Origin of the sequence: Flagellimonas sp. 389 (assembly GCF_018449435.1) — a bacterium.
Taxonomy (GTDB): Bacteria; Bacteroidota; Bacteroidia; order Flavobacteriales; family Flavobacteriaceae; genus Flagellimonas.
On record NZ_JAHCMU010000002.1, the window covers coordinates 288,358 to 346,028 of the forward strand.

Here is a 57,671-nt window from a genome sequence, read left to right on the forward strand (position 1 = left end):
GACGAAACCCTTGTAGAGCTGAATGAAATCGTAAAAATACAATCGGATGCGGGTAAAGATTTACAATGGGTAAAGGTGAACCCGGCATTACAAAACGCTTTGGAAAGCATAAATGCGCTGATTGAAGAAGTAGATCCGGAGATTACTATAGAATTTCCTGAAAACCTAGAGATATATGCAGTCAAACCATATTTGACAAGCATTTTTTTAAATCTCTTGACCAATAGTATAAGATACCGAAGACCAGGGCAAAAACTTAAGATCAAGATAAAAGCAAAAGTACTTTCAACTCAGACCGTTATTTCTTTTGAGGATAACGGGAAAGGAATTGATTTGGACAAGCACAAGGATAAACTATTTGGTATGTACAAAACATTTCATGGCAATAAGGATGCAAAAGGAGTAGGATTGTTCATATCAAAAAACCAAATGGATGCCATGAAAGCAATAATTGAAGTAAAAAGCAAAGTAAACGAAGGAACTACATTTAACCTTTGTTTTAGCAATAATGATTGATACTATGGTAGCAAAAAAAGTCTTTTTGATCGATGATGATTATATATTCAGAACAGCCGCTGATATTCTTATAAAAGTCAGTGAAATAACCGATGAGATTATACAATATGAAAATGGCCTTGAAGCTTATAATGCATTAGTTGAATTAAAGGATAAACCAGAAGAATTGCCAGAACTGATCTTATTGGATATTAATATGCCCGTTATGAACGGTTGGGAATTTTTAGAAGAATTGAAACAAAATCCAACCCTAATTAATGGGAAGCCTCACATTTACATACTAACTTCCTCCATAGCGCCAGAAGACCTTAATTTATCTAAAAAGTACGAGTTTATAAAAGGGTATATCACCAAGCCGCTTACCAAAGCAGATTTAAAAAAAATGCACAACACCCTAATTAAGGAGTGCACCAAAGTTTAAGGGAAGCCCAAAGTGCGCCCCTAGTAGTTTAAGCACGTAAAATTATATCAACTACTTGAACAATATCGCTACAGCTCCAATAGCGGTAACCAATATGATGAATTTTTTATAGTTCCGTTCGTTGATTCTTTTTACAATAAAAACCCCCAATAAGAGCCCAGCAAAAATTGCTGGAAGTAATTTTACATTGATTAATAAGGTATCCATTGAAATGGTCTTCCAGACAAAAATGTGGAAAGGGAGCTTAAATAAGTTGGTAATTAAAAATAGCCAAGCAGCGGTGCCTACAAATTCGTTCTTTGGTAACCGCATGGCCAAAAAGAAGATATTTGTAAATGCCCCGGCCAAATTGCCGATCATAGTACAGATACCAGCCATAACACCTATTAAACCCGAGAATGACCAATGGGTAGGTACCGCCGTAGATTTTCTTTTGTCCCACCAGATCAACATGCCTAAACTCAAAAAAATAACGAGGACCATACCAAGTTTAAACTCCTTTTCTGGCAGTTCTTTCCCCAAAAACACACCAATAAGAATACCTATTAACATCCATGGCAAGAATTTAAAGATATAATTCCATCTCGTGTGGCGGTTATAATAGATTACTGCAAAAATATCTCCCACCAATAATAAAGGGATTATTAGACCTGTTGACTCCCTTGCTCCAAAAGCCAACGCCATAAGAGTTACATTAAAAATGGATAGTCCCTTTAAACCAGCCTTGGACGTGCCCACTAAGAATGTAGCGGTGGCGGCCATAGTCCAAGCCATTAAAGAAATCTCGTATGTAGGGGATAATATCAAATGGATGTTTTCCGAATAGAAGGTAAAGGTATTTTAAAAAATTATACTTTAGTCATCACCTAAACCAACTAAATGGATATTCAGACCTTAGACTATAGTATTATTTTTGGCTTCTTTGCCCTAGTACTTTTTATTGGTATTTACGTTTCCAAAAAATCAGGCAAGAATACTGCGGAGTATTTTTTATCTGGACGAAATATGCCTTGGTGGCTATTGGGTTTTTCTATGGTAGCGACCACGTTTTCTACGGATACGCCCAACTTGGTTACAGATTTTGTGCGAACCGATGGAGTATCTGGAAACTGGGGCTGGTGGGTCTTTTTGTTAACAGGTCTTTTAACGGTGTTTGTGTACGCCAAACTATGGCGGAAATCCAATGTAACCACAGATATGGAATTCTATGATTTGCGCTATGGAGGAAGACCAGCTCATTTCTTAAGGGGGTTCCGCTCTTTGTATTTAGGTGTGATATTCAATGTTATGGCAATGGCGGGAGTAACACTCGCGGCCATTAAAATTGGTCAGGTCATGCTGGGAATTTCACCCTTACAGACTGTATTGATCGCAGGAAGCATCACTGTAGTTTTTAGTGCTATTGGCGGTTTTAGAGGTGTTGTCTATACAGATTTTATTCTCTTTTTTGTAGCTATTGCAGGAGCGATAGGAGCGGCCATTTATTTGGTCAATCTTCCTGAAGTAGGTGGGCTTTCCAACATTTTACAAAACGATTTGGTACAAAGCAAGATGTCCATCTTACCAGATCTCTCAGATACAGAAGCATTGATGACCATTTTAGTCGTTCCTTTGGCCGTGCAATGGTGGAGTGCATGGTATCCGGGGGGAGAACCAGGTGGCGGGGGTTATGTGGCACAGCGTATGTTAGCGGCCAAGGATGAAAACCATGCAGTAGGAGCCACGTTTTTCTTTAATATTTTACATTACGCCTTGCGTCCATGGCCTTGGATTTTAGTTGCTTTAGCATCGTTGGTAGTGTTCCCTGATTTAGAAAGTATACAAGTAGCCTTTCCAAACATCGAAGAAAGTAAGTTAGGCCATGATTTGGCATATTCCGCGATGTTGACCAAGCTCCCCTCTGGATTATTGGGGATTGTACTAGCATCTTTGGGCGCAGCATATATGTCCACTATTTCTACGCACTTAAATTGGGGCTCATCTTATGTGGTCAATGATTTTTATAAGCAACAAATCAATAAGAATGCTTCGGAAAAAGAATTGGTCAATGTGGGGCGTATCACTACAATTATTTTAATGGTTTTAAGTGCCGTTTTCGCCTTGGCCTTGACCAACGCGGTAGAACTGTTCGATATTATCATCATGTTTGGAGCAGGTACCGGACTTATCTTTATCTTGCGCTGGTTCTGGTGGCGTATCAACGCTTGGAGTGAGATAGTTGCCATGTTTGCTTCAGGGTTTATCTCAATTATATTCTGGCAATTTGAAACTGTTTTGTTCATTGACGAAGCAGCTATTTTTCCTAGTTGGGCAAAATTTCCGTTAGTCGTACTGATAACGACGATAGTTTGGATTGCAACCACTTTTTTAACAGGGCCGGAAAATGATGAAGTACTGATAAAATTTTATGAAAAAACGAGACCGGGTGGTCCGGGATGGAAAAAAATAAGGGAATCTGCAAAAATCAATGAAGGTCAAAAGTGGATGGTGCCTTCAGGTATTTTAGCCATGCTGCTGGGTTGTGTCTTGGTCTATGGTTGTCTTTTTGCTACCGGAAATTGGATTTATGGCAACTACGGACTGGCGGGAGGGCTTACCGTTTTGGTTTTGGTAGCTGCTATCGCTTTGAGAAGGGTATGGGGCAAAATGAAGGATGTTTTTTAATCAATTTCGCAGCTCCAACAAACGCGATACATATTTCCCGATTACGTCAAATTCAAGGTTTACGACCGTTCCGATTTTGTAGGTATTAAAACGCGTGTTTTCGTAAGTATATGGAATAATGGCAACACTAAATGTGTCTTTTTTGGAATCAACAACGGTCAGACTCACCCCATCTATCGTAATGGAACCTTTTTCGATTGTGACATTGTTGAGTTGAGCATCATATTGAAAACTAAAAAACCAACTCCCATCTTTTTCTTCGATAGCAATACAGTTTGCGGTTTGATCCACGTGGCCTTGTACTATGTGCCCATCCAACCGTGCGCCAAGAACCATGGCCCTTTCTAGATTTACCATAGCCCCCACTTCCAAGAACCCTAGACTCGTTTTTTGCAAAGTTTCTTCAATAGCGGTGACCGTGTACAAACTTCCTTCTAGGGCAACAACGGTCAAACAAACACCATTATGGGCTACACTTTGGTCAATTTTTAATTCTGAAGTAATTTCTGAAGCTATGGTCATGTGCAGGTTGTCCCCTTCCTTTTCCAGTCTTTCAATCTTTCCTAAAGTCTCGATAATACCCGTAAACATGAATCTTTTTAATTGAGTAGTTTTGTAGTGTAAATGTAGCTATATCGATAGTGATATATGAGAGAAAAAGGAAAAATAAAACTGGGGATTTCAATTGGGGACTTCAATGGGATTGGATGTGAGGTGGCGTTGAAAACATTCCTAGACGCTAGAATGTTGGATTTTTGTACCCCGATTATTTTTGCATCCACTAAAATAATATCCAAACAAAAAAACGATTTGGGCCTTACTATCAGTTTTAATGGGATTAAGGATGCGCAACATGCTATTGATGGGAAAATCAATATCGTCAACATATGGAAAGAGACACCTACAGTTGAATTTGGAAAAGCCACTGAGGAAGGCGGTAAGTATGCCATTAAATCGTTACGGGCTGCAGTAAATGCCTTAAAAAGTGATAAGATAGATGTTTTGGTCACTGCACCGATAAACAAAAACAATATTCAAGCGGACGATTTTAAATTTCCAGGACATACGGACTACCTTGCCCAAGAGCTAAATGGGGAGAGCCTTATGTTTATGGTGGCAGATACATTGCGTGTGGGGTTGCTTACCGACCACATAGCTGTTAAAGAGGTGGCTCAGGCAATCACACCAAAATTGATACAAGAGAAAGTACGTACCATGGAGGAGTCCCTTAAAAAGGATTTTAGAATACGAAGACCCAAAATAGCTTTATTGGGAATAAATCCACATAGTGGTGATAACGGTACCATTGGAGAAGAGGATGATAAAATTTTGAAACCAGCAATACAGAAATTGTTTGATAAAGGAATATTGGTCTATGGGCCCTATTCAGCAGACAGCTTTTTTGGTTCCAGTGGGCATAAAAAGTTTGATGCAATTTTGGCGGCATACCACGATCAAGGACTCATACCGTTCAAAACACTTTCGTTTGGCAAGGGTGTAAATTATACAGCGGGACTAGAAAAAGTAAGGACATCTCCTGATCATGGCACGGCGTACGAAATTGCTGGAACAGGGCAAGCGGACGAAAGTTCTTTTAAGGAAGCGGTTTTTACTGCAATTCAAGTATTTAAGAATAGGGAAGAATATAGAATATTGAACAAAAACCCATTACAAAAGCAAAGAGTTAAACGAACAAGTTAAAACTTGAGTGCATAATTGCTATATTTATTGTAATTGGATTGCGTTTTTGAATATAAGTAGTATCTTTGCACCCGCCTTTACGGGCTGGTACACAAACCTTAAGTGTAAAAATGATGAAGCTAAAGGAGTTTTTTATTCCTTTTTCGGGATTAAAGTTAGGAAAGCACGAGTTTGAGTATACGATTGACAACACGTTCTTTGAATCTTTTGATTATCAGGAATTTAATGGCGCATCTATAGAGACCATCGCTGTCTTGGACAAGATGGGGACTATGATGGAGTTGGACATTGAGGCAAAAGGAACTGTAAATGTGGATTGTGATTTAACGGGAGAACCGTTTGATCTGCCCGTTACAGCAACATTGCATTTGGTCATTAAGTTCGGGGAAGAATATAACGATGAAAATGATGAGATTCTAATCATTCCCCATGGCGAATACCAGATTAATATTGCGCAATACATTTATGAAATGTTAGCGTTGGCAGTTCCACAAAAAAGAATACACCCAGGTGTAGAAGATGGAACGCTTCAATCGGAAATCTTGGATAAACTTGAAGAATTACAACCAAAAGAAATAAAGGAACAATCAGAAGATACAGATCCCAGATGGGACGATTTAAAAAAGTTACTAACGAACAAATAGGTTTATAATGGCACATCCTAAAAGAAAAATATCAAAAACCAGAAGAGATAAAAGAAGAACCCATTACAAGGCAACTATGCCAACAATTGCCAAGGATTCTGTAACAGGAGAAATGCACTTGTTTCATAGAGCCCACTGGCACGAAGGTAAATTGTACTACAAGGGTCAGGTTTTAATTGATAAGACAGAAGAAGAAACTGCTGCATAAGCACAGGCCCTTTAAAAAAAAGTAGACTCCCGTTCTAAAACAACGGGAGTTTTTTTATGGGCAATAGTTAATTTTAAAAACAAACCAATTTTGGTCAAAAAGTCATAGAAAATGACTATTTTTCACCGTTTTTGGGTCAAATTTTAACTTTTTTTGAGAGAAAAGGGCACTAGTATGAAAAAACAAACAGCAGCTATTACAGCTGTGGGAGGCTATGTTCCAGAGTTCATTTTATCTAACAAAGTGTTAGAGACCATGGTGGAAACCAATGATGAATGGATAACCAGTAGAACAGGAATAAAAGAGCGACGAATCTTAAAAGAAGAAAATGCAGGGACGTCATTTCTTGCCATCAAAGCCGCAGAAGATTTAATCAATAAAAGTGGGGTAGATCCAAAAGAAATAGATTTCGTTTTAGTAGCCACGGCAACACCAGATTTACCAGTTGCCGCCACTGCTGCTTACGTAGCTTCAGAAATTGGCGCGGTCAATGCATTTTCTTACGATTTACAAGCCGCTTGTTCCAGTTTTCTATTTGGAATGTCTACTGCAGCCAGTTACATAGAATCTGGTAGATATAAAAAAGTATTACTGATCGGGGCTGATAAAATGTCCTCTATCATTGACTATACGGACCGCACCACTTGTATCATATTCGGAGACGGTGCCGGAGCAGCATTGTTTGAGCCAAATGATGAAGGATTAGGACTTCAGGATGAATATTTGCGGACAGATGGTGTTGGTCGTCAGTTTTTAAAAATCGAAGCAGGTGGTTCTATACTACCTCCATCCGAAGAAACCGTTAAGAACAAACAGCATTACGTTTTCCAAGATGGGAAGTCGGTATTTAAGTTTGCCGTATCCAACATGGCCGATGTCTCTGCCTTGATCATGGACCGAAATAATTTAAAGAAAGAAGATGTGCAATGGTTGGTACCGCACCAAGCAAACAAACGTATTATAGACGCCACGGCGAAAAGAATGGGTGTTGATGCCGATAAAGTGATGATTAACATCCATAAGTATGGCAATACCACTTCGGCCACATTACCACTATTGTTGCATGATTACGAAAAGCAATTAAAAAAAGGAGATAACCTCATTTTTGCAGCTTTTGGTGGCGGATTTACATGGGGATCCATTTATTTAAAATGGGCCTATAATTCATAAAACAAGAAACTAACTAAATCATATTCCATGGACATTAAGGAAATTCAAAGTTTAATCAAGTTTGTAGCTAAATCGGGTGCCAGCGAGGTAAAGTTGGAGATGGAAGACATAAAGATTACGATTCGCACAGGAAGCGATGCTGTAGCCCCTGAAACTACTATTGTTCAGCAAATTCCCATGGCTCAAGCTCCTGCAGCTCCGGTTATGCAAGCTCCTGCAGCGGGTGAGCCAGTAGCTCCTCAAGTTTCAGAGCCAGCAGCGGCAAGCGAAGATTCAAAATATATTACCATCAAATCTCCGATTATTGGAACCTTCTACAGAAAACCATCGCCAGATAAACCAGTTTTTGTAGAGGTAGGAAGCACAATCAATCCTGGAGACGTACTTTGTGTTATCGAAGCAATGAAACTATTCAATGATATTGAATCGGAAGTTGCAGGTAAAATAGTTAAAGTTTTGGTCGATGATTCCTCACCAGTAGAATTTGACCAACCCTTGTTCTTAGTTGATCCCTCATAACTTTCAGTTTAGAAGTTTTCAGTTTTCAGTTTAAAGCGCGTGCCATTAAACCAAAAAACTACTAAACCATAAACTCTTAAACTAAAAAGCATGTTTAAAAAAATATTAATTGCAAACAGAGGCGAAATAGCACTTCGTATTATACGAACCTGTAAGGAAATGGGCATAAAGACAGTTGCGGTGTATTCCAAAGCTGATGAAGAAAGTCTACACGTACGTTTTGCTGATGAAGCCGTTTGTATTGGACCTGCACCTAGCCATGAATCATATCTAAAGATTCCGAACATTATTGCAGCAGCTGAGATTACCAATGCAGATGCCATTCACCCAGGATATGGGTTCCTTTCGGAAAATTCAAAATTCTCCAAGATTTGTGCAGAACATGAAATCAAGTTCATAGGAGCGTCAGGAGAACAAATCGATAAAATGGGAGATAAGGCGACAGCCAAGGAAACCATGAAAAAAGCTGGGGTTCCGACAATCCCAGGTTCAGAAGGACTCCTTAAAGATGTTGCGGAGGCCAAAAAAATAGCAAAAAAAATGGGCTATCCCGTTATGATAAAAGCTACTGCCGGTGGTGGTGGTAAAGGAATGCGGGCCATTTGGGCAGAAGATGAAATGGAAAGCAACTTTGAAAGTGCTGTCCAAGAAGCCACAGCTGCCTTTGGTAATGGTGGTATGTACATGGAAAAATTGATTGAAGAACCTCGTCATATAGAAATTCAAGTGGTGGGAGATCAATATGGAAAAGCATGTCATCTCTCGGAAAGAGATTGTTCGGTTCAACGTAGGCACCAAAAGCTTACAGAAGAAACACCATCACCATTTATGACCGATTCCCTTAGGGAAGATATGGGAAAAGCGGCCGTAAAAGCATCAGAATTCATTAAATATGAAGGGGCAGGTACTGTAGAGTTTTTGGTAGATAAACATCGGAATTTCTACTTTATGGAAATGAATACCCGTATACAGGTAGAACACCCGATCACCGAACAAGTTGTAGACTATGATTTGATTCGTGAACAGATTTTGGTTGCTGGAGGAGTACCCATTTCAGGAAAAAACTATGTTCCAAAACTGCATTCCATTGAGTGTAGAATAAATGCAGAAGACCCCTATAACGATTTTAGACCTTCTCCTGGGGTAATTACTACGCTTCATACACCTGGAGGACACGGAGTTCGTTTAGATACCCATGTGTATAGTGGGTACCGAATTCCACCCAACTACGATTCTATGATCGCCAAATTGATTACTACGGCCCAAACCAGGGAAGAAGCCATTAATAAAATGCGTAGGGCGTTGGACGAATTTGTGATTGAAGGTGTAAAGACCACGATTCCATTTCACAGGCAATTAATGGATCATCCAGATTATCTGGCAGGAAACTATACTACTGCTTTTATGGATGACTTTGAAATAGATGTCAAATACCAAGACTAATACAAACCCCGATAAATCGGGGTTTTTTATTTCACGGTTTTCAGGTACTTAAACCTAGGAATAATAAAATAGTTTTGTCCTAATTCAATGCTTAAAACAATTTTCTTCACATAACGAGGTTATGTAAATCACACCATACCATTGACCAATGCTAAAAAGAACCGTAAAATTCTGTTGCCTAGTATTAGTTGTACTATCTACCAGTAGTTGTTTTGATATTTTGGAAGAAATCAACCTAAATAAAGACGGTAGTGGAACCTTGCTATTTACCGTCAATATGAGCAAGAGTAAAACCAAGATAGCCTCGTTGATGCTTCTGGATAGTGTGAATGGCTATAAAGTGCCAACAGAAAATGATATTGAATTGGCATTGAATGACGTAGTGAAACATTTGGAAAAATCTGAAGGGATAACCAACATAAAAAAGACAAAGGATTTTGGGAACTACATTTTTTCCGTATCCTGTAATTTTGAAGATATAGCGAGTTTGAACGGAATCACTTCACAGCTGATCAAAGAACAAAATCGTAGGGAAAAAACAAATTTCAATACATCAAACTTTGCATATGATGCTTCAAAACGGGTTTTTGAGCGAAAGTTTAAGTACGATTCAAGCATTAAAAAGTCTTTTGACTATTTGAAGAAAGAAGACAAAAAAATCTTTCAAGATGCAAGTTTCACGTCTATTTATAGGTTTGACGAACCTGTACAGGCAGCATCGAACAGCAACGCTAAAATAGCACCTTCAAAAAAAGCGGTAATGCTTCGCATTGATGCCATGTCATTTATTCTAGGGGAGAAAACAATTCAAAATAAAATACAACTTATCAATTAAAAATAACCATGAAACACCTATACACTACCATTTTCTTATGTGGACTTTTTATATCACTCAATGCTCAGGATTTAGCCAGAAAAATTCCAAGCGATGCAAATGTTGTTGTTACAATTAAAGGTAAAAATGTTCTGGAGCTTCTTTCGCTGTCCGAATTTTCAAATTCGAGATTAGGTAAGGAAATGAACAAGGAAATCAGCCGCGAAACTGAGGGCGAACTTGCTACTATTGAGGATTTAGGATTTAATTTAAACGAAAACCTGTACTATTTTCTACAGACTAAAGAAGGGGTGTTCTATAATACGTTTATGATCCCCATGAAAAGTACCGCTAATCTTCCAAAATTGTTTCCGCGCGAACGTGATGAGGTCATTAAGGATGGGGCTGTTTCTTACGTACAAGAATCTTACGGTGGAACAGTAATTATGTGGAACACCAAAGAAATGGTTTTTGTTGTACCTAGCGATCAAAATGAAGATTACAGCTATTTGGATTATGACATCACCCCCACTATAGCCGAGCCTGTAGAGGAAACCATTATAGAAGAAGCTATGGAGGAAGCTGTAGAGGCAGCGGAAGAAATAGAAGAATCCATTATAGAAACACCAGTAGAGGCAATTGAAGAAATAGAAGAGACCGTTATAGAAGAAGCAACGCCCGTATACGACTATTACAACAGCGAAGAATATAAAAAACAAGAAGAAAGAAGAGAGCAAAGAAGACTGGCGAGGGAAGCTGCCAAAAAGAAACAAAATACAGTAACGCTAGCTTATGCAAAACAAGTGCTCCAAAGCCAACCGATCCGCAACATTCTGCAAAATAGCAACTATAAAAAAAGTCTGGGGAAAGGTAAGGATGAAGCTATGGTATGGATGAACGATTTCCCCCAAATTTATAAAAACGCAATGCCATCAAGACTTCTGGGTCCTAACAACCCTTATAACTTTTTGAACCTTGATGAATTTTATAAGGGAACGACAGTAACGGCCAGACTGAATTTTGAACAAGATGAAGCTGTGATGGGCATTGATTACACCATGAGCGAAGAATTGGCAAAGGCCTACAAACCCATGTACGAAGGGAAATTCAACAAAAACTTTCTCAACTACATTAATGAAGATAAGTTGCTGGGTTATATGAGCGTTAATCTTAGTACCGCAGGTATTTTAAAAGCGTATCCTTCTTTGATTGAAACCATGTTCAGGAATGTAGACCAAAAGAGCGATAACAAGAAAGCAGCTACCATTGCGGCGGCATCCTCGTCCGTAACCAGGTTGTTTTCATTATTGATAGATGAAGAAGGAGCTGCCAAAATCTTGCGTGGCGATATGCTCTTGTTGTTGACCGATTTACGGGAAAAAGAAGTTACCTACACCGATTATGAATACGATGAAGAGTATAACTATAAAAAAGTAGAGAAGACAAAAACAGAAACGGTGCCCGACTTTTTATTTCTTTTTACTTCCGAAGAGGAAAAAATGTTCAGGAATATCATGAAAATAGGGGTTTTGGAAGAAAAGGTAGATTATGAGAATGACATCTATCACGTAGGACAAACAAGGTCCAATCCTTTTGATATCTACGCAATGTACAAAGACAACACCGTATTCATAGGCAGCTCGGTTGCACAGTTAACCCAAATCAAAAAAGGCATCTATCCGTCAAAGTTGTCAAATACGCTTAAAAAAGAAATCAGTAAAAGCGCTACCAGCTTTTACGTGAATGGTAAGAATATCATTTCTGAGATACCTTCAGAAGCGTTTCCTAGAGAATTGCGAAGCAATATAGATTTTCTAACGGATAACACGGAAGACCTTCGAGTGAACTTTTCAAAAATAAAGGGTAATACAATGACAGGAAAAATGATATTGAAAACTCCTGAAAAGGGTCATAAGAACAGTTTGGCATACTTTATAAACATTATCGATAAATTGATGGAATAGTACATGGGAAAACATATAAAAAAAGTTTTTTTTGTACTGGTAGCTTTGGCGATAGGGTACTATTTGTACACGAGTTATAAAAAGTCAAGTGCTTTGCTGGGCGTAGTTCACCAAGATGCACACAGTATTGTTAAAGTTGGCATACATGACCTAAAAGAAACTTTGGTCCTGGATGCCTTGGGAGCTCCCCGCTACTATTATAAAAATGGCAAATCATCATCTAGTGATACAAAAGATAAGGATGAAGAGAAAGAAGGTACGGGTGTAGAACTAATGCCCTACAACCTCTTGCTTTTTACAATGCCAGATATTGACAATACCGTTTTCTCGGTTTTCAGAGTCCATGACGCGATTGATTTTGAAAAGTATATTAAAAAAGAAATCGACGATAAGGTAGATAAAATTCATGTTTCAGATGCTAAAACATATCGATTTGCTTGGTTTAAAAATGGAAACATAGCATTGGCCTGGAACACTGAAAAGTTGATCGCGGCCGCATCGCCCAAGATTGAAAGGTCGAATATAAAAACTGTTTTTAAAGAAGTTTTGGTCGATGGCAAAACCATCGACGATAGCGACCATGATTTAATTGAAGCCGTAAAAGAAGCATCAGGACATTTGGTGTATGCGGACGCTAAAGGAACGTCCACGGTGTCCTTTGAGGATGGCACAGCCGTTTTAAAGGGCAATTCAGCCACCAATAGGTCCTATGCGAAGGAATTTGTGACCCCAGTATATAAGAATCCGTCCCTTTCCTTTCATTATGATTTAAATCTTGAACAAAGTTCTGAAAAGAAGGAGCTCGCACAGAAATTGAACGGAATATCATTTTTTAGCAAAAACAATTTGACCCCAATTCAACTGTTGCAACCTTTTGATGGGGCGCTTAGCTTCTGCATTGCTGGAAGGACCGCCCAAAATGATACCATTGTTACTTACGGCTACGATGACAATTTTGAGAAAATAGCACAAAAAACGATTGAGCAAAAAGAAGTTCCCCAACTCTATTTGAATTTGGGGTCATCGCAAGGCAGCGTAAAAGAGTATCTTTTAGGAGCAGGAGCATTGTCCAATAGTGATGTCTTCAAACCATTTCCTTTGTATCAATTGCGGGTATCCGAAAACGATTCAAGAACTACTTTCAATACTGGGGATTCTATTTCATCCCAAACGCAAAAAGCGAGTTCTTATTTTTTCAACCTTCAGGCCGATTTTAATAGGCTACATCAAGATATGGGCATGCCCCAGACCGAAAAATTGTTTTCCCTACTGAGAAATATACGTATACAGGCATGGCAAGTAGCCGCAGATGAAATCCAGATAGAAGGGTTTATCAAAGCGGAAGAAGAAAATATAAACATACTTTCCCAAGTCTTTTTTGGATTGAATGCCAAGGATGACGACAACCAAGAAGCCAAATTATAAACGTATTTTAGTTTGATGGAACTAAGTTACTGGGAACACAAAACATGGTTTTCCGAAGTTGACTTCACAATTATTGGAAGCGGTATTGTTGGACTTAACTGTGCCCTACATTTGAAGGAAAAATATCCAAAAAGTAAAGTTCTGGTTTTGGAAAAAGGACTTTTACCTCAAGGAGCAAGTACAAAAAATGCTGGGTTTGCCTGTTTTGGAAGTATTTCCGAAATCTTATCGGATTTAAAAACCCATACGGAGCAAGAAGTAATTGATTTAGTTCAAAAACGATGGGATGGCATTCAACTCTTACGGCAAACTTTGGGAGATAAAGCGATAGGGTTTGAAAAGAACGGAGGCCATGAACTTTTTCTACATAAGGATGTTTTACTGTATGAAGCGTGCTTTCATGAAATGGAGCAGTTGAACAGGATGCTCAAACCCATATTTGGAGCGTTCCCTTTTATAAAAAATGACAATATTTTTCAGTTTGAAAAAATCAAAGGACACTACATCACACATCAATTTGAAGGGCAATTGGATACAGGGCGGATGATGCTGGCATTGCTTCAAAAATGTCAGCAAAAAGGAGTACATATTTTAAATGGAACAGAAGTCGAAACCTTAGAAGATTCTGAACAAACTGCTGTAGTAAAGACCAAAACTTTTGACTTTAAAACGAAGAAAGTGTTTGTGGCAACCAATGGTTTTTCGGCCAAGCTTCTAAAAAATAGAATGGTTAAGCCAGCTAGAGCTCAGGTTTTGATCACGAAGCCCATTAAAAACCTAAAAGTAAAGGGTACTTTTCATTTTGATGAAGGGTACTATTATTTTAGGGATATTGACAACCGAATTCTCTTTGGCGGTGGGCGGAATCTCGATTTTGAAACCGAAACAACTACTTCTTTTGGAGAAACACAAATCATTCAGACAAGGCTTGAAGAATTGCTTGCAGAAGTAGTTTTGCCAAATCAACCCATTGAAATAGATCAAAGATGGAGCGGTATCATGGGTGTTGGACCACAAAAAAACCCAATAATTGAACAAATATCCAACAACATTTATTGTGGAATCCGTTTAGGAGGAATGGGCATTGCTTTAGGTAGTTTGGTCGGCAAAGAACTTGCTGATTTAGTTGAGTAAATATCCATGGACAAGCTCACGAGACATTATAATTCCAAGTATTATATCCTAAAAAAGATTCGCCAAGGAATTTGTGCCAATTTGTGCAATTCGTGTACAGCAATCCGAACAAAATAGTCAACAAGCTTCAGCAAATCAAGCCCTGTTAAATTAAATCATCCTTCCGTCCAACAAATTGATGATTCTGGAGCCATATTCCGCATTTCTTTCTGAGTGTGTAACTTGAATGATGGTTACCCCTTCGTCATTTAACTGTTTGAACATATCCATGATTTCCTCCCCTTGTTTAGAGTTTAGATTTCCTGTTGGCTCATCCGCTAAAATCAATTTTGGACCAGAAATGAGTGCTCTTGCAACACCAACCAACTGTTGCTGTCCGCCACTTAATTGGGCAGGAAAAAGGTCTTTCTTACCTACGATATTAAATCGATCTAGCATATCGGCGACCATTGCCTTGCGTTCGGAACCTTTGAATTTTTTGTACAGTAATGGCATCTCTAAATTTTCTTTGACCGTGAGTTCATCCAATAGATGGTACGACTGAAAAACGAAGCCTATATATTCTTTGTAGAGTTTGGCACGGTCTTTTTCTTTTAACGTATGTACGGATTCTTCTAAAAATTGGTATTCCCCTTCATCAAACCCATCCAACATTCCGATGACGTTCAACAATGTGGATTTCCCTGAACCTGAAGGCCCCATAATGGAAATAAACTCTCCTTCCTCTATGTTGAGGTTAATGTCCTTGAGCAAAAAAATACGTTGGCCTCCAGAATTGACCCATTTAAAAATATTGTTTAGTTGTAAAAGCATAGTATAAATTGGTTTTGTGTTTTCCCCGCAAAAGCGGGTGTATTTATGGTGTTATTATTCATCTCTAAGCGCGTTAACAGGGTTTTTGTTTGCAGCTCTAATTGCTTGGCTTCCCACAGTAAATACCGCTACGAATAGCGCCAATAAACCGGCACTTATAAAATACCAGGCCTTTATGGGTATTCGATATGCGAATTGACCAAGCCAGTTATTGGCAAGCAGATATGCAATTGGTAATGCTATCAGTATAGAAATCAGCACCAATTTTACAAATTCGCTAGAGAGCATAACCGTTACCTGCCCAATACTTTGACCAAGTACCTTACGAATACTGATTTCTTTTTTTCTACGCTCTGCAGTGAATGCGGCCAATCCAAAAAGACCCAAACAAGATATTAATATAGCGAGCCCTGCAAAATATTTTGACAAAACGGCCACACGTTGTTCTGATTCGTAAAGCTGTTGGTATTGCTCATCCAAAAACCTGAAATTGAAAGCTAGTCCTGGATTAAATTTATTGTGAAGATTCGTCAAGGCCGAAATCGTAGCTTTCTCCTCGCCAGATTTAATTTTTACAACTAATGTGCCTACCCATTCGGTCCTGCAAAGTAATGCCATGGGCGTAATCTCATCATAAAGAGATTGAATATTAAAATCTTTCACGACTCCTATGATTTCTCTGTTTGGGCCCCGCATATCTATTCTTGTGCCAATTGGATTTTCTAGGCCCATAAGTTTTACAGCGGTTTCGTTCAATATAATTTTTGATTCATTATTGGGCTTTTCATTGCTATAAGAGCGGCCCTCTTTCATTTCTATGCCCATAGTTTCAATAAATTCAGGACCGACATGGGCATGTCTAAAAGTTAACTTTTTGCCTTCTTCGGTTTGTCCTGGCCATCGATGATTGGAAGAAGAATTGTTAAAGCTTGTCATACCTCCTTGCATGTAAGACGCGTTGACAACTCCGGGTATTTGTTTTGCTTCTTCAAGAAAGATTTCCATATGGTCTACGAGCTCATCTTGGCGTTCAAAAATCATGACGTTGTCCTTGTTATAGCCTAGGTTTTTGGACTGAATAAAATCCAACTGCATATAAATGACACTTACGGCAACAATGAGAAAAATAGAGATACTAAACTGAAAGATGACCAATCCCTTTCGTACCAGTAATTCACTGAACGAAGTCTTGATTTTTCCTTTTAAGACTTTGGCGGCATCGAATTTAGTAAGGTAAAGGGCAGGATAACTGCCAGAAGCCAAACCTGTCAGTAATGTTATGGCGATCAAGGCCATGGTCATGTTGTTATCAATAGTAAAGACAAGGTCTTTGCCAGTGACACCATTGAACCATGATAAAATCAGGGTAACAAAGACAGAAGCACAGAACAAAGAGAAAAAGGAGAGTACTATGGACTCGGTCAAAAATTGAAAAATCAATACTTTTCTGTTTGCCCCAACTGCTTTTTTAACCCCAACTTCTTTTAAGCGTCTAGAAGCTCTTGCCGTAGAGAGATTCATAAAATTGATACAGGCTATCGCTAAAACAAAAATTGCAACTAACGAAAATAGAATGACATAATTGATTCGCCCTCCAGTTTGTTTTCCATTTTCAAAGTTTCCTTTCAGGTAATTATCGGTATAGCGGGTGAAAAATACTGTGGCTAGGTTGAATTCGTTTTTATTCTTGATAAAATCGGCCATTTTACTATTAAGATAGTCGATGTTTACACCAGGGTTGAGCAGAGCATAAACCCTAGAACTGTTGCTCCCCCAGTGGATATTATTGGTATTTCGCCTTTGCAGGAATTTTTTATAGGACAGGACAAAGTCAAATTTTTTGGAGGAATTAACCGGAATATCAAATACCCCTGTTACGGTAAAGACGCCGTCTACCCCTTCTTCACCATGTTTTATGGTCAAGGTTTTTCCCATAGGGTCTCCTTGCCCAAAGAAATTATGGGCCATTTCTTTTGAAATGACTACGGCATTTATATCTTTTAAAACCGTATGCTTGCTGCCGTGAAGCAAAGGGTAGGAAAATAGTTTAAAATAGTCTTCACTTGCCATATTACCTATTGCGGTCATCTTTTTGTCATCCGTTTTGACCATGGCGCCGGTATCGAATTCAAATACCGCGGTCGCCATTTCAACTTCGGGCACCTCTGTCTGTAGCGCTGTTAGCATCAAACTGGAGTTGGAACTATAGGTGGCCAAAGAACCTTGACCATCTGGCACATGTCGTAAGACTTGGTACAAACGCTCTTCATGCTCGTGGAATTTATCTTTGTTAAGCTCATCGGAAACCCAGAGATATACCAATAATACGCAGGCCAATGCAGATGACAGGCCTATTAAATTAATAAGAAAACTGCTTTTGTGTTTTTTAATGTTACGTAAGAAAAGCAGCAAATTGTGTTTTAGCATTTTTTCAAGTTTTTAGTGTGATGGCTCAAAAGTTTATGCAAAAAAAGCGATGACTTATTCATCTCTCAAAGACTCAACCGGATTGGCAACCGCTGCCTGAAAACTCTGCCAGCTTACCGTAATCAAAGCAATGAACAGGGCAGATATACCGGCTAATGCAAATACCCACCAGCTAAGCGTGGTTCTATAGGCAAAACCTTCCAGCCATTGGTTCATGGCATACCAAGAGATAGGTATGGCGACGATAAAGGCGAAACCGACCCATTTCACAAAATCCTTGTTCAAAAGAGCTAGTACCTGCGTTATGGTTGCACCGTTCACTTTGCGAATACCAATTTCTTTTTTTCGTTGGACGACAGTGTAGGAGGTAAGTCCAAAAAGGCCAAGCGAGGCAATAATGATTGCCAAAAAAGTAAAAACCTGAAAAGCGGAGCCAAAGGCCTTATCTTCCTCATACTGCGCTTCAAATTTTTGATCTAAAAAAGTATAATTGAAAGTGCTCTTTGGAAAAACTTGCTCCCACTTGTTCTTCAACTTTCCAATTGCTGATTCAAAACTTGCAATAGAAGTTGCCGATTTGTCAAGTTTCACTAAAAGATTGGTTACATCGCCATAATATCGTATCACTGTGGGTAAGACAGGGCTTTTCAATCCAAAATGATAATAATCTTTGATTACACCCGTAATCTGCCATTCGTCTCCCCAGAACTTCATGGTTTTGTTCAAGACTTCTTCAGAAGAAGAAAACCCCATGATTTTCAGAAATGTTTCGTTGACCACAACTTGTTTACCAGTCAATTCTGAAGATGGAAGAAATGTTCTGCCTGCCAGAAATTCTATATCTACTAAATCAAAGTATTCAGGTTGAGCATAATATGTGTAGTATACTTTTGTATCCTCCCTTCTTCCATCTGGAAGCAAAATTCCGCGAGAAGAAGAAAGGTTATCGAAACTATCTCCCGGGTAGGTTTGGGCAATAGCCGTTTTTTCCACGAAGGGGAACTTTTTTAGTTCTCCTTCCAAAACTTTAAAGTCGTTGATAATCAGGGAATCTGCCTTTGTGGCGATTACCTCTCCCTTTAGGGCAACGATTTGATTGAGGTTTGTTCCAATAGGTTTACTTTCCAAATAGTTGATTTGTTTGGTCACCACAATCGTACCTATAAGCAATACGATAGTGGCCAAAAACTGCATGATAATCAACCCCTTTCGTAGATTTAACCCAGCTGCGGAAGCTCGGATTTTTCCTTTTAATGCCTTGGCGGGCGAGTACTTACTCAAGACCAATGCAGGATAGAGACCGGCTAACAACATACCAATAAGAATAAATGCAAAATAGGGTAAAAGGTCAGCTATATTGGAGAGCTCCAGACTAAGTTCTTTATTGGTTAGGTTGTTGTAGATGGGTAACAAAATCAGAACGAGCACCAAAGCAATACTTATAGCTAATACGTTTAGCAGGGTGGACTCCATCAATGACTGGAAAATTAATTGGGATTTATTGGCCCCTGCTACTTTTCTAACACCGGTTTCTTTAGCTCTTTCCATGGATTTTGTCGTAGAGAGGTTTACATAATTGAGCCAAGAAAGGATTAAGATGATAAAAGCAATGGCGGTCAAAAACTTTATTCTGGTTGCGCTACCGTTGACAGAGACTTCATAGGGCTTGTTGGAATACAAATGAATTTCTTCAATAGGCTCAATGTTATGCCTTTCATCTTCATTTTCTTCGATATCGCTATCTATTATTTTTTGACGAAGAATATTCGCATTTGTATTGGGAGCTAGTTTTAAATAGGTGTAGTAATTGTTCATGTTCCAGTTGAGCTCATGAGCTCGAGGGCCAAAATCTGTCCAGGTTTTCTCGGTCTCGTAAGAAATCAAAAACGAATTTCTGTAATGGGCATTCTTTGGAACATCTTCAATAACACCTGTTACTGTGAGTACTGCTTCCCGTCCATCACGAAAAGCTGAAATTGTCTTTTGTAAGGGGTCTTGATTTCCAAAAAGTTTTTTGGCAAATGACTTTGACAAGACTATGGAATATGGTTTTTTCAAGGCGGATGCTTTATCCCCTTTAAGCCATGGATAATTGAAAATATTAAAATATGAAGAATCTGCAAGCGATCCTGAAGATTGTTCCAATATCCTATCACCGACTTGAAAGGTCATTTTTTCAAAGAAAAGGAAGCGAACATAATCGAGTACTTCCGGAAATTCGTTTTTGAGCGTAGGACCGGATAGGTTATAGGTCATGGCATCGCCAGGAACGAAAATATCCCCTTCTATATAATCCATATAAGTTCTGTAGACGTTTTCCGAGCCTTCAAACTTGTCATAGCTCTTTTCGTAATTGACATAGAGCATTATCAAAACGAAGGAAGCAACTCCAACAGCCAATCCAAAAATATTGATAAATGAGTACAGTTTGTTTTTAAAGAGGTACCGTATAGCGATTTTAAGGAATAGTTTGAACATGTATTGTCTTTTTATACGTTGGCAAAGTAAATAGTGATTTAGAGAAATCGATTTTTATGCCAAAACGTAAACATTTAATAATCAATAATTTAAAAATCAATGAAATTTAAAAGTGTCAAAAAAATAGACAAATTGTGTACAATAAATTTACAAAAATGTAAATCTATGTTTTATTCTGTGCGCAGACTTTTTACTGGATTTTGCATGGCAGCTTTTATAGTTTTTCCACCTACTGTAAGCAACGCTATACCAGTAGCCAATAAACCAGCTACTAAAAAGAAAGTGAGGTTCAAATCTATTTTAAAAGGATAGTTCTGCAACCAAGATTTTATAAAATACCATGCTACCGGTGAAGCTATCAAAAAGGAAATACCCACTAATTTTAGGAAGTCCTTTGTTAACAAGATGGTAATATTGGTAACACTTGCTCCGATTACCTTCCTAACACCTATTTCTTTGGTTCGTTCGTTCACAATTAATAATGAGATTGCAAAGAGTCCGATACAGCTTAATGCAATCGCTAAAATTGAACCGCTTGTTATCATGGTGGTCATACGTTCTTCTTTTCTAAATGTTCTATTGATGTTTTCATCCAAAAACGAACCTAAAAAAGTGGCATTGGGTTCGATTTTTGCCCAAGCCTTTTCAATCGCATCATAAGATTTGGACATATTGGAAGACGAAACTTTTACATAGGCATAGTAAAGCCCCCAGTCTGGCCGTAAAAAAATCGTCATGGGCTCAATGGTCTTGTCCAAGTTTTCAAAATTATAATCCTTGACCACTCCAATTACAGGATAGCTGATTGAATCAGTTACATTTACGTGTGCTATTAAAGGGTCTTCTTCCCCAAATTCTTTAGCCATGCTTTCATTGATTACTACGCTCAAACTATCTTTGGCAAACCCTTTATTAAAATTTCTACCGGCAACAATTTCTAAATCCAGAGTTTCAACATAGTCGTAATCCACCACTAACGTATTAGTGTTCACGACCCTATTTTTATATTCAAAACCCATCATACTCTTAGATACACTTCCATCCTTACCATACCCAAGATTATTATCAGCTGCGGTTATTTCTAGAATATCGGGGTTACTTGCCAATTCGTTGCGAAGTAGTTCAACCGCTTTGTGACTATCCATTTTTCCATCAAGCGGAAAGGAAAGCACATATTTTTTATTAAACCCTAAATCTTTTTCGCGCATAAACTCCAATTGACTACGTAGAACCAAGGTTCCCGAAATCAGTAAAATAGCAATACCGAATTGCAATATCATTAAAACATCACGTACGCTGTTCTTGCCAGAAATATCGACTTTTCCTTTTAAGGACTGTAGTGTACCCAATTTACTTAACAAGAATGCGGGATACCCACCCACAAAAAGTGTTATCAACAATACAGCAACCAAAAAACCAAGAATATAGGTTGTTGATAGTATCAAATCAAAAGAGACATTGGTCTGAAAGACTGTTTTAAATTCATCAATAAGTAGAAGGCTCAAAATTGTACCAAAAACCAGTGATATGGAGAAAAGAAAAAGACTTTCAAACCAAAACTGTAGAAATAGTTGTTTTCTTTTGGCACCGAGGGTTTTTCGCATACCAATCTCTTTAAGTCGTTGCCCACTCTTGGCAATGCTCATATTAATAAAGTTTACGCAAGCGATAAAGAGTATTAGCAATGCAATGCCCAATACCAAATAGGGCCTTGCCCTACTAACTTCAGCGTTACCATTTCTATATATGGTAAAGTGAACATCTTTTAGTGGGAGAAGTTCCAACTTAAAAAACTGTCCATCTGAATTGGGTCGTGCGCCATCCCGTTTTGCATTTTCAAGTTGTTCTTTTAAATTAATAGCTATAAAGGATCGTGTAGCTTCTTCAAAAAGTTGAGGATTTGCGCCATCAGCCAGTTGAACATAAACGTTATGATACTTGGCACCCCAAATATCCTTGTTTCTTTGGTAATCTCTATGCTTTTCAAATCGTACCGCTATTTCAAACTCCAAAGTACTTTGCGGTAAGTTATCGGCGACAACGGCAGAAACCGTAAAAGGTTGATCTTTTCCATTGATAAGTAATTGTACCGTCTTGCCTACCGCTTCAACCGTTCCAAAAAGTCTGTTTGCAGTATCTTCGGTAATTACTACGGCAGCTAGTTGTTCTAAAGGATTCTTTACCTTTCCTTTAATCGATGGAAAGGTAAACATGTTAAAAAAGTCTTTATCAACCCAAACCGCATCCATGTTTATTTCTTTTTCCTTAAAGGATACGATAGTTTCTTCCTGTAAATACCGTGTGGCCTTTTCAATCCCTGGCACTTCGTTCTTGATAGCTTCCACTAAGGGAGCTGGGTGACTTTCACTGGGTTGTGGCCCTTTTGTGGATTGCTTTACAGAATAGACTTGGTAAATGGTGTCCGCATTTTTATGGAACGTATCATAAGAAAGGTCAAAAAAGCCAGCCATGGACAAAAGAATAGCAGTTCCAAAAGCGACAGATAACCCTATAATGTTCAATAGAGAAAATGTCTTGTTCTTGATTAAATTCCTCCATGCTATTTTAAAATGATTTTTTATCATGATTTTATGATTGATGAAATGTTATTCTGTTCGTAAACTCTTGATAGGATTAGACTTGGCAGCTTTTATAGCTTGAAAGCTTACGGTCAAAACGGTGACTCCCATGGCTCCTAACATCGCTAAAGCGAAAATCCACCATTTTAGAATGACACGATATGGATATTCCTGTAGCCAACCGTTCATTACATAATACGCAATGGGTACAGCAATAAAACATGAGACGATGACCAACTTTAAAAAGTCTTTGGATAGCATGTTCCAAACATTGAACACTGTGGCGCCAAGTACTTTTCTTACCCCAATTTCTTTGGTACGCTGTTCGGCCACAAATGACGTGAGACCGAATAACCCTAGGCAGCTTATTAAAATTGCAAGTGCTGTAAAAATGCCCGATAATGTTCCAACTCGTTGCTCTGCAGCAAACTTTTCACTGTATTCTTCATCAACAAAATCATATTGAAATGGTATTGCCGGAAAGTTATCTTTAAATACACGTTCAATAACCGCAATATTTTGACTGGCACTTTGATTGGGATTTAACCGTATATTATAAAAGCTGGATTCATCCTCCCTATCGAAAACATACATCCCCTGTTTTACAGGCTCATAAGGTGACTGGGCAATCATGTCCTCAACTACACCGATTATCTTAAGCGGTGGACCTGGATCTTCTTCATCACTATCTCGAATAAGTTGTCCTATGGGGTTTTCAAAACCCATATATTTTACAGCGGTTTCATTGATGAGTACCGCTAGGGAATCTGTTGCCATGCTCCTATCAAAATCGCGGCCTTGTACAATTTTTAAGTTTAAAGATTTAGCATACTCTGCGGATACTTCGGTCCAAGCCAGATCTTCTTGAAAACCTTCTGGTTTTCCTTCCCAATCAAAACCACTCCTGTTGGACCATATCCGGGTAGTTGGGCTACTCGAAGATGACATTTCAACTACTGCCCCAGAAGCTATAAATTGCTCACGCATTAATTGATATTTTCCGGTGAAATCCTCACTGAATGTCGGTACTTGAATTAAACCTTGTTTATCGTAACCTATAGGCCTGTTCTTGGCATGGTTGATTTGTTGCATCACGATAACCGTTCCGATAATGAAAGCTACTGACACTGTAAATTGAAGTACAACCAGAATTTTTCTTGGCAAACCAGAATATTTTCCTGCTTTAAAAGTGCCTTTCAATACGTCTACAGGCTTGAACGAAGAAAGATACAAAGCTGGGTAACTACCGGCCAACAAAGCGGTAAACACTATAAAGATTAGAGAAATCAACCAAAATGAAAAATTTCCCCAGGGAAACTCAATTTCCTTTCTGGAAAGTTCATTAAACCCGTTGAGAGACAACAAAACAATTAGAACCGAAATGAAAAAAGCGAAAACAACCACCAAAAAGGACTCACTTAAAAACTGATTGATCAATTGACCCCTTTGCGACCCTATGGCTTTTCTAATACCAACTTCTTTGGCCCGTTTTTCTGATCTAGCGGTACTAAGGTTCATAAAATTGATACAGGCCAAAAGGAGTACGAAGATTCCAATAATTCCAAAAAGCCAAACATATTTTATGCGTCCACCAACTTGTTTGCCATTCTCAAAGTTATTTCGAAGATACCAGTCTTCCATAGAAAGCAAGAAAATTCTCGGATTGAACTCCGCATTATCTTCACTTGAATTTTTCTTTACATCTATAATAGTGTTGGTCACTCGTTCCATGGTAGTGTTGTCCGCAATTTTAACAAATAGCTGAAAAGAATTGTTACCCCAACTATCCAAGGAATTTTGTATCCATTCGTTTGTTGTTACATAGTGTTTCCATGGCATCATAAATTGTAGCTCGTTAAACGAACTGTTGTATGGCATATCTTCATAGACTGCGGTAACCATCATGTCATGTTCACTGTTTACTTTAATGACTTTGCCAATAGGATTTTCCGAACCAAAGAGTGCGTTTGCTGTAGATTCGTTCAACATAATCGCATTTACTTCCCTAAGGCCATCTTTTTCCCCTTTTACGATTTTAATTTCTAATAATTCGGGAGCATCGACTTGCATAAAGTTTCCAAAACGGGCAATATTGGTCTCCTCATACTCTAAATATTGTTGGTTGGTCCATGAAGACATCACCAGCAGCTCAAAGTTATCGTCGTATTTTTCTCGTAAAGTTGGCTCTAAAGGAAGCGGAATGGCAGGTCCAGTACCCGTATTATTGTTAAAGGTCTGCGATTGGAAGACTTGAGCAATCCTACTTTTGTTTTTGAAGTAGTCGTTATGGGTAAGCTCATCATTTATCCAGAGACCAATAATTAGCGTAACGGCCATACCCAAAGCCAAACCACCAACATTGATGATGGTGTAGCCTTTGTTTTTTGTTAGGTTTCGCCAAGCGATTTTTAGATAGTTCTTAAGCATGATCGATGGTTTTTTAATGCCGAAACAAGTTCAGCATAGTTTGAATTTATTCAGTCCGCAAGCTTTTTACAGGATTGGCAATTGCCGATTTTAAGGATTGGAAGCCAACGGTCAAAAATGTAATGACCAGTGCAAAGCTTCCTGCCAATACAAACACCCACCATTGAATTTCGATACGGTACGTAAAATCTTCCAGCCAACGCTGCATAAAATAATACGCAACCGGGGATGCGATTAAAAAAGCGACGCCCACTAATTTTACAAAATCCTTGGTCAACAATTGAACTACCGAATTGACGCTAGCTCCTAAAACTTTTCTAATTCCGATTTCCTTTTTCTTCTGTTCGGCTACATAAGACACAAGACCAAAAAGACCAAGACAACTAATTAGTATCGCCAAAAATGTAAAAACAATGGAGATTTGACCTAAGCGTTTTTCTTCATCATACAGCTTCTCTACTTCTTTATCTACAAAGACATAATCAAAAGGAACATTTTTTACGGTAGTTTTCCATTGCTTTTCCAAATTCGATAATAAAAGCTCATAATTATTGGTTTGGGTCTTTAAAAACAACCAATTTGGCGATTCTTCCTTATAAAGAAAAAGAGGCGCAATTTCTTGTTTTATAGATGCAAAATGATAATCCTTTACTACACCAATAATCCGCATTTCAAAAGTTTCATCCCCAAAACTCTGCATAAGCCTTGAATTTAATGCATCTTCTTCTTTAATGTTGAATGTTTTTAAAGTAGCTTGGTTAACGATAATCTGGTCCGTGGTGTCCGCGACAGTGAAATCCCTACCTTTTATGAGCGGAATATTCATAGTTTCAAAATAACCATCACTCACACCATTACGTTTAACAATGGTATTATTTTCTCGATTTCCCCTAGGGAGGTATAACCCATTATCGGACAATACTATTTCTGACGGGGAATAATTTCCACTAGAAACATTCAACACCCCTGGAATGTTCAAAAATGAAGATTTGAGGGACTCGAACTTACTTGAAGCTTCATCAGTACCAATTCTGAGTGCCAGTAAATTATCTTTTTGAAACCCAAGGTCCTTACTTTGGGCAAATCTAAATTGTTGTGTAATAATAATAACAGTGGCAACAAGGCTTATCGAAACTATGAATTGAAATACAACTAGAGCTTTTCTAAATGTTCCGTTGCCAGATTGTAATATAGTAGCACTTTTTAAGGCTTTGATCGGTTTAATTGCAGAAAGCACCATAGCGGGATAAATACCTGCAACCAATCCGGTAAACATTCCAAGTGCTCCTAACAATCCTATAATTTTCCAATTCAATAAATCTTCATAGCTTAAACTTGCTTGTGTTAGCTCATTTAATAAAGGAAGCAATGAAATTGTAATGGGAATACTAATGAGCATTGCAGCTATTGAAAGTAATAAGGATTCACCCATGAACTGCCTTACTAAACTATTCTTGCCAGCACCGACAACTTTACGAACACCAATTTCTTTTGCTCTTTTGCTTGCTCTGGCAGTACTCAGGTTAATAAAATTGATACAAGCGATCAGTTGAATGAAGAACGCCAGGGTCAATAAAAAATAGAGGTATTTGCTGTTGGACACTTCATGAATCTGATTTTTTCGTCCTTCGGAATACAAATGGATGTCACCTATATTTTGCAACAATAATTGCTTGTTGGTCATTCCTGCATTGGAAAGATCCTTTGCTCCCCTATCTTGAATAAAGTCTGGCAGTTTGTCCTGTAACTTTTGCGCACTTCCGTTTGGAGCTATTTTTACATAACTATAGACAAAATTATTAGTGGCAAAGCTTTCAAAATTTTGGACAAATGTTCCCATTCCAGGGGTACTCATACTCACAATGTAGTTTGGATTTAAGTGGGATTTGGCATAGGATTCATCAAAAACACCTTTAACGGAGAGGGTTTGCGAATCTTCCCCGCTTCCCCAGATGACAGCTTTACCCAAGGCATTCTGCTTGCCGAACATTTTATTGGCCAAGTACGAGGATAGCACCAGCGCGTTCGGCTCATTTAGGGCTGTTTCTTGATTGCCTTCAATAAACTTATAACTAAATATTTTAAAAAATGTAGAATCTGCCACATATGCTCTGGGCTCATAATAGGCATCTTCGCTATCCGCAGCGCGGATTAAACTACTGTAGAAAAAATCGGTCAGTACAACACGGGCAGCCTCTTGAACTTCTGGAAAATCTTCTTTAAGGGCAAAAGCTATGGGAGGGGATGCCGCCGCAGTATCGAAACTTTCTTTGCCATCCCTTTCAATAATTGTTTCCACCCGATAAATTGATGCAGAATCTTCATGATGTTCATCATATCCCAATTGAGCAAAAACGTATAATAAAATGGCAAGACAGCTTACTGTGCCAACGGTCAACCCTAATAGATTTATAATGGTCTGCTGCTTATTTTTTAGTAAGTTTCTCCATGCAATTTTTATATAATTCTTGAACATGACTGTCTTGTTTTTCTTATACCGAATTTATTTCGGCATCTCTTATTAATGAATTTATTCTGTTTTTAGGCTCTTGACCGGATTTACAATTGCAGCTTTTATACTTTGATAGCTTACGGTTAGTATTGCTACGGTAACGGCCAATAAAGCAGCCAAGACTAAAATCTCTATCCCTATATTGATTCTATATGAAAAATCCTCTAACCATGTATTCATGGCGTACCAGCCCAAGGGCAAAGAAATTAATATTGCAATGCCGACAAGTTTAAGAAAATCAATGGTAAGCCTGTAAGTAATCTGACTTACACTCGCGCCCAATACTTTTCTAACTCCTATTTCTTTGGTTCGTTTTTCTGCATTGAAAGCCGCTAAGCCAAAAAGGCCCAAACATGCTATTAAAATGGAAAGGATTGTGAAAACCATGAAAATTTGCCCCAACTTCTGTTCTGCCTCATAGGTGCTGTTAAATGCATCGTCCATAAAACGGTAATTAAAGGGTTGGCCCGGGGCGACCTTTCTCCATATATTTTCTATAGCTGCTATGGAACTGGAAAAATCCCCTGATTCAAGTTTAACTGCCAAAGCGCCTGTAGAATTTCCTAATGTCATGCTTAATGCACCAATGCCTTTTTTCAAAGACTCAAAATGAAAATCCCTCACAACCCCGACCACCTTGAAAAATTCGGCATCTTGTTCGCCTAGATCCCTTGATAATCGCATGCCAAGAACTTCTTCTGGAGTAATTCCCAGAATGGCTACAGCAGATTCGTTTAAAAGCATGGCAGTAGAATCGGATACAAATTGACGGTCAAAATTCCGCCCAGAAATAAGCTCCATATCCAATGTGGATAGATAATCATGATCTATCCTCCATGTCTGCATATTTATGGTATTTTCCTGGTGCGTTGAACCTTCTTTAAAAAAGGTGGTATTGGTCCTATACGAAGGTGTGGGAAGGAAACCGGTCAAAGTCACGCTCTCTACTTGACCTATGCGGCCCACTTCCTCTTTGAACGTGCGGGCTTTATCTCCAGCAGCGAAAACATCTTCAATGACCAATACTTGACTTTTGGAAAAACCAAGATCTTTTTTCTGGATAAAATTCAATTGTTGATAAACCACGATGGTGCTCACAATTAAAAAAACCGAAATGGCAAATTGAAACACAACCAAGGCATTTCTAACCTTGCCACCACCAACACTTTTTTCACCGGAACCCTTTAATACCATCACAGGGATAAATCTGGACATAAAAAAAGCGGGATATGCTCCAGAGAATAATCCGAGAAATAAGGTCACAACCACCAGAACGACCCAAAACATAGGATTTGTAAAGGGGACGGATATCTCTTTCCCTGCTAAACCATTAAATAATGGAAGTAAAACAACTGCCAAGATAAGAGCAGTTATCAACGAAATAAAAGTGATAAGGCCAGATTCCATTAAAAATTGCCATAGCAGGGTTATTTTTGTAGAACCCAATGTTTTTCTAACACCAACTTCTTTACTTCTTTTAAGGGAGTAGGCCGTGGACAAATTCATAAAGTTTACACTTGCCAGAACAATTAAAAAAAGCCCAATAAAAGACAGTATATAAATGTTTTGAATACTGCTATTGGCACTCATCTCAGATTCTAAGTTAGAATGTAAGTGAATCCTTGTTAGAGGAGTGGAGGATATATAAAAGTGGTTTCCTGCTGCTTTGAACTGCTCTTCAGAGATGCCTGGAAAAAATCGTTGCGCATAAGGAATAACATAGGTGCCGAACAACGATTGTAGTTGATGTTGGAAATCTTTTGCATCTGCTCCGGGAGCCAACTTAAAGAAAGTTGGGTAGTTGTTACTGGTCCATTCTGGGCTTAGAGCATCTTCATATCCTGCCATAGCCATGAACACACTATAATCCCTTAAAAAAGAATTTTTGGGCATATCCTCAATAACTCCGGTAACCGTATACGTTTCATCATTATTCAAAATCATGGTCTGCCCCAAGGCTTCATTAACACCAAAATGCTTTTCTGCGGCTGTTTTTGTCAAAATCAATGTGTTCGGCTCCATTAGAGCAGTAGCTTCATCACCAAGTAGTAGTTTCAAACCAAACATTTCAAAGAACGAAGCATCTACAAAGGTTACATAGGGTTCCTTTACATTTTGACTCTCATCTTTTTCTCTGATAAGTGCATTTCCCCCACTGCTAAACCTTGTTGCAAGTTCAACTTGAGGAAAATCTGTAACCAAGGCATCTGCCATTGGCGCTGATGCCACGGCCATTTTGCTCTCCGTACCCCCAAACTTTACATCTAAATCAACACGGTGTATACGTTCAGTATCTGCAAACATTTTATCAAAGCTTAGCTCATCGTAGATATATAATGATATAAGCAGTCCGCTTGAAATTCCTATAGCAAGACCAAAAACATTCAGGAATGAAAAAAAGGGTTGCTTTTTAAGGCTTCTCCATGCGATTTTTATATGATTTTTGAACATGATCTTTTTGTTTTTATGTACCGAATTTATTTCGGTATCTCATTAATAAGTTTATTCAGCTCTTAAACTTTTTGAGGGTTGAGCCAGTGCAGCACTGATAGATTGATAGCTTATGGTACATATTGCTATGATTATCGCTATTAAAGCGCTGAATGCAAAAAGTTGCCATGTTACTTCAATACGATAAGCAAAATCTTCTAACCAACGCGACATGATGTACCATGCTATGGGGACTGCAATTACCACCGCAACACCTATCAAGCTTAAAAAATTAACCGTAAGAAGTTTGTAAATGTTTCTAAAAGAAGCCCCGAGCACCCTACGGATACTGATTTCCTTTTTACGTTGTTCCACCATAAATGCGGAAAGTGCAAACAGCCCTAAACAAGCCACAAAAATCGCCAGTACCGCAAATGAGATGAAAATGCTTTTAATGCGACTTACATTATTGTACATTTTTGCAAACGAATTATCCATAAAGGCATAGCGCAACTCCATATTTGGCATAAACTTGGACCATTTGGTTTTTATGGATTCCAATAACGGACCTATGTTGTCCGTGCTAGCCTTTACGGAGGTGATGGTTGCACTCGTTCCCAAGAAGAAGCATAGGGGTTCAACTTCTTGCGTCATGGAATTAAAATTGAAATCTTCGACTACACCTATAATCTCATATATTTCACCATATCTAGAAATCTTTTTACCTATTGGGTCTGTCAGGTTAAGTTTTTGAACCATTTTCTGATTGATTATGGTCGCTTCTTGATCAGTGCTCCTATCTTCAGAAAAATTTCTGCCTTCGACTAGTTGCATCCCTAAAGTGTTCAGGTAATCCTCATCAATTACCCAAGCCTGTCCAAATACGGTTTCATCAAGGTTGTCACGCCCCTCGTTAACAAAACCGTTTCCATTTCGTTTTGTTCCTTCAAGAGGTAAAAAATCACTCACGCTTACATTACTGATTCCATTTAGGCTTTTTAACTCCTCCTTAAAAGTAGTTAGTTTGTCACCTAACATATTGGTGCCGTAGAGCTGCAATACCTGCTCTTTTTCAAAACCTATTTTTGAGTTTAGGATAAAGTTCATTTGTTGGTTTACCGTTAAGGTCCCAATAATTAGGATTATGGAAATTGCAAATTGAAAAATGACCAAACCACTTCGTAAACTACTTGATTTACTGCCTATGGCCAGTTTTCCTTTTAATACTGCACTGGGTTTAAACTTTGACAAATAAAAAGCAGGGTACAAGCCAGCAAATACACCTATTAATAATGCCGAAACAATCAATATGGGAAGGAATAACGGGTTTGTCCATGGAATTTGGATTGCTTTACCCGAAAGCTCCCTAAAAAAAGGCATTATAAGAAAAGCCAAAAGTACTCCAACCCCAAAGGCAAGGACAGTGATTAAAACCGACTCTGTCAAAAACTGCTGAACAAGAGCCCTTTTAGAAGAACCAACTACTTTTTTGATTCCCACTTCTTTGGCCCTGTTTGCTGATTTAGCGGTGGATAGATTTACAAAGTTGATACTGGCAATAACCAAAATGAACAAGGCTACGATACCAAAAATCCAGACAATCTTAATGTCGTTTCGCTTGCTGGTCTCAAAGTCGATTGTACCCGAATGCAGGTTGATATCGGTCATTGGTTGCAAACGCATACTAAAAAGATCATCAGCATTTTCAGGAATAACAAACCCTTCAGCTTTAAGAGCAGGTGTTATATAATCGTTGATAAGCCTATTGGACATCTTTTCTTGAAATGCCACGACGTCGGTTCCTGATTTTAGCTGTAAATACGTGTAATAGTTACTTTGCACCCATCGAGTCTGTTCTCCTTCGCCAAATTCTACTCCAGTCAATGTCAATAAAAAATCATAATCCATATGTGAGTTACTGGCAAAATCTTCCATTACACCATTTATCCTGAAGGGCTGATCATCATTTCCATTTAAATAGATGGAGGTACCTATTGGGTTCTGGTCGCCAAAGTATTTTTTTGCCATGGTTTCAGAAATAACGATTGTATTGGGTTCTGTCAGAGCAGATGAAGCTTCTCCATGTACCATTCCAATATCCATAATATCGATGATAGCCTGGTCAGCGTATGTGAAACCTTCTTCATGGTGCTGAGAAGCTCTTCCTTGAATACGGATTTCATTGCTTCCTGCTCCATAGAAAAGATCATTATCATTTAACCTGCCCGAATTGATGACCTCTGCAAAATCGTTCTGTACGGTAGACCCGGTATTGGCCGAAAAATGAACACCATCATTGATCTTACCATCCCTTGTATCCCTATTTATCATGCGATAGATATTATCAGCATTGGCTACGGAGCTATCGTAACTACTTTCATGGATGATATATACCGTAATCAAAATACAAGCCGCTACGCCACTACTTAGTCCAACAATATTGATGAAAGTAAACCCCTTGTTTTTTAAGAGGCTTCTCCAAGCGATTTTTATATAGTTCTTTAGCATGATATGATGGATTGGTTTTATTATTCTGTCCTTAAACTTTTTACAGGGCTGGTCACTGCAACTTTGAGTGTCTGGTAGCTGATGGTAATCAGAGTAACGATCATGATGGCTACAATCGCTATTGCAAAATACCACCAGTGGATTTCTGTTCTATACGTATACCCTTGAAGCCATTGCTCCATCAGATACCATGCGATAGGCGTAGCAAGGATACCCGCAATGAGAATGAGCTTAAAGAAATCTGCTGTAAACAAAGCAAGGATGTTGGCTACATTACTGCCCAAAACTTTTCGTATCCCAATTTCTTTGGTTCGCAGCCCAACAAAGAAGAGGATAAGACCATATAGTCCAAGGCATCCAATTAGAATGGCCAACGCTGAAAACACTTTTGAGAGCGAAAGGTAGCGTTGTTCACTTTCGTATTGTTCTGCAACCCTTTCATCCAAAAAGCGGTATTCGTAAATATAGCCAGAGAAAGTACCAGACCAATAATTTTCAATTTGCTCCAAAGTAGATTGCGTATTTTGATGGTTTATTTTCAAGGCTATTTCCCCATACCAATTAGTCTGTGGAGCTATGAAAACGGGTTCTATCTGTTCCGTAAAACTAGCATTGTGAAAATCACTAACAACACCTACTATAGTTGCTTTGATATCGCCTCCATTTGCTTCAAAAGATTTTCCCAATAATTCCTCTGCCGATGCTAAACCTAGTTTTTCCCCGAATTTTTCATTTACCAATACTTCTGTTATGGAATCGGCCTTAAAGAAATTACGGCCAGCTATAATGGGGATGTCGAAAGTGTTCAAATAGTTTTCATCCCCAACTTTAACTTGTATTCCAAATTCTTCATTTTCTGGCCTGTTATTGTATTTTACATTGGTGCCCCAATTGTTTGTTGCCGCACCAGGGCTACTTAAACACGCCGTAACATCTTCTACTCCTGGAATTTGTGCCAAACGCTCTTTTAGGCTATTGAGTTTTATATTTTCTACATCTGTTGGGATTTCAACCATAACAATGGATTCCTTATCAAAACCTAAATCGGTATTTACAGCGTAGTTTATTTGTCTAGAGATAATCAACGTTGCGGCGATTAGGGTAATTGATATTGCAAATTGAGTGATTACTAGGACTTTTCTGGTTTTGGTTCCTCCAGTATCATTGTGACTAAGTTTTCCTTTTAGTGCTAGTACGGGAACAATACGCGACATCAATATTCCGGGATAGCTTCCGGAGAGAAATGCTACTGTAACCAATACAATCAACATGAAACCTATAAATTTATAATCCAGTAAACTTTTCCAAGACAATTCCAATTCAAAGAGTGAATTGAGAGCGGGAAGAAAGATTATAGCCAGAACAATGCCCAACAAAATCGCAAACAAACTAATAACAAATGTTTCAGATAGGAACTGCCAAAATAAATGTTGCTTAAAACTGCCCAATACCTTACGCACCCCGATTTCTTTAGACCGATAAAAGGCTTGGGCTGTTGAAATATTGATAAAATTGATACAAGCAATCGTAATCAGGAATAGCCCAATTATGGCGAACACCCAAAGCAATACTGGATCTAAGCCACCATAAAGCGGATTAAAATGCACATCTGAAAGCTGCTGTAATTTATAAGTATGTTTGTTCTTGCTTTTGGGTCTATGCTCTTTAGGAAGTTCCAGTAATACATTTTCAATGCCTGCAATATCCTGATTTGGTTTTAGTAACGCATAGCATTGCAAATTACTAGTGATACCACCCCAAGTTTCGGTCGAGGCAAACTTGGAGAAGTCCACCAAGTTTTCAAAGGAAACGAACACCTCATTTTCTAGAAAGCTAGTTTTGGGAATGTTTTTTAGAACTCCTGTTATTTCTATGGTTTTGTTGTTTGCTAAAACAAAAACTTTTCCAATAACATCGCTGGTCCCGTACATTTTTTGTGCAACGTTTTCTGTGATTACAGCTGTATTAGGTGCCAACAGAGATATGTTGTTACTTCCATTGAGCAATGGAAAGTTGAAGATTTTGAAAAAATCCTCTTCTACAAAAGACACATCTTCTTTGAACTTGTCTGTTTTTCCATTTCTATCCACATCTAATACCAAACCGTATTGAGTGACGGTTTTGGCAACCTTTTCTGCATAATCGTAATTTTCGCGAAACGTTTTCGCAAACGCAGGAGGTACGCTAGCATCATATTCAATATCGTCACTCATTTCCTCGGTGACCATTTTATAGATACGGTCGGAGTTAGGGTGGAAATTGTCAAATGACAAATGATAGCTCAAGAACAGATAAATTAAGATACTACTCCCAAAACCAATGGCAAGTCCCAAAATATTTATGGCGGTGAACACCTTCCTTTTTAAAAGATTTCTCCAAGCGATTCGTATATAGTTCCTAAGCATGATGATTGATTTATGATTTGATTAATTGACGAATAAACTCCACGTTTTTATCTAGACCATGGCGTTCATGGGTTTATTTTGGCTTTCGGTCACTATTTGCCCATCAAATAGATTGATGACCCTATGGGCATAGTGCGAATCTCTGTCCGAGTGGGTCACCATTACGATTGTTGTACCCTCTTGGTTCAGTTCGGTAAGCAGGTTCATTACTTCGATACCATTTTTGGAATCCAGATTACCTGTAGGCTCATCCGCTAATATCAGTTTTGGATTGGTAACTACAGCTCTAGCTATGGCAACTCTTTGTTGTTGCCCTCCGGAGAGCTGTTGTGGAAAATGCTTTTCGCGATGGGCAATTTTCATTCGCTCCAACACCTTTGTAACTTTCTCTTTACGTTCCGCTTTGTTCATCTTAAGGTAAATAAGAGGCAACTCCACATTTTCAAAAACGGTAAGCTCATCTATGAGGTTAAAACTTTGAAAAACGAAGCCAAGATTTCCTTTTCGAAGTTGTGTGCGTTGGCTCTCGCGAAGCCCTCCAACTTCATGGTTGGCAAATTGATAGCTACCTTCTGTTGGATTGTCTAGCATTCCGATAATGTTCAGAAGTGTGGATTTTCCGCAACCAGAAGGCCCCATGATCGCTACAAATTCCCCTTCAGCTACATTCAAGTTGACACTATTTAATGCCAGGGTTTCTACTTCTTCGGTTCTAAAGCTTTTTTTCAGATTCTGTATTTGTATCATTATTTAGGTGTTAGTAATTTTTATTGGATTAACTTATTAATGGTCTTGTTCTAGTTTAAAGACCTCACTTTTTTGATTTTGTTTCAGCTTTATTTACTTCTTGAAAAAGTTTGACAAAGACCATGGAACTCTATTTGGATATCTTCTTCGTCTTCTATGTATTCAATGGAGTTCAAATCGAAGTAAACTTCAAAAGGAGAAAATCCTTCAGGAAGGTAATCCGTGGTATCGAAGCCTAATTTCAAAGTTTCATCTTCAACATAATTTATTGAATGGATGCTGACTTCTTCTGCATATGGATCAAACCCTTCTGGCAAATGATAAGTAGCATCAAAATCCAGTTGTAGTGCATTTTCATCTTCGATATAAGCTACGGAACTCAAATCAAAGTATCTTTCATATGGATCAAAGTCTTCTGGAAGATAATCTTCGGTGTCGAAACCAAGAACAACCTCTGAATCCTCTTCTATAAACTGAATCTCGCTTAGGTTCAATTCATAAGTATCATCTGTTGTTGCAACTTTTTTATGGAATACTTCTAAATCTTTTGCAATAGCATTGACTTTTGTGTCCATAAAACTATTGGTGCTTTGCTGAATTTCGGCTACGGCCGTGCTTGCAACGAGCACACATCCGTATATCATTAACAATTGTTTCATTTTGATTAATTTTTATATTGTTTTTTACTTTAATACTATTCTCTCGGCAGTACCAAAACTGTCGTAATTGCTTGTGATAACACTTTCTCCTTGTTCTAGCCCTTCCAATACTTCATAGTATCTGGAGTTTTGCTTGCCAATACGGATGTTTCGCTTTACGGCTTCATCCCCATTTGTGCCGACAACAAATACCCACTGTCCTCCGGTACTTTGGAAAAACCCTCCTTTTGGCAACAACAAAGCATCGTTGGAAGCTCCTAACTGTAATTTTATGTTATAGCTCTGTCCTGCACGTATTGTTGCTGGTTTTTCACCAGTGAAGACCAAGTCTACTTGGAATCTTCCGTTTCTAACTTCAGGGTAGACCTTTCTGACCCTTAATTGATATTCGTTTCCATTGCGCTCAAGGGAAGCGAACAAATCTCGTTTTACACGATCAATGTAGTGTTCGTCTATTTCAGCCTCTATTTTATAGTCTGTCAATACATTAACTTGGCCGATACGTTGTCCTTGTGCAATGTTTTGACCAATTTCGGCGTCTAAAAAGCCCAATTGACCATCAGCGGGAGCCCTTACGTTCAAGTGGTCGAGTCTTTCATAAACCATCGAAAGTGTTTTTCTCATTCGAATCAAATCAGCATCTAGACTGGTCAATGAAGTTTTGCTCAATTCCTCGTCCTGCTTAGTTTGCGTTTTAATAATATTGTGTTGTCTCTGGGCCAACTCAAAGTTCTCTTTGGATAGGAGATAAGCTTCTTTTGAGATTAGCTTTTCTTCATAAAGTTCTTGGTTCTGCTCATAGTTTCTTTTGAGGCGCTGTAGATCATAAAAAGCTGTTGCCAATGATTGTCTACCGTCCAACAATCTAGAATCAAAATTGAGTTTGGTGGAACGTAGGTCATTTTGCTTCAGGGCCAAATTACTTTCGCTTGCCAAAATTTGTTCGTAGAGCACCATGTTTTCCAATTTGAGAATGATGTCTCCTTTTTTTACCATAGCACCTTCCTCAATCAATTTTTCCGTTACTCGGCCACCTTCATAAGCATCCATATATATGGTAGCGATTGGAGCAACAGATCCGTTTATGGTGATGTAATCATCAAACTTACCTTCTGTAACCTGAGCTATGGAAAGACGCTCTTTATGGGTTCTGAATGTTGAGGTGGTTCCAGCAAAAAGCAGCTTCCATCCAACAAATAGTAGTAATATTCCAAGTGCAATGTAACCGTAATGCTTGGGTCTAAGTCCTTTCTTTTTCTCTAATTGAATATCCATGTGGGTCTTCTTAGTTGATATTAAAAATGGGCAATCCTTTGTAAAAATCTATAGTGCTTTCGTTTACTTTCAGACGAAGGCGTACTTGTAGATTTTCGTTCTGTGCCGTTCCATATAAATTTTTTGCTTGAAAAAGTTCCAATGCGTTGATCAGTCCTTTCTCATATCTCTTTTGGGCAATTTGAAATGCCAGACCTTGTGATTCAACCCGCTTATTGCTTTGCTCGTATTCGGCCACTAAAGCGGTGTTGGTTTGAACCAATTGCTGAACCAATTGAAACAAGGTTTGTTCTTGAATGTCCAAATTGTTTTCTGCCTGTAGCAGTGCAATTTTTTGTTGCTTCACCTGTGAGCGGTTTGACCAACCGGTTGTAATTGGGACAATGATTTGTGCTCCAATAAACCGTGAAAAGTTATCGTTCAATTGGTCTGAAAAAGGTACTGGCACATCGTTGTCATCTAAAGCGGTTTGAGCATATCTTGATTCCAGACCTGCAATCATGGACAGGGAAGGATATAGATTTCCACGAGTGGCATTGAGTTGTTTTTTAGCAGCTTTTACCAAATATTCTTGCGACTTGATTACGGGAATAAATCCTTTTGCCACGGTATATAAAGAATCAACTTCGACTGTACCTGAGTTTTCCACATCGTTTTCGTCCTTTTCTTCAATCTGAAGTTCAATATCACTTTCTTCCGTAAGGTTCATTTCCTGAAGCAAGGTCAACTTTGAAAATGCGAGCAAGTTGCGGTTTTGGGTTACCAAAAGCTTGTCCGATAATAAGTTGGATTCAGCCTCTACCAAATCTGCCTCGGCCATAACGCCCAATTCTACTTGACGCTGTACCATATCGTAGTTAGTCTGTGAGATGTCTTGTTGCTCCAAAGAGTTGGCCACCAACCCTTCGTTGAACTTAATGTCGTAGAAGGCACTCATTACCCTGAAAGCGAGAAGAAACTTCTCTTGAAGCACATCTTCCTTGGCCGCTTCGTAGATGAATTTGGCCGCTTTGATAGCGTTTAGTTTTTGAAACCCTTGAAAAATGTCTAGGTTGGCGTTGACATTATAATAGAAACTATTGAATTCTTGATTAACCAGCAGACCAGTTGTTCTATCCTCGTTCAAACCAGTATTGTAACGGTATTCTGAAAAACCGCTAAAGTTGGGCAACAAATCACGAACAGATTGTCGATAACTCTCGCGATTGGTGTCCTTGGTATAGTTTAAGTTTTTGACTTGCAAATTGTTTTCAACGGCATAAGAAACGCATTCGTCCAAAGTCCAAGCTTTTTGTGAAAACATCTGGACTGCCAAGATGAAGAAAACTGCCGATATGTATAATTTAAGATTCATGTTTTATTACTATGCCAAACTATTTACTATTGTTGTGCCAAAAAATTAATTAGCTGATTATCAGATATATATTTACGATTCAGATTTAATCTCGAAATATTTGTGTAAAATTTTTAGACAAAAAATGTCAAATATTTTTACACTGTCTAAAAATTGATGATACCAATTCGTAGTTTTAATCACTAAATATGAAATGTGTGCCTTATGACGGATGCTAAGATTTTGGTCATTGACGATAATAAAAGTGTGTTGAGTGCATTGGAGATTTTACTTCAGTTTGAATATAAGAGTGTTCAAACACTTTTTAATCCCAACCAAATATCATCTTTTCCAAACATGGAAGAGATAGACATTGTGCTATTGGATATGAATTTTTCTGCAGGAGTAAATACAGGCAATGAAGGCCTGTTTTGGTTGGGAGAGATTAAAAAGAAATCACCCAATACCTCAGTAATTATGATGACGGCCTACGGAGCGGTTGATTTGGCAGTAAGAGCCTTAAAGCTTGGTGCATCTGACTTTATCCTGAAGCCATGGAACAATGAGAGGCTGTTGACCACCGTGAAATCAGCTTTTGAACTAAGACAATCCAAACAAGAGATACATAAGCTTAAAAAGAAAGAGAGCAGTCTAAAGCAGCTTATAAACGACGACAAGAATCTAATCATTGGAAATTCCAAAGCCCTTAACTCGGTTCTTAATTTGGTACGTAAAGTGGCCAAAACAGATGTCAATGTCTTGATTACTGGCGAGAATGGAACTGGTAAAGAATTAATAGCGCGTGAGGTACATCGTTTATCCGTACGAAAAGAAGAGGTTTTTATAGGTGTGGATATGGGTTCCATTGCAGAAAACTTATTCGAAAGCGAGCTTTTTGGGCATATGAAAGGTTCGTTTACCGATGCCAAAGAAGACCGTGCCGGTAAGTTTGAAGCAGCCAATCAAGGTTCTTTGTTTTTGGATGAAATGGGAAACCTTTCATTACAGATGCAGGCTAAATTATTGTCCGCTATCCAAAATAAATCTATAGTGAGAGTTGGTTCCAATAAATCGGTCAGTGTGGATATTCGATTGATCTGTGCTACCAACTGCAACTTGGAACAAATGGTGTCGGACGGACTTTTTAGGGAGGATTTGTTGTATAGAATAAATACCATTCACATTGAGGTGCCGCCGCTACGGGAAAGAGAAGGCGATATTCTAATATTGGCCGACTTTTTCCTGAAGAAATATGCCCACAAATATGACAAGCCCGGTTTGCGCATAAACAACTTAGCAGAGGAAAAGTTAATGGAATATACCTGGCCGGGCAATATTAGAGAGCTTCAGCACACGATGGAACGAGCGGTTATCCTATCTGAAGGAAATGTACTTAAGCCAACAGATTTCCTGCTGCATTCCAAACCTTCACAGTCTTTTGATAACGGTCCCGAGACGTTGGACGAAATGGAACAACAAATGATTTTTAAGGCTTTGGAACAGCACGATGGAAATTACAGTGCTGCTGCTGATCAATTGGGAATTTCCCGGCAGACCTTATATAATAAATTGAAGAAAAAAAAGTAATCAATGGCGAGTAGAAACTTTTATTACCAAGTTATTTTAAGGGTATTGATTATTGTATTAACGGCATTGGCATTTGCTTTTGCAATAGTTAAGCTATGGTACTTTACAATCATATTTTCTACTATTTTTCTTGTGATGCAGGTACATTACTTGATTCGGTTTATCAATAGCACCAATCGAAAGATTTCCTACTTTTTTGATGCTATTCGAAATGAAGATTTTACCCTGAGATTTCCAGAAAAGGTTTCCATAAAGTCGTTCAAGGAGCTCAATCAGAGTTTGAATAGGGTCAATAGTGTTATTCAAGAAATTCATTTGGAAATGCAGGTTAGGGAAAAATACTATCAGGAAATCTTGAAGCAGGCGAGTATCGGCATCATGACCATAAATGAGAAAGGGCATATTCTCTTTGCTAATCCCACGCTAGAAAAAATGCTGAACCATAGCCCCTTGAACCATATCAAACAAATTGAACAGATTGATGAAAATCTGTATGAAATCTTTAAGGCCTTACAACCTTTTGAACGAAAACTTTTCCAACTGACCAATGAACGGGAGCAAATACAATTGGCACTCAAATCTACATCACTTACCTTAAATGCGGAATCGCTTATGTTGGTCGTGGTACAGGACATAAATGCCGAGCTAGATGAAAAAGAGACAGAATCTTGGGTGCGATTAATACGGGTGCTTACGCACGAAATCATGAATACGATTACACCAATAACCTCGATTACGGACTCTATTATTAAATACTATACCAAAAATGGGGAAATCGTAGCCCTAAAGGATTTGGACGACAGTAAGATCAAGAACACCTTAAAAGGGCTGGAAGTCATAAAAGAACAAGGGGGAAATCTTATGGAATTTGTACAATCTTACCGTAGTCTGTTAAGTGTTCCCGAGCCGAACAGAACCATTGTTAAGGGGAAAGTATTCTTGGGAAAAATAGATGTTTTAATGTCAGCTAGATTAGAAGAGGAACAAACGAACTTTTCGGTAAGTTGTCATCCAGATAATCTGGAATTTTTTATTGATGAAAAACAATTGACCCAAGTTTTGATCAATCTAAGTAAAAATGCGCTGCAATCCGTACGTGGAATTGAAAATGGACAAGTTCAGATGAGGGCGGGCATTGAAAAAGATGGAAGAAAGTATATAGAGGTAAAGGATAATGGTCCCGGAATTCCACCGGATTTAATAGAGGAGATTTTTGTGCCCTTTTTCACAACTAAGAATGAAGGAACAGGAATAGGACTGAGCCTTTCCAAGCAGGTTATGCAACTTCATGGGGGCAGTTTAAAGGTTCGTTCCGTTCCTTACGAAGAAACTATTTTTAGATTGAATTTTGCATAATTCCTAAATTTTCAGCTGTAATGAAAGACGAGCTTTTGCAATTCTGTTGGGACTATGTAAATGAAAAAATGGAAAACCTCCAAAAGAGAAATCATGCTCTACAGGAATCATTAAACTCAGAAACAAAGAGCAGTGCAGGCGACAAACATGAGACAGGTAGGGCGATGGTACAATTGGAACAAGAGAAGCTTGGAAAACAACTTTTTGAATTTGGGGAAATTAAAAGAGTGCTTCAAAAAGTAGACATTAAAAAAGAGTCTACAAAAATAGCTTTGGGAAGTTTGGTAAAAACTACTTCGGCAAATTACTTTATCGCAATATCGGCAGGAGAATTTAAAAACGAAGGCATGTCCATTTTTTGTATTTCTGCGGGTTCACCAATTTCTAAAGTATTGTTAGGAAAAGAAACAAAAGGGGTTTTTACATTCAATGGAAAGCAAAATGACATCTTAGAAGTTGTTTAAACTGCTCATTTTCAAACAGTTTTAACTATTTCTTAAAATATTGAACAGCTTAGTTCCCTATCTTTAAAACCAATAACCAAAAAACAAACATCATGACAACACAAGAAGTCGCAGATAAACTAGTTGGTTTCTGCAGAGAAGGAAAGTACGATGAAGCCTATGGGCTTTATGCCAAAGATGCTTTGAGCGTGGAAATGCCCGGAATGCCAAACGAAATAACTACCGGCAGGGAGAATATTATAAATCAGTACCGTGAATGGGCGGCAGGTATTGAAGAGATGCACGGCGGAACCGTTGGTGACCCAGTAGTAGCAGGAAATCATTTTGTAGTCCCAATGTCGATGGATGCTACGTTTAAGGAAACAGGAAGAATGCAAATGGACGAACTTTGCATGTACCAAGTGGAAAATGGAGAGATAAAGAAAGCTTCCTACCACTACGAAGTGCCCTCAATGGGTTAGTCCAAACTTGGTTTTTGGCGATTCATCTTTTTGGAGGAATCCATTTTCTTGGATTTCAATCGTTTTTCGATCGAAGATTTTGAAGGTTTTGTTGGTTTTCGCTTTTTGGGAACCTCCAAAGCCTTTTTTAGTAGGCTGAAAAAACGTTTAATGACCAGCTGTTTGTTCTTATGTTGGCTGCGAGCTTCATCACATTGCAAGATTAGAACCCCATCTTTAGTTAATCGAGTTTCTAGCTTTCTAAGGATTTGACTCTTTTCTACTTTTGAAAAACCTTGTGAAGCTTCCAATGAAAAAGATAATTCCACTTTCGAAGAGACTTTGTTCACATGCTGACCACCAGCACCACTGCTGCGAATAGCTTTAAAGTTTAATTCTCTAAGTATTTGCTCCTTGTTCAATGGAAAGACGCTTATTGATTGTTTCTAAAGATACATTAAGGAAAACAGTATCACCGGACTTGAGTCTCTTTTGCGTGTTGAAGTAAAGAACGGTTTCATCATCTGCTTCGGCTTCATTTAGATAACTATTTCCCTTAAAATAGGTGTTTTTTATCTCTACCTTTAATCCTGTAGTGTCAGAAACTTGAAGTTCGTGGGGATAAATCAGAACAGATTTATCAATCTCAGAATAGGCTTTCAATAATTTAATCGGGATTTTGTTGACTTCTCCAAATAACGAAGCAGTATAATAATTAGGGGGGCTTTTATATAGTTTTTTCGTTTTTTGATGAGCTACAACTTTTCCTTGTTCAAGAACAAGCGTTTGTTCCGCATACGGTAACACATCGTTTGGATCGTGGCTAGCTGTTAGAACAGTTATTCCTTTTTTCTTTAAATAGGGGAATAGATTCCTTCGAAGGGTATTTCGCTTAAAATTATCGATATGACCAAAGGGCTCATCTAACAATAATACTTCTGGTTCTTGTGCCAATACTCGCGCCAAGGCAACCCGTTGTTGTTGTCCGCCGCTTAGATTTTTGACCTTTGTTTCTGCATAAGCTTCAAGCTCAATAAGCTCCAATAATTCTTGAATTCTTTGCTCATGGGTCTCCTGCTCAAAAACGGATAAGTGTTGCCCAATGTTTTCGGCTACGGAAGTAAATGGCATCAAATCAAAATCTTGAGAAAGATACTTCATGTACGATTCTCCCGGGACTAGATTGTAATTTGGGCCAAGATTTTGATTTTTGCCCCAAGAAATAGTTCCATTTTCCAAGTGAAGTAGTCCATAAATAACCTTTAGAAGAGTGCTTTTTCCAGAGCCGCTCTCTCCCATCAACGCCAAATGCTCTCCTTTGGCGACCGTAAAAGAAATATCTTCTAAAATAGTTTGGTCTTGGTAAGCGAAGAAATCTATATGAACTTTTAACATAGCATGTAAAACAACAAAAAATCCGCTTCAATAGAAACGGATTTTTAAAATTCTTAAGGTTTTTAGTCCTTAAACTCTTTTAATACGGCTTGGTTTGGAAGTTGGTCATACCCCATATTAAAGAGCGTAAAGCCAAAAATGTCGGCATATTGCTCAATGGTTTTACTTACTGGTGTTCCTGCTCCGTGCCCTGCATTGGTTTCTATCCGTATTAGAGTTGGGTTGGTTCCCGTTTGCTTTTCTTGCAATTCTGCAGCAAACTTGAAACTGTGGGCAGGTACCACCCTGTCATCATGATCTCCTGTGGTCACTAAAGTAGCAGGATATGCTGTTTCTGCCTTTATATTGTGCACAGGTGAATACCCTTTGATATATTTGAACATTTCTTCATCATCTTCAGAGGTGCCGTAATCATAGGCCCAACCTGCTCCTGCAGTAAACGTATGGTAGCGGAGCATATCCAATACGCCAACTGCTGGTAACGCCACTTGCATTAAATCTGGGCGTTGGGTCATGGTTGCCCCGACCAACAATCCTCCGTTAGAACCACCACGTATAGCTAGGTATTCTTTAGAAGTGTAATTGTTTTCGATAAGATATTCTGCCGCAGCGATAAAGTCATCGAACACATTTTGTTTTTGAAGCTTGGTTCCGGCAATATGCCATTTTTTACCGTACTCGCCACCCCCTCTTAGATTGGGAACGGCATAGACTCCGCCTTGTTCCATCCAAACGGCATTGACAATACTGAATGATGGGGTTAGGCTTACATTAAACCCTCCATACCCGTAGAGAATGGTCGGATTTTTACCATTTAACTCGACACCTTTTTTATGGGTTATTATCATCGGCACTTTTGTACCGTCCTTAGAAGTATAGAATACTTGATTTGATTCATAATCTTCTGGATTAAAATCTATTTCCGGTTTCCAATACTGTTTGTATTCTCCAGTCTCTACATTATACTTGTACGAAGAACTTGGGGTATTGTAATTGGTAAAAGAAAAATAAAATTCCTTTTCATCTTTTTTGCCGCCAAAACCATTGGCACTGCCTACCCCGGGCAATTTAACTTCCCGCACGAGCTTGCCTTCATAGTCGTATTGCATTACTTTGGAGATGGCATCGACCATATATTCTGCAAAAAAGTAACCGCCACCGTTTCCTGCGGTCAATACATTTTCAGTTTGGGGAATTACATCTTTCCAGTTATCCGGAGTTGGATTGGAAGCGTCTGTTGCTACAATTTTTTTATTAGGAGCATCCATATTGGTGACCAAAAATAGCTTGGAACCTTCATTTTCGATGACATAGGTATCAGAATCCGTATTGTCCAGAACAGTAACTAAATCACTATCGAGTTTAGAAAGGTCTTTTAGGAATAATTTATTTCCCGAGGTTGACGTTGAAGCGGAGATGAACAAATAGTTTTCATCTTCCGAAACATAGCCTTGGACATAACGGTGTTTTTCTTCAGGAGTACCGCCAAAAATTAACTTATCCTCAGATTGAGGAGTTCCCAGTTCGTGGTAATACAATTTGTGCTGGTCCGTTTTGGCAGAAAGCTCACTACCTTCAGGTTTGTCGTAGCTGGAATAGAAAAACCCATTAGTTCCTTTCCATGAGATACCACTGAATTTGATATCCACTAGAGTATCTTCAACAATCTCCATGTCCTCTGTATTGATAACGATACCCTTTCGCCAATCGCTACCTCCCTCAGAAATTAAGTAAGCTGCTTTTGAGCCATCCTTGGTGAATTTTAATCCCATCAACGATGTTGTTCCATCTTCAGAAAATGTATTTGGGTCTAAAAAAACAGCTTCTTCTTCACCTTCCTTTTTTCTGTAAACTACGTATTGATTTTGAAGCCCATCATTTTTATAGAAATAGGTATAATCACCTTCTTTAAAAGGAGACCCTAATTTTTCATAGTTCCAAAGTTTCTCCAGTCTGTTTTTTAAATCTTCCCTAAAAGGGATTTTATCCAAATATCCAAAGGTAGAAGCGTTCTGTTCTTTTACCCAAGCTTCGGTTTCGGTACTCCTGTCGTCTTCCAACCATCTGTAAGGGTCTTTGACTTCGGTTCCAAAATAGGTGTCTACGGTATCGACTTTTTTAGTGGTAGGATAGTTCACAACGATTGGTTCTCTTTTGGAGGTAGTTTCACAGGCCGCGAAAATGATTACGGCTATAAAAAGACTTAATTTTCGCATTGTTTTTATAGATTGATTTTGTTAAAAATACTACAAAAACAAGCAATTTCTTAAGAGAAAAAAAGCTTTAACGTATTTTAAGAAATAATTTCTGGAGTGTTGGAAATCAACTTGTTCTCTACCAAATATTCTGCAATTTGTACTGCATTAGTTGCAGCTCCTTTTCTAAGATTATCAGAAACGACCCACATGTTCAGGGTATTGGGTTGGGTTTCGTCCCTACGGATACGGCCTACAAAAACATCATCTTTACCATGCGCATAGATAGGCATGGGATACGTATTTGTATCTGGATTGTCTTGCACGGTAATGCCGGGTGTTTCACTTAGCAACTTTCGTACTTCACTTATATCGAAATCGTTATGAAATTCCACATTAACAGATTCAGAATGACCACCAGCCGTTGGAATACGAACTGCAGTCGCTGAAACCGAAAAAGTTCGGTCATCCAGTATTTTTTGTGGCTCTCTGGCCAATTTCATTTCTTCTTTGGTATATCCATTTTCTAAAAACACATCGCAATGGGGCAATGCATTTTTACCTATGGGATAGGGGTAAGCCATCTCGCCCTGTACACCTGCAATTTCATTCTCAAGTTGTTGAACAGCTTTTACTCCAGTTCCGGAAACGGATTGGTAGGTAGAGACCACTACACGTTTCATCTGGTACATATTGTGGAGCGGACTTAACGCTAACACCATTTGAATGGTGGAACAGTTGGGGTTGGCAATAATTTTGTCCTTGGCCGTTAACTGAGCGGCATTAATTTCAGGAACCACCAATTTTTTGGTAGGGTCCATACGCCATGCCGAGGAATTGTCTATAACGGTTGTGCCAACTTCGGCAAATTTTGGCGCCCATTGCAAGGAAGTGTCACCACCTGCCGAGAAAATAGCGATATCGGGTTGAGCTGCAACTGCATCAGCAAGCCCAATAATGGTATATTCATTTTCTCTATAGGTCAATTTTTTACCTACAGACCGTTCAGAAGCTACCAATAACAAATCCGTAATTGGAAAATTACGTTCTGCCAATACTTTCAACATTACTTCACCAACCATTCCGGTTGCGCCAATAACTGCTACTTTCATTTTTATCTTTATAGTAGGACAAAGGTAATGTAGAATAAAAACTAAACAAGTGTTCTTTTTTCTTCTAATCAAAAAATAACAAAATGTTATAAATAAAACAACCGTCAATCTGTTAGCGAAACGGATTGACGGTTTTAAGATTACTACTGTGATGTAGCGGTAGCCCAATAGGGCCTACTATTTTTGTTTTTGTAATAAATCCCTGATTTCGGCGAGCAATTCCTCTTGAGATGGGCCTTTTGGTGCTTCTGGAGCTGGTTCTTCTTTTTTCTTCATCTTGTTCACGCCTTTTACAATCATGAACATTACAAAAGCAACAATGATAAAATCGATTACGTTAGTTAAGAAATCACCATATAACACTGCTACTTCTCCTACTTTTTCACCGGCATCGTTCATAGTTCCTTCTGTAATTATATATTTTAAATCTTTGAAATCTGCATTAAAGATCAGACCAATTAAAGGAGAGACTATTCCCCCAGTAAAGGAAGCAACGACCTTATTAAATGCTGCACCCATGACGAAACCTACGGCGATGTCCACCAGGTTTCCTTTCATTGCAAAATCTTTGAATTCTTTCAACATAGTATAATAGTTTTAGTGGTTAATACACACACAATGTAACCAAAAAAAGGGGTTAAGCCAATTAGAACCTGTAAAATTATAGGGTTATGATAACCCTTTTAACCCTAGGTGAAATTGCAGTCAGGATTTCGTATGCTATTGTGTTAGCAGAAGTTGCGAAACTTTCTGCTGAGTTATTTGGTCCAAAAATCAAAACTTCATCTCCTTCATTACAATCAATATTGGTAACGTCTATCATAATCATATCCATACACACGTTGCCAATAATGGAAGCTTTTTCTCCATTGACAAAAACATAACTTCTTTCATTGCCATATTGTCTGCCAATACCATCTGCATGACCAAGCGGCAATGTTGCGGTTCTTCTGTGGTTTTTGGGTGTAAAGGCCCTATTATAACCTACGCTTTCGTTCGGCTGTATTTTATGGATCTGGGAAATGATGGTTTTTAAGGTGGCTACAGGTTTCAGTTGTTCATCAAAAGCCTTGTCATTGCCATAACCGTAGAGTCCAATGCCACTTCGGACCATTTCAAATTGTGCTTCGGGATAATTTAAGATTCCCGAGGTGTTCAATAGATGCCGAAAAGGAACATAACCTAACTTATTGTTGAGTGCAACACTTATTTTTTGAAAGGTCGTTATTTGCTTTTGACTAAAGGCTTTTTCGGACTTATCTTCCGAAGCAGCTAGGTGGGAAAAAATGGAAGTTACCTTAAGTTCTTGTCTATTTTTCAATTGTAGCACAATAGAATCAATATCATTTTCTCTAAATCCCAAACGATTAAGACCGGTATTAAATTTAATATGGACAGGATAATCCGTTTGATTTTTCTCCTTGGCAACCGCTAAAAAGAGCGTAAGGATTTTTGGCGAGTACAAACTAGGTTCCAAGCAATGTTCTATAACTTCACCAAAGTTTATAGGCTGTGGATGCAAAACTAAAATTGGTGTTGTAACGCCTGCATTTCTTAGTAAAATACCTTCATTCACATAGGCAACGGCAAAATAATCTGCACCCAACTCTTCCATTTTTTTAGCAATGGTCACCATATCACTGCCATAGGCAAAGGCTTTTACAACAGCTAAAAATTTGGTTTGGGGCGCTAATCTAGATTTTAAAAATTTGTAGTTGTGTTCTAGCGCAGCTAAATCTATTTGCAGTGTAGTCTCACCAACTTTATCCATTGGCGGCTTTCTTTTTTGCTTCTACTTCTTCGGCATCAACATTCATCTGGCTTACTTTTTCTTTGAGCATGGCTTTGTAGAATGCTGCTCTGCTCAATGGTTCGTACTCACCGGTTTCTCCAAGTAATACTAATTTGTCCTCATCTGATTTTCTAAAACTGTAATTGGCCAGATTTCCGGTACGTGTGCAAACTGCGTGGACTTTGGTCACATATTCTGCTGTAGCCATGAGTGCGGGCATGGGTCCAAAAGGATTCCCCTTAAAGTCCATATCCAATCCTGCAACAACAACACGGACACCGCGATTGGCCAAATCATTACAGACAGTAATAATCTCATCATCAAAAAATTGGGCTTCGTCGATTCCAACAACATCACAATCATCTGCGAGCAAACGAATGTTAGCTGCAGCAGGAACAGGGGTAGACCTAATTTCATTGGAGTCATGGGAGACCACCATATCTTCATGATAGCGGGTGTCCACAATGGGCTTAAAGATCTCCACTTTTTGTTTGGCAAATTGTGCACGCTTCAATCTTCTGATCAATTCTTCGGTCTTTCCAGAGAACATGGAACCACAGATAACTTCTATCCATCCAAATTGTTCTTTAGGGTTTACCGTGTTTTCGAGAAACATACCGTATTTTTAAACGAAATTGCGTAGTTTTTCGTTTGATTAAAGCAAAGCACAAAACTACTAAAAAAATATGCCTCGATTTAAGAATAAAATTTAACCTTTTGTTCTTAGTGGTATACTAAAAATGATTTTATTTTTATAGTACAAATTAATAGCTATGATACGGAAATTAAGGGAGGAGCTGATAAAACTGTCCACTGATATTATAACTACCAGAGAGGACAAAGAATTGACGGAACTTTATGATAAGGCCAAAGAGATTTATGAAAAGCTGGCGGTACTCAAATTTATAGATGAGAAGCTAAACGATGTTGAAGTGGACGTTTCCAAGAATGTAATTGCATCGCGATTTGAAAAAATGGCGAATGCCGTATTGAGCGAGAACATTTCGGTGCCGGAAAGTAATCCCCATGAAGAAGATATTATCATACCCGGAATGGACACTATTAAAGACATGGTCTCAGAAATGCCTTCGGATGTGGCGGTAGAACATGTTTTTAAAGAGTTTGTAGCAAAACCTGAATTCATCAAGAACGAGAAAGAAATACTTTCCCCTACGGACGAAAAGGTAATTTCTGAAAATGTAAGGTCAAGATCCTTGAACGATACATACATTAAAGACCTTCAAATTGGTCTTAACGATAAACTGGCCTTTGTAAAGCATTTGTTCAATGGAAATATGGATGATTATATGCGAGTACTTTCCCAATTGAATACCATTGATACCGAAGAACGGTCCAAGGCGTTTATCAAAAATATGGTAAAACCAGAGTATCATGATTGGACGGGCAAGGAGGAATATGAAACACGTTTTATAGCGCTAATAGAGCGTAGGTTCGCTTAATTCAACTCCATCCATTTTACTTTTTATACTTTTAAGGCCACTACAACCTTAAAATAAATGACCATGAATCTGAAGAAAATTCTTTTCTGGGCTTCAACTGTATTGTTGACGGCCATTATGTGTTTTTCAGTTTACAATTATTTTTTCAATCATGGAATGATTCGGGAATTTTTCGTGAATATGGGATATCCCACGTATCTTATTTACCCTATGGCGGTTGCAAAAATTCTAGGATTATTGGCCATATGGGGAAATTTTTCAAAATGGTTGAAAGAGTGGGCCTATGCAGGATTCTTCTTCAATTCAATTTTGGCATTTTTTGCGCATTACATGGTCAGTGACGGTGAACATATGGGAGCTGTTCTTGCATTTATCTTTGTTCTGACCTCTTATTTTTCGGAAAAAGAAGTAAGACGGTAACATAAATTTATGGGGAAATTATATTTGGTGCCGACACCAATAGGAAATCTGGAGGATATCACACTTAGGGCCATAAAAACCCTTAAAGAAGTTGATTGTATTCTTGCGGAGGATACCCGTACTAGCGGAAAACTGCTCAAACATTTTGAGATTGATACACCGCTGCAAAGCCATCATATGCACAATGAGCATAAACAAGTGGATATTTTGGTCGAAAAACTTAAAGGAGGTGTTAGCTTTGCTTTAATTTCCGATGCCGGAACCCCGGCGATTTCAGACCCTGGATTTTTATTGACCCGGGCATGTGTGGAAAACGATATAGCAGTTGAATGTCTTCCTGGAGCAACAGCATTCGTTCCAGCACTAGTGAACAGTGGACTCCCCAATGACCGTTTTGTCTTTGAAGGATTTCTACCGATTAAAAAGGGCAGACGAACCCGATTGCAAATATTGGCGGAAGAAAAAAGAACGATGGTATTTTACGAATCGCCCCATAAATTGCTTAAAACCTTGACCCAATTTGTGGAATACTTTGGTGCGGATAGATTGGTTTCTGTTTCGCGGGAATTGACCAAAATGTATGAGGAAACCATTAGGGGAACAGCAGCCGAAGTTCTAGAACATTTTACAGTAAAACCACCTAAAGGTGAGTTTGTTATTATAGTTGGGGGAAAACCTTAAACTGATAGTAAACAGCTATATTTCCGACTTACTTAGTCAATAACCTAAAACCAAAGTGGTACAAAAATTACATCCCGAACTGAACAAGGTGTACTTTATAAACAAGTATACCCTACTACACATTATTTCTGGTTCGGGGACTATCCAAGTCGATTTCAAAAACTATAACGATTGGCAAGACAAGGCCATTTACTTGGAAAAAGGTCAGTATATCAAATTCTTTTCAGATGATTTTGTTGTAAGAAAGATAGAATTCCCAAACAAGACTGTTTTTGAGAAGAAAGAAGTACGAGTACTCTTTAAACATTTGATTTCGTTGGGCTATATCAACTTTAACGAATGCGAGGAGTGCAAAAGATATTTGTCCAACACTGCGTTTTCTGAAAATACTTCCGAAATCATAGATATTTCCTCCAAGCAATGGTATTGGCAAAACCCTTTTCAAGCCAGCAAGCAAGAATATCAGATTATTTTCGATGTTAAAGAGATTATCGATAAGGAATATTACGGCAATTTCAACAACAATGACCTTTCAGCTTTAATGTTGGAAAATGGATACAATGCCCAAGCACTCGTTAAGGATAAAATAGGGCTATCTGTAAAGACGTTGCTTTCTAACAAAAGATTGATGGAGAGCAAAAAGAAAATAGCATTTACAGACAAGAGTATTCAAGAGGTTTCTTATGAAACAGGGTACAAGGACCCAGCATATTTCAACCGGGTATTTAAAAACACCACGGGACAGACCCCATCAGATTTCCGAAACGATTTCGATTATGAAAATCGTGATACGTTCACCAAGAACCTTATCGAATTATTAAAGGACCATCATGCGGAGCATCGGAATCTTGAATTTTATGCTGACAAAATGAATCTCTCCATAAAAGCACTATCCAAAAAAACGAGAGCGAAAATGAATGCATCTTTAGGTCAGTTGATTCGAAATGAATTGATTTCCACCTCAAAAAAACTATTGCTTCAAGAAGCATCTATAAAGGATATTGCATATAAACTTGGTTTTGAAGAGGCCAATCACTTCTCACACTTCTTTAAAAATTACACAGGGAGCACTCCCACCGATTACAAAATCAAAAAGTACAATTCTTAGCGTCTTTTTTGTATGCCCTAAAGGGCTTTCCATTCTGAAATTTGCAGTGTAATTACAAACTAAAATTTGTTTAATCATTAAAAATAGAAGTAATGGATATTAAATCATTGGCCACCGAAATGGATGGCATTATAGGCAAAGGAGCCATTGTAGACGCAGTAAAACAATTCTTCGCAGAAGACGCAACAACATCTGACTATAATGGACTAGCGACCACTGACAAACAGCAAATGGTCGAAAAAATGGAAGGCTTCGCAGGAGCGATTGCTCAAGTAAACGGCATAACCCACCATCATACAATTGTAGATGGAAATGTATCAGCGTCAGAATTCACTTTTGATTTCAACATGAAGGATGACAGCAAAATCTACTGGCACGAGATCATTCGTCGCGTTTGGAACAACGATGGTAAAGTAGTTGAGGAAGAGTATTTCAACGCTCAATAAATGTTCCCCTATTTCTCTCATATTAAAAAAGGTAATCGACTGCATCGCAATAGTGAGAGTAGTTTTGGCACCCTTTTTATAAGGTCCAGATTGCATTATCAATTAGGACTTGTAGAGAAAAATATTAATAGAAATAAAGACGTAATAATTAAAAACAAGTAAATATTTAAAGAAAAGTAAAATGAAAATTTTAAAATTATCCATAGTAGTAGTAGCATTAACATTTGCTACAAGTTTATCGGCCCAGGACAAAATGGCCAACAATATTGACAACAGTAATATTGCACTTGCAGGTTATAGCCCTGTATCCTATTTGGATTTGGGATTGGCTCAAAGAGGTAACAAAGCGTACAAATCTGAGTACAAGAAAGTAGTATATTATTTCACTTCTGGAGAGCAAAAGGCAACTTTTGATAAAAACCCTTCCAAGTACATGCCTCAATATGGTGGTTTCTGTGCTTTTGGAATCTATGCTGGAGCAAAATTCAGAGTAGACCCAACTAAATTCATAGTAAAAGACGGAAAATATTATTTGTATTTGAACAATGTGGAGTTTGATGCAAAACAACTTTGGCTTGCAGAAAACAATCATGGTAAATTAAAAAGTGTTGCGGACACCAATTGGAAAAAGTTAGGTAAGACACATAACTAGACTATTTTAATAATCGCTAAAATTTTAGATCATGAAATTTGTAACCAAAAGAATTCACGCATTTTTAGATTACCCCGTAGCTATTGCATTAATAGTGCTGCCATTCTTGTTAGGTTTGGGCGGTTCTAACCCGTTGGCTTTGCAGCTTTCGGTAGCTACAGGAGTTGCAGCCTTTGTGCTAACGTTACTAACAGATCACCATTTGGGAGCACTAAAAGTTATTCCTTATAAGTTTCATCTGTTGGTTGATTTTATAGTTGCCGTAGTGTTTATCCTGGCACCTTTTATTCTTTCTTTTCAGGGAATAGATGCTTATTACTATTGGATAAATGGAATTGCGGTACTAACGGTGGTTAGCCTTCATAAAGAAGAAATAAGGGCCTAGAACAAGGAAAATGGAGAACAATGCTAAAACCAAGTTCTTTTTCACATAAAAACAACTAAAGATTTAGATTGGTTGTGGTTCAAAGCATGTCAATTGTATGATTGATGTGCTTTGGTGCTTACTATGAACCATAAAATTAGTCCAACAAAAGCTAAGTGTAGTTTTGACCACCTAGCTTTTTTATACATTTAACAAACATGAAACAATTACTTTCCGATATCCGCAAGTGTGAAGTGTGCATAGAACACCTTCCTTTAGGTCCACGGCCCATAGTGGCCGGACACCCAGATGCACGAATTTTGATTATTGGCCATGCACCAGGCACCAAAGTACATAAAACCGGAATACCATGGGATGACCAAAGTGGCAAACAACTCAGAAAATGGATGGATGTAACGGAAGAAGAATTTTACGACGCGACCAAAATCGCACAAATGCCCATGGGATTTTGTTATCCCGGAAAAGGAAAAACAGGAGATATACCTCCAAGAGCCGAATGTGCTCCTCTATGGCATAAGCCGCTTCTCAAAAAAATGCCCAATATAAAATTAAAGATTCTTATTGGGCAATACTCCCAGCGGTATTATTTGGGAAAGAGAATGGAAAAAAATTTAACCGAGACCGTGCGGAATTTCATCAACTATGTACCCGATTATTTTGTAATACCGCATCCATCGCCCAGAAATCGATTTTGGATAAGCAATAATCCTTGGTTTGAAGAGGAGGTTGTACCCATGCTTCAAAACCATATAGCCCAACAACTAAAAAGCTAGTAAGAAATACTAGAACGTAACCTGCTAAAGGTTTCTGGTTTCATATTGAGATATGAGGCCAAGTATTTTTGGGGAATCACTTTTAATTCATCCGGGCAACGCTGCATGAATGTGACATAACGCTGTTCCGCTGATAGGGTCAAAAGCTCCACTTCCCGATGCAAACGACCAAATAAGATTTCTTGAAAAAACAAACGGCCCCAAATATTGAAATCGGGGAACTTTTGAAACAAACCTTGATAATCGGTCAATGAAATGCCCAATAACTTCGAAGGTTTTAGGGCTTCTAAAAATGTATGGGATTGCTGCTTGGAAATAAACGAATCAAAGACTCCGGATGGACTTCCCGAATAGGAAAACCCCAAAACCACTTTCTCTCCCTTTTCGTTCAGGATATAGATGGCCTGTACGCCTTCAAGCACAAAATAAAAGTAACGCTCAATAGCACCAGCTTCGGTTATAAGATCGTATTGATTAAAGGTTTTAGGCTTCCAAAGCGAACGAAAATAGTTTTCCTCTTCTTTTTCAAAATTGACTTGTGGAAAGAATTGCTTTAAGCGAAGAAAAGTCTCATCATTCATAACACTCCGACTATAGGGAATCTAAAAATAGCTAATATCAACTATAGTCAAAGAAAAAGTGAAAGTAGAAAGATGAACGGGTTACGCCAGAATTTCATCAATCTGTACCATGTGCCGCTCCAAATGGCAAAGCAAAAATTCAAAAGCTTCGGGAAGATAAAATTTTACAACAGGACCTATTGCCGATGTAACCTTGATTTTGGACACGTCTTTGTTCCTGCTTTTTAAGATAGACTGCTTTAGATGGTTGTGCAATTCAAAAAACGCATCGAAAACCTCGTCTATTTTTTCGCCTGTCAATTCGTTCTTGTCCAATAATGGCTCAAACCGCTTTAGCGTTTTCATTTTCATTTTTCTGACCCCATTTTTAGGTTGTTGCCCCTCAATAACAAATTTCTGCCAACGTCTTGCCTTGAATCCATCCGGTTCTTTATCGATATCTGCTGATTTTGCTAGCGTATCATTTATTTTCTCCACATACTTGCCATAAGCAACGTTGAGGTGTGCAATGATTTCAACAATGTTCCACGCTTTTGGATTTGGAGGTGTTTTTAATGTGGTCACATCTAAAGTCTGATGCTTTTTTACGGTATTTAGAATATGATTTAACCGCTGAATTTGATTTTCCGAGGTGAGGACCAATGCTGCCATACTTCTATTTTTTAGCAAAGTTCAAGGTTAATGTTGCTACAAAACTTGATATAGGTCAAGAAATCCAAGAATCAAAAAATCCAACAGCGAAGCGGTCTAACGTCTAATATCTAATATCTAGACCCATCATGTTTCCCTTCTTCCCAACCATGTTTCCCCAAATACTGTTCCCCACTTTCAACAGCACCCTCTTCTATAGAAGTACCCATGGAGTCGTTCCAGCGGTTCAAATATCCAAATAAGGAGATTACACCGAGCATCTCCACAATTTCACCTTCGTTCCAATGTTCGTAGAGTTTTGCTTTGATTTCTGCATCCACTGCATTGGGAACTTGGGAGGCGGCCAAGGAAAAATCTAAAGCTGCGCGTTCGGCTTCTGAGAAAGCTGCGTGGGTTCGGTATTCCCAAATATTGTCCAATTGCTCCTGTTCTGCACCATAACGCTCTGCAGCCCTAATGGCATGTGCTTGACAATATCGACATCCCGTGGCATTACTGCTAACCCATGCAATCATCCGTTTTAAAGCTGACGTAACCCTACCTTCATTGGCCATTACGGCTTTATTTAGGTTGATAAATGCCTTTGAAATTGCAGGCCTATGCTGCATGGTTAATACCGAATTTGGGCAAAACCCAAGGGTCTCGTTAAAGAATTCGGCGAGCTTTTTTGTCTCTGCATCGTGATTAGGGTCAAGCGGATTTACTAAGGCCATGAATGTAGTTTTAAATTGTATTTTTGATGACCACAAGAAACAAAAATTTGACATCATGACAAATCATATTACTACCAAATGGTTAGGAGAAATGGCCTTCGAAAGCAATAATCCTTCGGGCCAAACATTAAGAATCGACGCAAGTCCAGAAGATGGGGGTAAGGGTGATGGCTATCGTCCAAAGGCATTGATGTTATCTTCTTTGGCTGGTTGCTCTGGTTTGGATATTGCTTCGCTCATTAAA

The 57,671-nt window shown here is 38.4% G+C and carries 51 protein-coding genes (2 of these 51 only partly in view); 26 read left to right on the plus strand and 25 right to left on the minus strand.

The genetic code is table 11. The features are described 5' to 3' along the window. Positions 1 to 516: the 3' end of a PAS domain-containing sensor histidine kinase gene (locus KIM67_RS02940; RefSeq protein WP_213829867.1), read on the plus strand. Its footprint begins 1,314 nt before the window's first position; the window shows 516 of its 1,830 coding nt (coding positions 1,315–1,830); its start codon lies beyond the left edge, outside the window; its stop codon occupies positions 514 to 516. Between the two features lie 4 nt (positions 517 to 520). After that, entirely contained in the window at positions 521 to 937 is a 417-nt protein-coding gene (locus KIM67_RS02945; RefSeq protein ID WP_213829868.1) for a response regulator, read from the plus strand. Positions 938 to 988: 51 nt separating this feature from the next. Here the strand turns inward: KIM67_RS02945 and KIM67_RS02950 are convergent, their stop codons facing one another. After that, positions 989 to 1,744 carry a sulfite exporter TauE/SafE family protein gene (locus KIM67_RS02950; RefSeq protein WP_371815643.1) on the minus strand — a complete coding sequence of 252 codons (756 nt, stop codon included), beginning with the start codon at positions 1,742 to 1,744 and terminating at the stop codon, positions 989 to 991. Positions 1,745 to 1,816: 72 nt separating this feature from the next. On the opposite strand from KIM67_RS02950, the gene KIM67_RS02955 reads away from it, so the two are divergent. Then, the gene (locus KIM67_RS02955; protein WP_213829869.1) at positions 1,817 to 3,601 is read left to right on the plus strand and encodes a sodium:solute symporter family protein; all 1,785 of its coding nucleotides are present in this window, start codon (positions 1,817 to 1,819) and stop codon (positions 3,599 to 3,601) included. Here the strand turns inward: KIM67_RS02955 and KIM67_RS02960 are convergent, their stop codons facing one another. Further along, positions 3,602 to 4,192 (minus strand): riboflavin synthase, encoded by a 591-nt coding sequence (locus KIM67_RS02960; protein WP_213829870.1) that lies wholly within the window; start codon positions 4,190 to 4,192, stop codon positions 3,602 to 3,604. It abuts the gene before it with no gap. Between the two features lie 57 nt (positions 4,193 to 4,249). Between KIM67_RS02960 and pdxA the strand changes: the two genes are divergently transcribed. From pdxA to KIM67_RS03010, 10 genes are all read left to right on the plus strand, one after another. Then, entirely contained in the window at positions 4,250 to 5,302 is a 1,053-nt protein-coding gene (gene pdxA, locus KIM67_RS02965; protein ID WP_213829871.1) for a 4-hydroxythreonine-4-phosphate dehydrogenase PdxA, read from the plus strand. 110 nt (positions 5,303 to 5,412) lie between these two features. After that, the gene (locus KIM67_RS02970) at positions 5,413 to 5,946 is read left to right on the plus strand and encodes a DUF177 domain-containing protein (protein ID WP_213829872.1); all 534 of its coding nucleotides are present in this window, start codon (positions 5,413 to 5,415) and stop codon (positions 5,944 to 5,946) included. Positions 5,947 to 5,953: 7 nt separating this feature from the next. Further along, positions 5,954 to 6,154: a 50S ribosomal protein L32 gene (rpmF, locus tag KIM67_RS02975; RefSeq protein WP_163417218.1), complete on the plus strand. Its 201-nt coding sequence runs from the start codon at positions 5,954 to 5,956 to the stop codon at positions 6,152 to 6,154. 174 nt (positions 6,155 to 6,328) lie between these two features. Beyond that, positions 6,329 to 7,324 (plus strand): beta-ketoacyl-ACP synthase III, encoded by a 996-nt coding sequence (locus KIM67_RS02980; protein WP_213829873.1) that lies wholly within the window; start codon positions 6,329 to 6,331, stop codon positions 7,322 to 7,324. A gap of 27 nt (positions 7,325 to 7,351) precedes the next feature. Next, entirely contained in the window at positions 7,352 to 7,843 is a 492-nt protein-coding gene (gene accB / locus KIM67_RS02985; protein ID WP_213829874.1) for an acetyl-CoA carboxylase biotin carboxyl carrier protein, read from the plus strand. Positions 7,844 to 7,933: 90 nt separating this feature from the next. Then, on the plus strand, positions 7,934 to 9,286 hold the full coding sequence (accC, locus tag KIM67_RS02990; protein WP_213829875.1) for an acetyl-CoA carboxylase biotin carboxylase subunit: 1,353 nt from the start codon (positions 7,934 to 7,936) through the stop codon (positions 9,284 to 9,286). Between the two features lie 148 nt (positions 9,287 to 9,434). Then, positions 9,435 to 10,121: a hypothetical protein gene (locus tag KIM67_RS02995; RefSeq protein ID WP_213829876.1), complete on the plus strand. Its 687-nt coding sequence runs from the start codon at positions 9,435 to 9,437 to the stop codon at positions 10,119 to 10,121. An 8-nt stretch (positions 10,122 to 10,129) separates the two neighbouring features. Next, a complete protein-coding gene (locus KIM67_RS03000) occupies positions 10,130 to 12,064 on the plus strand; it encodes a hypothetical protein (protein ID WP_213829877.1) in 1,935 nt (644 codons plus the stop codon). A gap of 3 nt (positions 12,065 to 12,067) precedes the next feature. Next, entirely contained in the window at positions 12,068 to 13,489 is a 1,422-nt protein-coding gene (locus KIM67_RS03005; RefSeq protein WP_213829878.1) for a hypothetical protein, read from the plus strand. A 15-nt stretch (positions 13,490 to 13,504) separates the two neighbouring features. Continuing rightward, positions 13,505 to 14,623, plus strand: coding sequence for an FAD-binding oxidoreductase (locus KIM67_RS03010; RefSeq protein ID WP_213829944.1), 1,119 nt, complete (start codon positions 13,505 to 13,507; stop codon positions 14,621 to 14,623). Positions 14,624 to 14,773: 150 nt separating this feature from the next. On the opposite strand, the gene KIM67_RS03015 is transcribed toward KIM67_RS03010, so the two are convergent. The 13 genes from KIM67_RS03015 to KIM67_RS03075 form a co-directional block, all read right to left on the minus strand. Further along, entirely contained in the window at positions 14,774 to 15,436 is a 663-nt protein-coding gene (locus KIM67_RS03015) for an ABC transporter ATP-binding protein (protein ID WP_213829879.1), read from the minus strand. 54 nt (positions 15,437 to 15,490) lie between these two features. Further along, positions 15,491 to 17,863 (minus strand): ABC transporter permease, encoded by a 2,373-nt coding sequence (locus KIM67_RS03020; RefSeq protein WP_213829880.1) that lies wholly within the window; start codon positions 17,861 to 17,863, stop codon positions 15,491 to 15,493. A 54-nt stretch (positions 17,864 to 17,917) separates the two neighbouring features. Then, the gene (locus KIM67_RS03025; protein ID WP_213829881.1) at positions 17,918 to 20,341 is read right to left on the minus strand and encodes an ABC transporter permease; all 2,424 of its coding nucleotides are present in this window, start codon (positions 20,339 to 20,341) and stop codon (positions 17,918 to 17,920) included. 170 nt (positions 20,342 to 20,511) lie between these two features. Further along, positions 20,512 to 22,926 carry an ABC transporter permease gene (locus KIM67_RS03030; protein WP_213829882.1) on the minus strand — a complete coding sequence of 805 codons (2,415 nt, stop codon included), beginning with the start codon at positions 22,924 to 22,926 and terminating at the stop codon, positions 20,512 to 20,514. A gap of 21 nt (positions 22,927 to 22,947) precedes the next feature. Next, a complete protein-coding gene (locus tag KIM67_RS03035) occupies positions 22,948 to 25,347 on the minus strand; it encodes an ABC transporter permease (RefSeq protein ID WP_213829883.1) in 2,400 nt (799 codons plus the stop codon). A gap of 46 nt (positions 25,348 to 25,393) precedes the next feature. After that, a complete protein-coding gene (locus KIM67_RS03040) occupies positions 25,394 to 27,823 on the minus strand; it encodes an ABC transporter permease (RefSeq protein ID WP_213829884.1) in 2,430 nt (809 codons plus the stop codon). Positions 27,824 to 27,877: 54 nt separating this feature from the next. Beyond that, positions 27,878 to 30,310 carry an ABC transporter permease gene (locus KIM67_RS03045; RefSeq protein ID WP_213829885.1) on the minus strand — a complete coding sequence of 811 codons (2,433 nt, stop codon included), beginning with the start codon at positions 30,308 to 30,310 and terminating at the stop codon, positions 27,878 to 27,880. A 51-nt stretch (positions 30,311 to 30,361) separates the two neighbouring features. Further along, positions 30,362 to 32,797 (minus strand): ABC transporter permease, encoded by a 2,436-nt coding sequence (locus KIM67_RS03050; RefSeq protein WP_213829886.1) that lies wholly within the window; start codon positions 32,795 to 32,797, stop codon positions 30,362 to 30,364. 20 nt (positions 32,798 to 32,817) lie between these two features. Beyond that, entirely contained in the window at positions 32,818 to 35,202 is a 2,385-nt protein-coding gene (locus KIM67_RS03055; RefSeq protein WP_213829887.1) for an ABC transporter permease, read from the minus strand. Positions 35,203 to 35,253: 51 nt separating this feature from the next. Then, on the minus strand, positions 35,254 to 35,949 hold the full coding sequence (locus tag KIM67_RS03060) for an ABC transporter ATP-binding protein (RefSeq protein ID WP_213829888.1): 696 nt from the start codon (positions 35,947 to 35,949) through the stop codon (positions 35,254 to 35,256). An 89-nt stretch (positions 35,950 to 36,038) separates the two neighbouring features. Continuing rightward, entirely contained in the window at positions 36,039 to 36,608 is a 570-nt protein-coding gene (locus KIM67_RS03065; protein WP_213829889.1) for a hypothetical protein, read from the minus strand. Between the two features lie 24 nt (positions 36,609 to 36,632). Continuing rightward, positions 36,633 to 37,883, minus strand: coding sequence for an efflux RND transporter periplasmic adaptor subunit (locus KIM67_RS03070; RefSeq protein ID WP_213829890.1), 1,251 nt, complete (start codon positions 37,881 to 37,883; stop codon positions 36,633 to 36,635). A gap of 10 nt (positions 37,884 to 37,893) precedes the next feature. Beyond that, entirely contained in the window at positions 37,894 to 39,237 is a 1,344-nt protein-coding gene (locus tag KIM67_RS03075) for a TolC family protein (protein WP_213829891.1), read from the minus strand. A gap of 204 nt (positions 39,238 to 39,441) precedes the next feature. On the opposite strand from KIM67_RS03075, the gene KIM67_RS03080 reads away from it, so the two are divergent. From KIM67_RS03080 to KIM67_RS03095, 4 genes are all read left to right on the plus strand, one after another. After that, positions 39,442 to 40,803: a sigma-54 dependent transcriptional regulator gene (locus KIM67_RS03080; RefSeq protein WP_213829892.1), complete on the plus strand. Its 1,362-nt coding sequence runs from the start codon at positions 39,442 to 39,444 to the stop codon at positions 40,801 to 40,803. Between the two features lie 3 nt (positions 40,804 to 40,806). Next, positions 40,807 to 42,159, plus strand: coding sequence for a PAS domain-containing sensor histidine kinase (locus tag KIM67_RS03085; RefSeq protein WP_213829893.1), 1,353 nt, complete (start codon positions 40,807 to 40,809; stop codon positions 42,157 to 42,159). Between the two features lie 20 nt (positions 42,160 to 42,179). After that, the gene (locus KIM67_RS03090; RefSeq protein ID WP_213829894.1) at positions 42,180 to 42,623 is read left to right on the plus strand and encodes a 3-oxoacyl-ACP synthase; all 444 of its coding nucleotides are present in this window, start codon (positions 42,180 to 42,182) and stop codon (positions 42,621 to 42,623) included. A gap of 92 nt (positions 42,624 to 42,715) precedes the next feature. Continuing rightward, entirely contained in the window at positions 42,716 to 43,084 is a 369-nt protein-coding gene (locus tag KIM67_RS03095; RefSeq protein ID WP_213829895.1) for a nuclear transport factor 2 family protein, read from the plus strand. On the opposite strand, the gene arfB is transcribed toward KIM67_RS03095, so the two are convergent. The 7 genes from arfB to KIM67_RS03130 all read right to left on the minus strand — a co-directional run bounded on the left by arfB (position 43,081) and on the right by KIM67_RS03130 (position 50,173). After that, positions 43,081 to 43,485, minus strand: coding sequence for an alternative ribosome rescue aminoacyl-tRNA hydrolase ArfB (arfB, locus tag KIM67_RS03100; RefSeq protein WP_213829896.1), 405 nt, complete (start codon positions 43,483 to 43,485; stop codon positions 43,081 to 43,083). The two genes, KIM67_RS03095 and arfB, sit on opposite strands and share 4 nt — an antisense overlap. After that, the gene (locus tag KIM67_RS03105; RefSeq protein WP_213829897.1) at positions 43,463 to 44,458 is read right to left on the minus strand and encodes a sulfate/molybdate ABC transporter ATP-binding protein; all 996 of its coding nucleotides are present in this window, start codon (positions 44,456 to 44,458) and stop codon (positions 43,463 to 43,465) included. The genes arfB and KIM67_RS03105 overlap by 23 nt, the downstream gene beginning before the upstream one ends. A 62-nt stretch (positions 44,459 to 44,520) precedes the next feature. Further along, complete coding sequence (locus tag KIM67_RS03110; protein WP_213829898.1) at positions 44,521 to 46,674, minus strand: prolyl oligopeptidase family protein; 2,154 nt, start codon at positions 46,672 to 46,674, stop codon at positions 44,521 to 44,523. A gap of 77 nt (positions 46,675 to 46,751) precedes the next feature. After that, the gene (locus tag KIM67_RS03115; protein WP_213829899.1) at positions 46,752 to 47,765 is read right to left on the minus strand and encodes an aspartate-semialdehyde dehydrogenase; all 1,014 of its coding nucleotides are present in this window, start codon (positions 47,763 to 47,765) and stop codon (positions 46,752 to 46,754) included. A 177-nt stretch (positions 47,766 to 47,942) separates the two neighbouring features. After that, positions 47,943 to 48,350 (minus strand): large-conductance mechanosensitive channel protein MscL, encoded by a 408-nt coding sequence (mscL, locus tag KIM67_RS03120; RefSeq protein ID WP_213829900.1) that lies wholly within the window; start codon positions 48,348 to 48,350, stop codon positions 47,943 to 47,945. 76 nt (positions 48,351 to 48,426) lie between these two features. Then, positions 48,427 to 49,536 (minus strand): alanine racemase, encoded by a 1,110-nt coding sequence (alr, locus tag KIM67_RS03125; protein ID WP_213829901.1) that lies wholly within the window; start codon positions 49,534 to 49,536, stop codon positions 48,427 to 48,429. Beyond that, the gene (locus KIM67_RS03130) at positions 49,529 to 50,173 is read right to left on the minus strand and encodes a thymidine kinase (protein WP_213829902.1); all 645 of its coding nucleotides are present in this window, start codon (positions 50,171 to 50,173) and stop codon (positions 49,529 to 49,531) included. Before KIM67_RS03130 ends, alr begins: the two co-directional genes overlap by 8 nt. Before the next feature lie 157 nt (positions 50,174 to 50,330). Between KIM67_RS03130 and KIM67_RS03135 the strand changes: the two genes are divergently transcribed. The 8 genes from KIM67_RS03135 to KIM67_RS03170 all read left to right on the plus strand — a co-directional run bounded on the left by KIM67_RS03135 (position 50,331) and on the right by KIM67_RS03170 (position 55,482). Beyond that, entirely contained in the window at positions 50,331 to 51,017 is a 687-nt protein-coding gene (locus KIM67_RS03135; RefSeq protein WP_213829903.1) for a hypothetical protein, read from the plus strand. 63 nt (positions 51,018 to 51,080) lie between these two features. Beyond that, entirely contained in the window at positions 51,081 to 51,437 is a 357-nt protein-coding gene (locus tag KIM67_RS03140) for a DoxX family protein (RefSeq protein ID WP_213829904.1), read from the plus strand. Between the two features lie 9 nt (positions 51,438 to 51,446). After that, positions 51,447 to 52,118, plus strand: coding sequence for a 16S rRNA (cytidine(1402)-2'-O)-methyltransferase (gene rsmI / locus KIM67_RS03145; RefSeq protein WP_213829905.1), 672 nt, complete (start codon positions 51,447 to 51,449; stop codon positions 52,116 to 52,118). Between the two features lie 55 nt (positions 52,119 to 52,173). Continuing rightward, complete coding sequence (locus tag KIM67_RS03150) at positions 52,174 to 53,226, plus strand: helix-turn-helix domain-containing protein (protein ID WP_213829906.1); 1,053 nt, start codon at positions 52,174 to 52,176, stop codon at positions 53,224 to 53,226. 92 nt (positions 53,227 to 53,318) lie between these two features. Further along, positions 53,319 to 53,672: a hypothetical protein gene (locus KIM67_RS03155; RefSeq protein WP_213829907.1), complete on the plus strand. Its 354-nt coding sequence runs from the start codon at positions 53,319 to 53,321 to the stop codon at positions 53,670 to 53,672. Between the two features lie 181 nt (positions 53,673 to 53,853). Beyond that, on the plus strand, positions 53,854 to 54,324 hold the full coding sequence (locus tag KIM67_RS03160; RefSeq protein WP_213829908.1) for a YHS domain-containing (seleno)protein: 471 nt from the start codon (positions 53,854 to 53,856) through the stop codon (positions 54,322 to 54,324). Positions 54,325 to 54,355: 31 nt separating this feature from the next. Beyond that, entirely contained in the window at positions 54,356 to 54,709 is a 354-nt protein-coding gene (locus KIM67_RS03165; protein WP_213829909.1) for a hypothetical protein, read from the plus strand. Positions 54,710 to 54,906: 197 nt separating this feature from the next. Beyond that, complete coding sequence (locus KIM67_RS03170) at positions 54,907 to 55,482, plus strand: uracil-DNA glycosylase family protein (RefSeq protein WP_213829910.1); 576 nt, start codon at positions 54,907 to 54,909, stop codon at positions 55,480 to 55,482. Here the strand turns inward: KIM67_RS03170 and KIM67_RS03175 are convergent. The 3 genes from KIM67_RS03175 to KIM67_RS03185 form a co-directional block, all read right to left on the minus strand. Continuing rightward, on the minus strand, positions 55,479 to 56,063 hold the full coding sequence (locus KIM67_RS03175; RefSeq protein ID WP_213829911.1) for a Crp/Fnr family transcriptional regulator: 585 nt from the start codon (positions 56,061 to 56,063) through the stop codon (positions 55,479 to 55,481). The genes KIM67_RS03170 and KIM67_RS03175 overlap by 4 nt on opposite strands. Positions 56,064 to 56,144: 81 nt before the next feature. Next, positions 56,145 to 56,714, minus strand: coding sequence for a DinB family protein (locus KIM67_RS03180; RefSeq protein ID WP_213829912.1), 570 nt, complete (start codon positions 56,712 to 56,714; stop codon positions 56,145 to 56,147). Positions 56,715 to 56,824: 110 nt separating this feature from the next. After that, positions 56,825 to 57,427, minus strand: a complete 603-nt coding sequence (locus KIM67_RS03185) for a carboxymuconolactone decarboxylase family protein (protein WP_213829913.1) — start codon at positions 57,425 to 57,427, stop codon at positions 56,825 to 56,827. A 55-nt stretch (positions 57,428 to 57,482) separates the two neighbouring features. On the opposite strand from KIM67_RS03185, the gene KIM67_RS03190 reads away from it, so the two are divergent. Continuing rightward, positions 57,483 to 57,671 carry the 5' end (the start) of an OsmC family protein gene (locus tag KIM67_RS03190; protein ID WP_213829914.1) on the plus strand. Its footprint extends 231 nt past the window's final position, so 189 of the gene's 420 nt are visible here — the first part of the coding sequence; it begins with the start codon at positions 57,483 to 57,485; its stop codon lies off the right edge, out of view.

Excerpts from the sequence above, each read along its gene's own strand:
- KIM67_RS02945 (WP_213829868.1), top strand. The coding sequence starts at position 521 with ATGGTAGCAAAAAAAGTCTTTTTGATCGATGATGATTATATATTCAGA.
- KIM67_RS02955 (WP_213829869.1), top strand. The coding sequence starts at position 1,817 with ATGGATATTCAGACCTTAGACTATAGTATTATTTTTGGCTTCTTTGCC.
- KIM67_RS02960 (WP_213829870.1), bottom strand. The coding sequence starts at position 4,192 with ATGTTTACGGGTATTATCGAGACTTTAGGAAAGATTGAAAGACTGGAA.
- pdxA (WP_213829871.1), top strand. The coding sequence starts at position 4,250 with ATGAGAGAAAAAGGAAAAATAAAACTGGGGATTTCAATTGGGGACTTC.
- KIM67_RS02970 (WP_213829872.1), top strand. The coding sequence starts at position 5,413 with ATGATGAAGCTAAAGGAGTTTTTTATTCCTTTTTCGGGATTAAAGTTA.
- rpmF (WP_163417218.1), top strand. The coding sequence starts at position 5,954 with ATGGCACATCCTAAAAGAAAAATATCAAAAACCAGAAGAGATAAAAGA.
- KIM67_RS02980 (WP_213829873.1), top strand. The coding sequence starts at position 6,329 with ATGAAAAAACAAACAGCAGCTATTACAGCTGTGGGAGGCTATGTTCCA.
- accB (WP_213829874.1), top strand. The coding sequence starts at position 7,352 with ATGGACATTAAGGAAATTCAAAGTTTAATCAAGTTTGTAGCTAAATCG.
- accC (WP_213829875.1), top strand. The coding sequence starts at position 7,934 with ATGTTTAAAAAAATATTAATTGCAAACAGAGGCGAAATAGCACTTCGT.
- KIM67_RS02995 (WP_213829876.1), top strand. The coding sequence starts at position 9,435 with ATGCTAAAAAGAACCGTAAAATTCTGTTGCCTAGTATTAGTTGTACTA.
- KIM67_RS03000 (WP_213829877.1), top strand. The coding sequence starts at position 10,130 with ATGAAACACCTATACACTACCATTTTCTTATGTGGACTTTTTATATCA.
- KIM67_RS03005 (WP_213829878.1), top strand. The coding sequence starts at position 12,068 with ATGGGAAAACATATAAAAAAAGTTTTTTTTGTACTGGTAGCTTTGGCG.
- KIM67_RS03010 (WP_213829944.1), top strand. The coding sequence starts at position 13,505 with ATGGAACTAAGTTACTGGGAACACAAAACATGGTTTTCCGAAGTTGAC.
- KIM67_RS03015 (WP_213829879.1), bottom strand. The coding sequence starts at position 15,436 with ATGCTTTTACAACTAAACAATATTTTTAAATGGGTCAATTCTGGAGGC.
- KIM67_RS03020 (WP_213829880.1), bottom strand. The coding sequence starts at position 17,863 with ATGCTAAAACACAATTTGCTGCTTTTCTTACGTAACATTAAAAAACAC.
- KIM67_RS03025 (WP_213829881.1), bottom strand. The coding sequence starts at position 20,341 with ATGTTCAAACTATTCCTTAAAATCGCTATACGGTACCTCTTTAAAAAC.
- KIM67_RS03030 (WP_213829882.1), bottom strand. The coding sequence starts at position 22,926 with ATGATAAAAAATCATTTTAAAATAGCATGGAGGAATTTAATCAAGAAC.
- KIM67_RS03035 (WP_213829883.1), bottom strand. The coding sequence starts at position 25,347 with ATGCTTAAGAACTATCTAAAAATCGCTTGGCGAAACCTAACAAAAAAC.
- KIM67_RS03040 (WP_213829884.1), bottom strand. The coding sequence starts at position 27,823 with ATGTTCAAGAATTATATAAAAATTGCATGGAGAAACTTACTAAAAAAT.
- KIM67_RS03045 (WP_213829885.1), bottom strand. The coding sequence starts at position 30,310 with ATGTTCAAAAATCATATAAAAATCGCATGGAGAAGCCTTAAAAAGCAA.
- KIM67_RS03050 (WP_213829886.1), bottom strand. The coding sequence starts at position 32,797 with ATGCTAAAGAACTATATAAAAATCGCTTGGAGAAGCCTCTTAAAAAAC.
- KIM67_RS03055 (WP_213829887.1), bottom strand. The coding sequence starts at position 35,202 with ATGCTTAGGAACTATATACGAATCGCTTGGAGAAATCTTTTAAAAAGG.
- KIM67_RS03060 (WP_213829888.1), bottom strand. The coding sequence starts at position 35,949 with ATGATACAAATACAGAATCTGAAAAAAAGCTTTAGAACCGAAGAAGTA.
- KIM67_RS03065 (WP_213829889.1), bottom strand. The coding sequence starts at position 36,608 with ATGAAACAATTGTTAATGATATACGGATGTGTGCTCGTTGCAAGCACG.
- KIM67_RS03070 (WP_213829890.1), bottom strand. The coding sequence starts at position 37,883 with ATGGATATTCAATTAGAGAAAAAGAAAGGACTTAGACCCAAGCATTAC.
- KIM67_RS03075 (WP_213829891.1), bottom strand. The coding sequence starts at position 39,237 with ATGAATCTTAAATTATACATATCGGCAGTTTTCTTCATCTTGGCAGTC.
- KIM67_RS03080 (WP_213829892.1), top strand. The coding sequence starts at position 39,442 with ATGACGGATGCTAAGATTTTGGTCATTGACGATAATAAAAGTGTGTTG.
- KIM67_RS03085 (WP_213829893.1), top strand. The coding sequence starts at position 40,807 with ATGGCGAGTAGAAACTTTTATTACCAAGTTATTTTAAGGGTATTGATT.
- KIM67_RS03090 (WP_213829894.1), top strand. The coding sequence starts at position 42,180 with ATGAAAGACGAGCTTTTGCAATTCTGTTGGGACTATGTAAATGAAAAA.
- KIM67_RS03095 (WP_213829895.1), top strand. The coding sequence starts at position 42,716 with ATGACAACACAAGAAGTCGCAGATAAACTAGTTGGTTTCTGCAGAGAA.
- KIM67_RS03105 (WP_213829897.1), bottom strand. The coding sequence starts at position 44,458 with ATGTTAAAAGTTCATATAGATTTCTTCGCTTACCAAGACCAAACTATT.
- KIM67_RS03110 (WP_213829898.1), bottom strand. The coding sequence starts at position 46,674 with ATGCGAAAATTAAGTCTTTTTATAGCCGTAATCATTTTCGCGGCCTGT.
- KIM67_RS03115 (WP_213829899.1), bottom strand. The coding sequence starts at position 47,765 with ATGAAAGTAGCAGTTATTGGCGCAACCGGAATGGTTGGTGAAGTAATG.
- mscL (WP_213829900.1), bottom strand. The coding sequence starts at position 48,350 with ATGTTGAAAGAATTCAAAGATTTTGCAATGAAAGGAAACCTGGTGGAC.
- alr (WP_213829901.1), bottom strand. The coding sequence starts at position 49,536 with ATGGATAAAGTTGGTGAGACTACACTGCAAATAGATTTAGCTGCGCTA.
- KIM67_RS03130 (WP_213829902.1), bottom strand. The coding sequence starts at position 50,173 with ATGTTTCTCGAAAACACGGTAAACCCTAAAGAACAATTTGGATGGATA.
- KIM67_RS03135 (WP_213829903.1), top strand. The coding sequence starts at position 50,331 with ATGATACGGAAATTAAGGGAGGAGCTGATAAAACTGTCCACTGATATT.
- KIM67_RS03140 (WP_213829904.1), top strand. The coding sequence starts at position 51,081 with ATGAATCTGAAGAAAATTCTTTTCTGGGCTTCAACTGTATTGTTGACG.
- rsmI (WP_213829905.1), top strand. The coding sequence starts at position 51,447 with ATGGGGAAATTATATTTGGTGCCGACACCAATAGGAAATCTGGAGGAT.
- KIM67_RS03155 (WP_213829907.1), top strand. The coding sequence starts at position 53,319 with ATGGATATTAAATCATTGGCCACCGAAATGGATGGCATTATAGGCAAA.
- KIM67_RS03160 (WP_213829908.1), top strand. The coding sequence starts at position 53,854 with ATGAAAATTTTAAAATTATCCATAGTAGTAGTAGCATTAACATTTGCT.
- KIM67_RS03165 (WP_213829909.1), top strand. The coding sequence starts at position 54,356 with ATGAAATTTGTAACCAAAAGAATTCACGCATTTTTAGATTACCCCGTA.
- KIM67_RS03170 (WP_213829910.1), top strand. The coding sequence starts at position 54,907 with ATGAAACAATTACTTTCCGATATCCGCAAGTGTGAAGTGTGCATAGAA.
- KIM67_RS03175 (WP_213829911.1), bottom strand. The coding sequence starts at position 56,063 with ATGAATGATGAGACTTTTCTTCGCTTAAAGCAATTCTTTCCACAAGTC.
- KIM67_RS03180 (WP_213829912.1), bottom strand. The coding sequence starts at position 56,714 with ATGGCAGCATTGGTCCTCACCTCGGAAAATCAAATTCAGCGGTTAAAT.
- KIM67_RS03185 (WP_213829913.1), bottom strand. The coding sequence starts at position 57,427 with ATGGCCTTAGTAAATCCGCTTGACCCTAATCACGATGCAGAGACAAAA.